The organism is Mycobacterium palustre, assembly GCF_002101785.1.
Taxonomy (GTDB): domain Bacteria; phylum Actinomycetota; class Actinomycetes; order Mycobacteriales; family Mycobacteriaceae; genus Mycobacterium; species Mycobacterium palustre.
Genome location: NZ_LQPJ01000109.1, coordinates 57,672 through 114,070, shown reverse-complemented (window position 1 = coordinate 114,070; position 56,399 = coordinate 57,672). Strand labels below are relative to the sequence as shown.

Annotated in this window: 54 protein-coding genes, 3 tRNA genes and 3 pseudogenes (2 of these 60 cut by a window edge); 26 read left to right on the top strand and 34 right to left on the bottom strand. The window is 64.6% G+C overall.

The genetic code is table 11. The features are described 5' to 3' along the window. The 4 genes in view from AWC19_RS16460 to AWC19_RS16445 are tightly spaced (each overlapping or abutting the next) and all read right to left on the bottom strand, a layout consistent with a single transcriptional unit that may run on beyond the window. Nucleotides 1-317 carry the 5' end (the start) of a class I adenylate-forming enzyme family protein gene (locus AWC19_RS16460; protein ID WP_085079120.1) on the bottom strand. Its footprint begins 1,333 nt before the window's first position, so only the first 317 of its 1,650 coding nucleotides appear in the window; its start codon is at nt 315-317; its stop codon lies beyond the left edge, outside the window. Beyond that, nucleotides 314-1,099 (bottom strand): enoyl-CoA hydratase/isomerase family protein, encoded by a 786-nt coding sequence (locus AWC19_RS16455; RefSeq protein ID WP_085079119.1) that lies wholly within the window; start codon nt 1,097-1,099, stop codon nt 314-316. The genes AWC19_RS16460 and AWC19_RS16455 overlap by 4 nt, the downstream gene beginning before the upstream one ends. Further along, nucleotides 1,096-1,899 carry an enoyl-CoA hydratase/isomerase family protein gene (locus tag AWC19_RS16450; RefSeq protein ID WP_085079118.1) on the bottom strand — a complete coding sequence of 268 codons (804 nt, stop codon included), beginning with the start codon at nt 1,897-1,899 and terminating at the stop codon, nt 1,096-1,098. Before AWC19_RS16450 ends, AWC19_RS16455 begins: the two co-directional genes overlap by 4 nt. Then, nucleotides 1,899-2,666 carry an enoyl-CoA hydratase/isomerase family protein gene (locus AWC19_RS16445; protein ID WP_085079117.1) on the bottom strand — a complete coding sequence of 256 codons (768 nt, stop codon included), beginning with the start codon at nt 2,664-2,666 and terminating at the stop codon, nt 1,899-1,901. Before AWC19_RS16445 ends, AWC19_RS16450 begins: the two co-directional genes overlap by 1 nt. A gap of 210 nt (nt 2,667-2,876) precedes the next feature. Between AWC19_RS16445 and AWC19_RS16440 the strand changes: the two genes are divergently transcribed. Beyond that, nucleotides 2,877-3,674, top strand: coding sequence for an SDR family NAD(P)-dependent oxidoreductase (locus tag AWC19_RS16440; RefSeq protein WP_085079116.1), 798 nt, complete (start codon nt 2,877-2,879; stop codon nt 3,672-3,674). Between the two features lie 29 nt (nt 3,675-3,703). On the opposite strand, the gene AWC19_RS16435 is transcribed toward AWC19_RS16440, so the two are convergent. Continuing rightward, nucleotides 3,704-4,102: a DUF732 domain-containing protein gene (locus tag AWC19_RS16435; protein ID WP_085079115.1), complete on the bottom strand. Its 399-nt coding sequence runs from the start codon at nt 4,100-4,102 to the stop codon at nt 3,704-3,706. Nucleotides 4,103-4,606: 504 nt separating this feature from the next. Beyond that, nucleotides 4,607-5,500: an enoyl-CoA hydratase/isomerase family protein gene (locus AWC19_RS16430; protein ID WP_245849046.1), complete on the bottom strand. Its 894-nt coding sequence runs from the start codon at nt 5,498-5,500 to the stop codon at nt 4,607-4,609. Here AWC19_RS16430 and AWC19_RS16425 point away from each other — a divergent pair. Further along, complete coding sequence (locus AWC19_RS16425; protein WP_085079113.1) at nt 5,484-6,287, top strand: alpha/beta fold hydrolase; 804 nt, start codon at nt 5,484-5,486, stop codon at nt 6,285-6,287. The genes AWC19_RS16430 and AWC19_RS16425 overlap by 17 nt on opposite strands. On the opposite strand, the gene AWC19_RS16420 is transcribed toward AWC19_RS16425, so the two are convergent. The 3 genes from AWC19_RS16420 to AWC19_RS16410 are packed head-to-tail and all read right to left on the bottom strand — an operon-like array spanning nt 6,277 to nt 9,492. Next, nucleotides 6,277-6,846: a TetR/AcrR family transcriptional regulator gene (locus AWC19_RS16420; RefSeq protein WP_085079112.1), complete on the bottom strand. Its 570-nt coding sequence runs from the start codon at nt 6,844-6,846 to the stop codon at nt 6,277-6,279. The two genes, AWC19_RS16425 and AWC19_RS16420, sit on opposite strands and share 11 nt — an antisense overlap. A 12-nt stretch (nt 6,847-6,858) precedes the next feature. Further along, the gene (locus AWC19_RS16415; protein WP_211284939.1) at nt 6,859-7,998 is read right to left on the bottom strand and encodes an acyl-CoA dehydrogenase family protein; all 1,140 of its coding nucleotides are present in this window, start codon (nt 7,996-7,998) and stop codon (nt 6,859-6,861) included. Further along, nucleotides 7,999-9,492, bottom strand: a complete 1,494-nt coding sequence (locus tag AWC19_RS16410) for a carotenoid oxygenase family protein (RefSeq protein WP_085079111.1) — start codon at nt 9,490-9,492, stop codon at nt 7,999-8,001. A 284-nt stretch (nt 9,493-9,776) separates the two neighbouring features. On the opposite strand from AWC19_RS16410, the gene AWC19_RS16405 reads away from it, so the two are divergent. The 6 genes and pseudogenes from AWC19_RS16405 to AWC19_RS16380 all read left to right on the top strand — a co-directional run. Beyond that, complete coding sequence (locus tag AWC19_RS16405) at nt 9,777-10,940, top strand: acyl-CoA dehydrogenase family protein (RefSeq protein ID WP_085079110.1); 1,164 nt, start codon at nt 9,777-9,779, stop codon at nt 10,938-10,940. A gap of 150 nt (nt 10,941-11,090) precedes the next feature. Beyond that, on the top strand, nt 11,091-12,329 hold the full coding sequence (locus tag AWC19_RS16400) for a cytochrome P450 (RefSeq protein ID WP_085079109.1): 1,239 nt from the start codon (nt 11,091-11,093) through the stop codon (nt 12,327-12,329). A 22-nt stretch (nt 12,330-12,351) separates the two neighbouring features. Further along, nucleotides 12,352-12,546, top strand: a complete 195-nt coding sequence (locus tag AWC19_RS16395) for a ferredoxin (RefSeq protein WP_085079108.1) — start codon at nt 12,352-12,354, stop codon at nt 12,544-12,546. A 2-nt stretch (nt 12,547-12,548) separates the two neighbouring features. Then, nucleotides 12,549-14,120: an aldehyde dehydrogenase family protein gene (locus tag AWC19_RS16390; RefSeq protein ID WP_142281246.1), complete on the top strand. Its 1,572-nt coding sequence runs from the start codon at nt 12,549-12,551 to the stop codon at nt 14,118-14,120. Nucleotides 14,121-14,132: 12 nt separating this feature from the next. Then, the gene (locus tag AWC19_RS16385; RefSeq protein ID WP_085079106.1) at nt 14,133-15,272 is read left to right on the top strand and encodes a CaiB/BaiF CoA transferase family protein; all 1,140 of its coding nucleotides are present in this window, start codon (nt 14,133-14,135) and stop codon (nt 15,270-15,272) included. Nucleotides 15,273-15,288: 16 nt separating this feature from the next. Further along, nucleotides 15,289-16,469, top strand: a pseudogene (locus AWC19_RS16380) (IS1380 family transposase); the annotation flags it as partial. A gap of 58 nt (nt 16,470-16,527) precedes the next feature. Here the strand turns inward: AWC19_RS16380 and AWC19_RS16370 are convergent. The 4 genes from AWC19_RS16370 to AWC19_RS16355 all read right to left on the bottom strand — a co-directional run bounded on the left by AWC19_RS16370 (nt 16,528) and on the right by AWC19_RS16355 (nt 20,454). After that, nucleotides 16,528-18,315, bottom strand: coding sequence for a flavin-containing monooxygenase (locus AWC19_RS16370; protein ID WP_245849043.1), 1,788 nt, complete (start codon nt 18,313-18,315; stop codon nt 16,528-16,530). A 470-nt stretch (nt 18,316-18,785) separates the two neighbouring features. Beyond that, on the bottom strand, nt 18,786-19,475 hold the full coding sequence (locus tag AWC19_RS16365) for a TetR/AcrR family transcriptional regulator (protein WP_142281244.1): 690 nt from the start codon (nt 19,473-19,475) through the stop codon (nt 18,786-18,788). A 77-nt stretch (nt 19,476-19,552) separates the two neighbouring features. Then, nucleotides 19,553-19,828, bottom strand: coding sequence for a cytochrome C oxidase subunit IV family protein (locus AWC19_RS16360; RefSeq protein ID WP_085079102.1), 276 nt, complete (start codon nt 19,826-19,828; stop codon nt 19,553-19,555). Nucleotides 19,829-19,830: 2 nt separating this feature from the next. After that, nucleotides 19,831-20,454 (bottom strand): cytochrome c oxidase subunit 3 family protein, encoded by a 624-nt coding sequence (locus AWC19_RS16355; RefSeq protein ID WP_085079193.1) that lies wholly within the window; start codon nt 20,452-20,454, stop codon nt 19,831-19,833. A 254-nt stretch (nt 20,455-20,708) separates the two neighbouring features. On the opposite strand from AWC19_RS16355, the gene AWC19_RS16350 reads away from it, so the two are divergent. Further along, nucleotides 20,709-21,461 (top strand): enoyl-CoA hydratase, encoded by a 753-nt coding sequence (locus tag AWC19_RS16350; protein WP_085079101.1) that lies wholly within the window; start codon nt 20,709-20,711, stop codon nt 21,459-21,461. 474 nt (nt 21,462-21,935) lie between these two features. On the opposite strand, the gene AWC19_RS16345 is transcribed toward AWC19_RS16350, so the two are convergent. The 3 genes and pseudogenes from AWC19_RS16345 to AWC19_RS30705 form a co-directional block, all read right to left on the bottom strand. Continuing rightward, nucleotides 21,936-22,661 carry a hypothetical protein gene (locus tag AWC19_RS16345; RefSeq protein WP_245849040.1) on the bottom strand — a complete coding sequence of 242 codons (726 nt, stop codon included), beginning with the start codon at nt 22,659-22,661 and terminating at the stop codon, nt 21,936-21,938. Nucleotides 22,662-22,775: 114 nt separating this feature from the next. Further along, entirely contained in the window at nt 22,776-23,825 is a 1,050-nt protein-coding gene (locus tag AWC19_RS16340) for an LLM class flavin-dependent oxidoreductase (protein ID WP_085079099.1), read from the bottom strand. A gap of 326 nt (nt 23,826-24,151) precedes the next feature. After that, nucleotides 24,152-24,262 (bottom strand): annotated as a pseudogene (locus tag AWC19_RS30705) (CAP domain-containing protein); the annotation flags it as partial. A 487-nt stretch (nt 24,263-24,749) separates the two neighbouring features. Here AWC19_RS30705 and AWC19_RS16335 point away from each other — a divergent pair. After that, complete coding sequence (locus tag AWC19_RS16335; protein ID WP_372508670.1) at nt 24,750-25,616, top strand: alpha/beta hydrolase-fold protein; 867 nt, start codon at nt 24,750-24,752, stop codon at nt 25,614-25,616. 14 nt (nt 25,617-25,630) lie between these two features. On the opposite strand, the gene AWC19_RS16330 is transcribed toward AWC19_RS16335, so the two are convergent. Next, a complete protein-coding gene (locus tag AWC19_RS16330) occupies nt 25,631-26,062 on the bottom strand; it encodes a lipoprotein LpqH (protein WP_142281242.1) in 432 nt (143 codons plus the stop codon). Nucleotides 26,063-26,378: 316 nt separating this feature from the next. Here AWC19_RS16330 and AWC19_RS16325 point away from each other — a divergent pair, with 316 nt between their 5' ends. Beyond that, the gene (locus AWC19_RS16325; RefSeq protein ID WP_245849060.1) at nt 26,379-26,792 is read left to right on the top strand and encodes a CAP domain-containing protein; all 414 of its coding nucleotides are present in this window, start codon (nt 26,379-26,381) and stop codon (nt 26,790-26,792) included. Nucleotides 26,793-27,005: 213 nt separating this feature from the next. Beyond that, nucleotides 27,006-27,431: a hypothetical protein gene (locus AWC19_RS29245; protein WP_142281241.1), complete on the top strand. Its 426-nt coding sequence runs from the start codon at nt 27,006-27,008 to the stop codon at nt 27,429-27,431. Nucleotides 27,432-27,463: 32 nt separating this feature from the next. Here AWC19_RS29245 and AWC19_RS16320 read toward each other — a convergent pair whose 3' ends face one another. The 10 genes from AWC19_RS16320 to AWC19_RS16275 are packed head-to-tail and all read right to left on the bottom strand — an operon-like array spanning nt 27,464 to nt 38,642. Next, on the bottom strand, nt 27,464-28,279 hold the full coding sequence (locus AWC19_RS16320; RefSeq protein WP_142281240.1) for a hypothetical protein: 816 nt from the start codon (nt 28,277-28,279) through the stop codon (nt 27,464-27,466). Nucleotides 28,280-28,338: 59 nt separating this feature from the next. Next, a complete protein-coding gene (locus AWC19_RS16315; RefSeq protein WP_085079191.1) occupies nt 28,339-29,049 on the bottom strand; it encodes a hypothetical protein in 711 nt (236 codons plus the stop codon). Continuing rightward, nucleotides 29,013-30,533, bottom strand: a complete 1,521-nt coding sequence (locus tag AWC19_RS16310) for an MCE family protein (protein ID WP_085079095.1) — start codon at nt 30,531-30,533, stop codon at nt 29,013-29,015. The genes AWC19_RS16315 and AWC19_RS16310 overlap by 37 nt, the downstream gene beginning before the upstream one ends. Before the next feature lies 1 nt (nt 30,534). Then, entirely contained in the window at nt 30,535-31,656 is a 1,122-nt protein-coding gene (locus AWC19_RS16305; RefSeq protein WP_085079094.1) for an MCE family protein, read from the bottom strand. A 32-nt stretch (nt 31,657-31,688) separates the two neighbouring features. Continuing rightward, entirely contained in the window at nt 31,689-33,089 is a 1,401-nt protein-coding gene (locus AWC19_RS16300; protein WP_085079093.1) for an MCE family protein, read from the bottom strand. Then, nucleotides 33,086-34,483 carry an MCE family protein gene (locus AWC19_RS16295; protein WP_085079092.1) on the bottom strand — a complete coding sequence of 466 codons (1,398 nt, stop codon included), beginning with the start codon at nt 34,481-34,483 and terminating at the stop codon, nt 33,086-33,088. The genes AWC19_RS16300 and AWC19_RS16295 overlap by 4 nt, the downstream gene beginning before the upstream one ends. Nucleotides 34,484-34,509: 26 nt before the next feature. Next, nucleotides 34,510-35,538: an MCE family protein gene (locus AWC19_RS16290; RefSeq protein ID WP_142281239.1), complete on the bottom strand. Its 1,029-nt coding sequence runs from the start codon at nt 35,536-35,538 to the stop codon at nt 34,510-34,512. A gap of 33 nt (nt 35,539-35,571) precedes the next feature. Then, a complete protein-coding gene (locus AWC19_RS16285; RefSeq protein WP_085079091.1) occupies nt 35,572-36,981 on the bottom strand; it encodes an MCE family protein in 1,410 nt (469 codons plus the stop codon). A gap of 6 nt (nt 36,982-36,987) precedes the next feature. Beyond that, the gene (locus AWC19_RS16280) at nt 36,988-37,851 is read right to left on the bottom strand and encodes an MlaE family ABC transporter permease (protein ID WP_085079090.1); all 864 of its coding nucleotides are present in this window, start codon (nt 37,849-37,851) and stop codon (nt 36,988-36,990) included. Continuing rightward, the gene (locus AWC19_RS16275) at nt 37,848-38,642 is read right to left on the bottom strand and encodes an MlaE family ABC transporter permease (RefSeq protein WP_085079089.1); all 795 of its coding nucleotides are present in this window, start codon (nt 38,640-38,642) and stop codon (nt 37,848-37,850) included. Before AWC19_RS16275 ends, AWC19_RS16280 begins: the two co-directional genes overlap by 4 nt. Before the next feature lie 1,164 nt (nt 38,643-39,806). On the opposite strand from AWC19_RS16275, the gene AWC19_RS16270 reads away from it, so the two are divergent. Then, nucleotides 39,807-40,418, top strand: coding sequence for a DUF305 domain-containing protein (locus tag AWC19_RS16270; protein WP_245849038.1), 612 nt, complete (start codon nt 39,807-39,809; stop codon nt 40,416-40,418). 504 nt (nt 40,419-40,922) lie between these two features. Here AWC19_RS16270 and AWC19_RS16265 read toward each other — a convergent pair. The 4 genes from AWC19_RS16265 to AWC19_RS16255 all read right to left on the bottom strand — a co-directional run bounded on the left by AWC19_RS16265 (nt 40,923) and on the right by AWC19_RS16255 (nt 44,219). Then, nucleotides 40,923-41,588, bottom strand: a complete 666-nt coding sequence (locus AWC19_RS16265; RefSeq protein WP_158090894.1) for a TetR/AcrR family transcriptional regulator — start codon at nt 41,586-41,588, stop codon at nt 40,923-40,925. A 412-nt stretch (nt 41,589-42,000) separates the two neighbouring features. Next, on the bottom strand, nt 42,001-42,777 hold the full coding sequence (locus tag AWC19_RS16260; protein WP_085079086.1) for a hypothetical protein: 777 nt from the start codon (nt 42,775-42,777) through the stop codon (nt 42,001-42,003). 82 nt (nt 42,778-42,859) lie between these two features. After that, entirely contained in the window at nt 42,860-43,051 is a 192-nt protein-coding gene (locus AWC19_RS29240; RefSeq protein ID WP_142281238.1) for a hypothetical protein, read from the bottom strand. A gap of 106 nt (nt 43,052-43,157) precedes the next feature. After that, nucleotides 43,158-44,219 carry a pyridoxal phosphate-dependent aminotransferase gene (locus AWC19_RS16255; RefSeq protein ID WP_085079085.1) on the bottom strand — a complete coding sequence of 354 codons (1,062 nt, stop codon included), beginning with the start codon at nt 44,217-44,219 and terminating at the stop codon, nt 43,158-43,160. Between the two features lie 89 nt (nt 44,220-44,308). On the opposite strand from AWC19_RS16255, the gene AWC19_RS16250 reads away from it, so the two are divergent. Both AWC19_RS16250 and AWC19_RS16245 read left to right on the top strand, forming a co-directional pair. Next, nucleotides 44,309-44,400: transfer RNA gene (locus AWC19_RS16250), tRNA-Ser, on the top strand. 20 nt (nt 44,401-44,420) lie between these two features. After that, a tRNA-Arg gene (locus AWC19_RS16245) sits at nt 44,421-44,493 on the top strand. On the opposite strand, the pseudogene AWC19_RS30700 reads toward AWC19_RS16245, so the two are convergent. Then, a pseudogene (locus tag AWC19_RS30700) lies at nt 44,467-44,688 on the bottom strand (hypothetical protein); the annotation flags it as partial. The gene AWC19_RS16245 and the pseudogene AWC19_RS30700 sit on opposite strands and share 27 nt — an antisense overlap. 56 nt (nt 44,689-44,744) lie before the next feature. Between AWC19_RS30700 and AWC19_RS16235 the strand changes: the two are divergent. The 5 genes from AWC19_RS16235 to AWC19_RS16215 are packed head-to-tail and all read left to right on the top strand — an operon-like array spanning nt 44,745 to nt 49,259. Further along, the gene (locus AWC19_RS16235) at nt 44,745-45,569 is read left to right on the top strand and encodes a crotonase/enoyl-CoA hydratase family protein (protein ID WP_085079084.1); all 825 of its coding nucleotides are present in this window, start codon (nt 44,745-44,747) and stop codon (nt 45,567-45,569) included. Between the two features lie 25 nt (nt 45,570-45,594). Further along, nucleotides 45,595-46,833: a lipase LipE gene (gene lipE, locus AWC19_RS16230; RefSeq protein WP_085079083.1), complete on the top strand. Its 1,239-nt coding sequence runs from the start codon at nt 45,595-45,597 to the stop codon at nt 46,831-46,833. A 30-nt stretch (nt 46,834-46,863) separates the two neighbouring features. After that, nucleotides 46,864-47,055: a hypothetical protein gene (locus AWC19_RS16225; protein ID WP_085079189.1), complete on the top strand. Its 192-nt coding sequence runs from the start codon at nt 46,864-46,866 to the stop codon at nt 47,053-47,055. 36 nt (nt 47,056-47,091) lie between these two features. Then, on the top strand, nt 47,092-48,198 hold the full coding sequence (locus AWC19_RS16220; protein WP_085079082.1) for an Rv2629 family ribosome hibernation factor: 1,107 nt from the start codon (nt 47,092-47,094) through the stop codon (nt 48,196-48,198). A 59-nt stretch (nt 48,199-48,257) separates the two neighbouring features. After that, nucleotides 48,258-49,259 (top strand): DUF4331 family protein, encoded by a 1,002-nt coding sequence (locus AWC19_RS16215; protein WP_085079081.1) that lies wholly within the window; start codon nt 48,258-48,260, stop codon nt 49,257-49,259. Nucleotides 49,260-49,303: 44 nt separating this feature from the next. Here the strand turns inward: AWC19_RS16215 and AWC19_RS16210 are convergent. Further along, a tRNA-Ser gene (locus tag AWC19_RS16210) sits at nt 49,304-49,390 on the bottom strand. Nucleotides 49,391-49,427: 37 nt separating this feature from the next. Between AWC19_RS16210 and AWC19_RS16205 the strand changes: the two genes are divergently transcribed. Further along, the gene (locus AWC19_RS16205) at nt 49,428-50,399 is read left to right on the top strand and encodes an NAD(P)H-quinone oxidoreductase (RefSeq protein WP_085079080.1); all 972 of its coding nucleotides are present in this window, start codon (nt 49,428-49,430) and stop codon (nt 50,397-50,399) included. Nucleotides 50,400-50,478: 79 nt separating this feature from the next. Here the strand turns inward: AWC19_RS16205 and AWC19_RS16200 are convergent, their stop codons facing one another. Beyond that, nucleotides 50,479-51,675, bottom strand: coding sequence for a cysteine desulfurase-like protein (locus AWC19_RS16200; protein WP_085079079.1), 1,197 nt, complete (start codon nt 51,673-51,675; stop codon nt 50,479-50,481). Between the two features lie 121 nt (nt 51,676-51,796). On the opposite strand from AWC19_RS16200, the gene AWC19_RS16195 reads away from it, so the two are divergent. The 5 genes from AWC19_RS16195 to wzm form a co-directional block, all read left to right on the top strand. Further along, nucleotides 51,797-53,767, top strand: a complete 1,971-nt coding sequence (locus tag AWC19_RS16195; RefSeq protein ID WP_085079078.1) for a DUF6541 family protein — start codon at nt 51,797-51,799, stop codon at nt 53,765-53,767. A gap of 98 nt (nt 53,768-53,865) precedes the next feature. Beyond that, entirely contained in the window at nt 53,866-54,330 is a 465-nt protein-coding gene (locus AWC19_RS16190; RefSeq protein ID WP_085079188.1) for a bacterial proteasome activator family protein, read from the top strand. 11 nt (nt 54,331-54,341) lie between these two features. Beyond that, the gene (gene wzt / locus AWC19_RS16185; RefSeq protein WP_142281236.1) at nt 54,342-55,145 is read left to right on the top strand and encodes a galactan export ABC transporter ATP-binding subunit Wzt/RfbE; all 804 of its coding nucleotides are present in this window, start codon (nt 54,342-54,344) and stop codon (nt 55,143-55,145) included. Beyond that, the gene (glfT1, locus tag AWC19_RS16180) at nt 55,142-56,056 is read left to right on the top strand and encodes a galactofuranosyltransferase GlfT1 (protein ID WP_085079076.1); all 915 of its coding nucleotides are present in this window, start codon (nt 55,142-55,144) and stop codon (nt 56,054-56,056) included. Before wzt ends, glfT1 begins: the two co-directional genes overlap by 4 nt. Beyond that, on the top strand, nt 56,053-56,399 hold the beginning of the coding sequence (gene wzm / locus AWC19_RS16175; protein WP_085079075.1) for a galactan export ABC transporter permease subunit Wzm/RfbD. 484 nt of this gene lie beyond the right edge of the window; 347 of the gene's 831 nt are visible here — the first part of the coding sequence; its start codon is at nt 56,053-56,055; its stop codon lies off the right edge, out of view. Before glfT1 ends, wzm begins: the two co-directional genes overlap by 4 nt.

The following is a 56,399-nucleotide window of genomic DNA, read 5'->3' as shown; positions in this document are numbered from 1 at the left end:
ATGACACCGGCGAGTGCCGCGCCGTACTGAATGATCGGCCACTCCACCACGTTCGGCGCCCAGAGCGCCACGTAGTCGCCCGGCTCGGCCAGACGTGCCAGTGCGGTGGCTACCCGGCAGGCTTCCTCGAAAAGCTCGCGGTAGGTCAAACGCAGCTGCGACCCGTCATCGTGGGCAAGGCCCACCAGGGCTGTGACGTCGCCGTGCGTGCGAGCCCGATCTGCCAGCAACGCACCGACGGTGCGCTCGTCCAGCCTGACGCTCGTATCGGCGCTCAGATACGACCGATCGCGGCGCGCATGCAGTTTCGCGGTCATGTGGGGACTGCCCCGAACCGCGGGCGTCGCTTCTCGCGGAAGGCCGCGATTCCCTCTGCGAAATCGTCACTGTCGAACAGTTGAGCCTGGTGTTTCGCCTCGACGTCGAGGAGTTCGAGTGGATTGAGCGCGGGACCGGCGGCCAACAGTGACTTGATGACCCCATAAGCCCGCGTGGGACCGGCGGCCAGCCTCTCGGCGTCGGTCAGCGCGGCGGTTAACGCCGAACCGGGCTCGGCGAGAGCGTCGACGAGTCCTATCTCAAAAGCCCTCGACGCGTCGATGGGAGCAGGCATCATCAACATCTGGCGCGCACGAGCGATTCCTACCCGCGCCGGCAGGGAGGCGAACGTGCCCATGTCGCCCGCCAACCCGACGTTGGTGAATGTCGTCGCGAAGCGTGCGTCGCGCGCGGCAACGACGCGATCACACGCGGCGGCGAGTGCGGCACCCGCACCGTAGGCGCTACCCTCCACCGCGGCGAGAACGGGCTTGCCGGCTCCCCAGATCGCCCGGATCACCCTCTGCGCCAATTGTGTCCGCTCCATCGCCCGCTCGGGCGACATTCGCTCCATTGAGGTGATGTCACCGCCCGAGCAGAACGCTCGGCCGGCGCCGGTGAGTATGATCGCCCTGATCGAGTCGTCCGCGCCGGCGCATTCGATCGCGCCGGCAAGCTCGAGCCGGACCGGAATGTCTATCGCGTTGCGCTTCTCGGGTCGGTTGAGCGTGACGATTCGCACCGCTCCACGGTCCTCGACCAGCACGGAGGCGGTGGTCATTGCCCCGTAAACATCGGGGGTCGGCGTTCGATGACGGCCCTCAGGCCCTCAAGTGCATCGGCGGTTCCGGATAACTCGGATACGGTTCGCGCCTCTTCGGCCAATCGCTGTTCTACCGAGGCCCCCAACCCGCTCCAGACCAACCGCTTGGTAGCCGACAACGCCCGAGGTGGCATCGCAGCCAGTTCGGCCGCCACTTGCTCTGCGCGGCCGGACAGTTCGGCGTCATCGACAACCTCGGTGACCAGTCCGATCTGCAGCGCCTCCGCGGCGCTCAGCGTCGGGTTGGTCAACAGGATCCGCAGCGCCTGACGCAGGCCGACCAGCTGGGTCAGCGTGACCGACGAGCCGCCGTCGGGTGCCATACCGACCCGAACCGCCCCCGAGAAGAATTTCGCCGTCCGTGCCGCGACGACGATATCGGATGCGCACACCAATCCCAGTCCGCCGCCGCCCGCGGCGAAGCCCTGAACCGCCGCCACCACCGGCGCGCGGAGCTGTATCAACGCGGCGGTGGCCAACTGCAACCACGCGGTGGCCTCGCGCAGATACTCCGGAAGGTCCGCTCCCTTTGACTCGAAGGTATGGATGTCGCCGCCTGCGCAGAAGTTTCGGCCTTCGCCGGTCAGGAGCACGACCCGAACGGCCGGATCCGCATGACATGCCAGTGCCGCCTCATGCAGCGACTTGAGGAATTCGACGTTCATCCCGTTGGATGCCTCGGGGCGGTTCAAGCGCAGCCGGCCGACGCCGTCCGCGACGTCGAGCGCGACAGGTGCGCCGGTCCCTGCAATACTCATCAATCGGCTCCTCGCTGCCGAAAGGCGGTCACACCATTCTGACCGGCGCGACCGCAGATATGTTCGACTACGCAATCGATTTCGTCTGCTAACCCGATGGGCAGCGATGCCTCGAGGCTGGTATACACCAGCCGCTTGATGGAAATCACGGCCTGCCGGTTCCGGCTGGCCAGATCGGTGGCGAACCGGTGGATGGCGGCTTCGAACTCGGTCGCCGGAAAACTTCGATAGGCCAGTCCGCGACGTACCGCGTCGGCGCCGGACATCCGGTCGCCGGATAACAGTAGCCCCAGCGCCTCTTGGCGACCAACCAGACGGCTCAACCGCTGGGTGCTGCCCCCGCCCGGGATCATCCCAAATCTGATGTGGTTGTCGGCAATCTTGGCGTCATCGCTGACCAGCACGATGTCGCTGGCCTGCATGAGCTCGAATCCGCCGGCCGCTGCGACGCCCTGGACTGCGGCAACTACCGGGACCTCGACGCGGGCAATGGCGTCGCAGGCGCGGCGGAACGAAACAAATAGAGGGCGCAGCGCGTCGGGACCGTTTGCCCGCAATAGCTCAACTTCGTTGAAATCGCCTCCCGCACAGAAGTTTCCCCCTGCGCCCCGGATGACGACGACGTTCACCCCGGGATCACCGCCCAGCTCGAGGATTGCCCGTTCCAGTTCACCACCGAGCGCGACCGTCAGGGCGTTCATCTGCTCGGGCCGATTGAGCGTGATCGTCCCGATGCCATCGGCGACGTGGCGCAGCACGAGCGTCATCCGATTCGCCCCCGCCTCGGAGGATTGGGCCGATCATGTATCTCGGCGAGTCCGATATCCCGACCTACGCCGGCGCCGAGGGTGACGCGCTGGTCACGCAGCGACTCACCCATCAGCCAGCCCTCTCTCCAACCTGCGGTCATTGTTTCTAATCCACGTTAAACTAGCATAGCGGCGGTAACAACAACCGCCCACGACCGGGAGCGGACTATGGACCTTGGACTGGCCGACGCACGAGTAGTCGTTACCGGCGGCGCGTCCAACATCGGGCGCGGCGTGGTCCACATGTTTGCGGCCGAACGCGCCCGGATCGTGATCAGCGACATCGATAGGCCGCAGGCGGAGAAAGTTCGCGGCGAAGCCGAGGCCAGGGGCGCTGCAAGCGTGGAACTCGCGATAGCCGATCTGACAACCCCCGGCGGCGCCGACACCGCGATCGGCACTGCCGTGCAGAATTGGGGCGGCATCGACGTTCTGGTCAACAACGCGGGCTGGAGCGTGCCCGGATTCATCGCCACCGACACCGATCGTGACAAATGGCAGCGCACCATCGAAATCAATCTGTTCACCGCGATCGCCGCCACCCAGGCAGCGATCGGTCCGATGAAGGAGGCAGGCGGGGGCGCAATCGCGTTCATCGCTAGCGATGCCGCATTCGGACAGATCCGTCAAGGCGTCTACGGCGCCTCAAAGGCCGCGGTGGTGGCCCTGGCCCGCACCGTTGCGCGCGAGCACGGCCGTCATGGGATCAGGTCCAACGTCATCTGCCCTGGGCTGGTGATTCCCGAGGGCCCGGAAGCGATCGGAGAATCGAGCCTGTGGGCCGTCGGCCAGGACAATGTCTTCAACCAGGACCAAATCGACTTCATGGTCAGGGGAACCCCGCTGCGCCGCCTGACTACCGCAGAGGACATCGGCCGGGCTACCGCATGGTTGTGTTCACCGACGGCGGCGCGGCAGGTGACCGGCCAGCTCATCTCGGTCAGCGGCGGCTACACGATGCCGTAAACGGAGCCCGCCCGGCGGTCGGGACACCCTCATTCGGCGCCGGGACTGCCGAAGTACTCCTGGCCTGGCGGCGGCCGGTAGCCCTGCGCGGAGTTCCGCAGCTGTGGGATCTGGGCGGGACACAACAGATCGACGGCGTACGACACCAGGTAATTGGCCGCGAACTCGTCGTTGGGTGTCACATCATTTTTGACATCACCCATCACCTGGGCGTAGCTCATGCCCGACGTCACCTTGTCACAGATCCCGTATCCATAGCCGATGGCGTCGTTGTTCGGAAAGTTGTAGTGGCGCCGCACCGCCACGTTGTACATGTACTCCACCTCGGGCGCAGGTTTGGCGTGAGCGCGAGGCGCGAGCGTCTCCGCCGCTCCGCCAAGGGCAATGAAACCGACGATCACGGCGGCCGCAAAGGTGCGCCGCTTCATGCCTGAGGTCCTTTGCGGCCGCGCCGGCGGGCAGCGCGCTGACCGATCGCTCTGCGACTGCGTTCGCAGGAGCGTTCTAATGCCCAGCTCGCCGAAGTGAACGCACGCATCTGTCTTCCTTTGTATCGAGGCGACCGGTCAAAACACGTCTATGTCCCTGGACATCAACAAATTTCTGGAAGATTGTCAAGCCCCACGGATCGGTATCCGACGGGCTGCTTAACGGTCGTTTGTTAACGGTGTCCGCTACTGGCTGCCTACCCGCCCCGGAACATGACAGTCGGGAATGATCACGTCGCTCAACGGGTCGTCGGGTTCCGACGGGTTGGACGGATCAGGCATCGCTTCCGAGTCCGCCAGGTCAAATTACAGGGGTCCTGCGAACTCAGGATGCGGAAGGGAGGATCGTCGGCATGCGCCGCCGCACTGCCTGCGAATCCGGCCCCCAAGACGCCCAATCCGATCGCGGCAACCCTGTTAACCGAATGCGTCGTCACGAGTTCCTCATCGACCGACGAAGTTGGCGGCGCGGCCTTCCTTGAACGCCGCGATACCCTCGAGCAGGTCGTCGCTGGTCAGAGTCTTCTCTTCGAGTTCGAAGGCCAGCTCGACCACCTCTGCGGCCCTCAGCGAAGTCACATGGTTCAGTGCCCGTTTGGTGCCCTGGACGGCCAGCGGGGCCAGAGCCGCTATGCGCCTTGCGATTTGACGGGCCAACGGTAGTACATCGTCAGGCTCGTCGACGATGTCGGTCACCAGGCCGAGCTGGTAAGCCGTGGCCGCGTCAAGCGCATCACCGGTAAGCAAGTGACGCCGGGCTCGAAGCATGCCGACCGCCTGCGGCCACACCAGACAACCGCCGTCGCCGGCCACGAGACCGACCTGCACGTGCGTGTCGGCCAATTTCGCCGTCCGCGCCGCCACCACGACATCGCACATCAGTGCCACTGTTGCGCCCAGTCCAATCGCCGGACCTTGCACCGCCGCAATGACGGGCTGGGGCAGGGCGCGAAAAGATTTCAGGATTCTTAACCCGGCTTCGACGGTCTCGCGTCGTGAATCGGCGTCATCGTGGGCGGCTTGCATCAATGCGAAGTCTCCGCCGGCAGAGAATGCCTTTCCGGTGGAGCCCAGCACGATCGCGCGCACGTCAACATTGTTGGCAAGACCTTCGAGTGTCGCTGCCAGTTCGATCTGTGCCTGATTGTCGAATCGGTTCAACAAATTTGGGCGAATAAGCGAGATCTCGCAGACGCCGTCGCCGGCGGAGCCTACGGATAGGGTTTCGAGGCTGGTGTCCATGTGGCCTTCCCCCGTAATATTAAGATTTATCGACTCATAAATCTGCGCGTAATCTACATGATCGAAGGTGATACCTGAAGTGGCTTTCGTCGACATCGGTGATGGGGTACGGATTCATGTGCAGGACCTCGGAGATGGCCCTGCTGTGGTGCTGATTTCGGGTTTCGGCCTCGACCACGAGTTGTGGGATCGCCAGGTCCGTTTGTTCACCGAGCACGGACTTCGCGTCTTGTGCGTGGACCAGCGCGGCCACGGGTTCTCGGACAAACCGCTACACGGCTACGAGATCGACCGCCTCGCGGCCGATCTCGTAGCCGCGCTCCGGCGGCTCGAAGTTGAGAGCGTGACGGTGGTTGGCCACTCATTCGGCGGGCAGGTGGCCTTTCGCGCCGCCGCGACGGCGCCCGAACTCGTCGCTCGACTGGTACTGGTCGGTTCAAACGGTGTCCGCGCCAGCCGCAGCGAAGCCTTCCCATTCGGTGGGCCACCCGGGCCGCTGCTGGAAGGCATGCTGGCCGACGAGCACACAAACCGGCTTGGCGCCAGGTACCGCACGATTGCGACGGCATTTGCACACGAACCTGATCCGAGGACGGTCGATTGGCTGGTGCGCTGCTCGCTTCGGATGCCTTCTTGGGCCGCAATAGCCTGCTACCAATCCCTGCTGTTGACCGATTTGCTCGCCGACATTCCACGCGTCGCCCAGCCAGTGTTGCAGGTCATCGGCACCGCCGACCCGGTGAACTCGGCTAAGGGCGCACGCTGGCTACAGCAGCAACTCCACAAAGCCACGCTGGTTGAGATCAATGACTGCGGGCATTACCCGATGCTGGAGGCGCCAGAGCCTTTCGAAGCCGCGCTGTTGAAATTTGTTACCGGTTAGCGACCGACTCGGGCTCCAACGCTCGAACCGCCGCCAACGCCAGCTGGGCCAGCAGTTCCTCGGCCTGCTTGGCACGCCGCCCCCCTGGCGGCCGCAGCGACTCGGACAACAGCAATAGTTGGATACCCCGTGTGGTGGTGACGATCTCGTCGGTCGGACGGTCGGGGTAGCACCGCTTCAGGCAATCGATCCACCGCTGATTGATCCGGCGGTGCCGGCGGTCGTGTTCCCGGCGGTACCGCTCGGCAAGTGAGCGCTGCTCGCGCAGCCAGATCGCCACCAACCGCTCGTGGCTCTTGGCCAGACCCACGAACGCGCGAACAAGTTTGTTCAGCTCGGCGGTGGGATCCTCGTCGGGCTCTCCGAGACGCACCAGAATCGTATCGAGAGTCTTGTCGAACAGGGCCGCCAAGATCGCGTCCTTACTGGGGAAGTGGCGATAGATCGCCGACCCGGTGGTGCCGGCGACTTTACCGATCTCGTCCACGCCCACCCCGTCGAAACTGCGCTCGAAGAACAGCTTCTCGGCTGCCGACAGGATCTTTTCGTCGCGCGTCACGTTAGCAGCCTCTCATAGACCGAGGCTTTGTCCGATGATCACCTTCATGATTTCGCTGGACCCCCCAAAGATGCGGCTCACCCGGCCATCGAGATAGGCGTTGCCCAACCGGGAATCGCCCCGCAGCGCGGTCGACGGGGGCATGAGCGCCAGGCATCGGTCCACCACCCTGCCCTGCAGCTCGGTGCAATACAGCTTGGCGATTGCCGCATCGCTGCCGCTGAGTCGCCCCTCGACGTGGCGCGCCAACGCCTGGTCGATGAGTGACTGACCGGCGGCCACCTCCGCCGCGCACTGCGATAGCGTGAACTTGACCTCCTGGCTCGCGCTGCCGCCACGTTGGTGATCCTCAACTGCCCAAGAAAGCGCTGCGACCGCTGCGGCCTGCGAATTCACCGCAATCGACAAGCGTTCCTGCGCGAGATTCGACGTCAGGTAGGTGAATCCATCGTTCTCCTCGCCGAGGAGGTTTTCGGCGGGGACCCTCATGTCGGTAAACGCGATCTCGGCCAAATCCTGGGCGTGAAGGCCCAGCTTGTCCAATTTGCGACCGCGCTCGAAGCCCGGTGTCGCGGTGTCGACCAGCAGCAGGCTAATGCCACGCCGGCCCGCGTCCGGGTCGGTCTTGACCGCCAGGATCACCAGGTCGGCGGCGGCCCCGTTGGAAATGAACGTCTTGGCACCGTCCACCACGTAGTGGTCTCCGCATCGGCGAGCGCGAGTCGACATCGCCTTGAGATCCGACCCGGCCCCCGGCTCGGACAGTCCGAGCGCGACAACGACGTCACCCGATACCATCCGCGGCAACCAGGTAGCCCGCTGTTCGGGGGAGCCATAGTGCAGCAGGTAGGGCAGACAGATATCGGTCTGCACCCGCAAACCGCCGATGGCCAGGCCCAATGCCTGGATTTCCTCGGTCACGACAGCGCTATGCCGGTAGTCCGAACCGGGCAGACCCCCGAACTCCTCTGGTACCCCGATCCCGAGGATGCCGACGTCGGAGGCGGCTCGCCAGAACTTTCGCGATGGCTTTCCCTCGACCAACCATGTCGGATAGTCCGGTACCACGTAGTCGTTCAGGAACCGGCGCACCACCTCTCGGAAACGCTCCTGCTCCTCGGTGAAAACCGACCGAGCCAACGAAACGCTCACTTACCGAAAGTCCATCCAGTGACCGTGCGGGGTCCACCCGAACGCAAACGGCAGCTCGATCGTGCAGATCGGGCCCTTGGTGATGTCGTCGGTGTCGAAAATGAGGTATTCGCCGCGTTTCTCGGCCCACCAGGAAACCGGGACGATGACGTATCCGTCACCCTCCGGCGAATCCTTGTGCCGTGGCGCGAAGCTGGCCTCCAGCACCGCGGCCGGCTCCCCGGCTCGGATCTGGTACACCTGTTCGGACAGGCTCTCCATATCGGTCGCCACCAGGCTGTTCATGGACATGCCGTTGCGCTTGACCACGCCGCCCACCTGGTAGCCCCATCGGTAGCCCTTGCCGAAATATCGCTCGTCGACCTTCGGCAGTTCACTTGGCCGGTCCGAAAGTTGCTCGCTCGTGGTGTCGCCGGTGGCGAGGTCGACCGTCCAGCGACCCAGGGTGCTCGAGGCGATCGAGAAGAACAGCGCGACTTCGTCGCCCTCGGAAAAGTCCTGCTCGAACGGGAACGGCGGCCGGTTGAATATCGGCGCGTCCAACAGCAACTTGCCGTCACGCACGTTGGCCTGCATCGTGTGCATCACGTACTGCACGGGCAGGTCCGTGGTGATCCAGCGGATGTCGCCTTCCGTGTCGTCGCGCGGGATGAGCGCCAGCACAATTGGCAGATCGGTTTCCCAGCCCCAGATGCCGAGCCCCTTGGCGATGCGCTCCTTGCTCACGGTGAAGGGCTGAAACGGCATCACGATCCATTCCGGGGTGAGCCAGATGTCATGCGCCACCGTGTTATATGGCGCATCCCACAACTCCCGGGAGTCGACGCGACCGTCAGGGTGAACCGTGTGCAAGGTGACGAAAGGCGGAGTGTCCCGGTATGTCCAGCCGTAAAGGACCCCTGTGTCATGGTCCCATTTCGGGTGGGCGGCAAAGGCGCAGTCGCCGAAGGCTACCGGCTGGTGCAGTCCCGGCGACAGCGCCGGCGACCATTCCACAACGCCCTTGGTTTCCAACGTGATCGGGTCGATGGCGATCGGTGCGCCACCCTGCTCGCCGGATACGACCATGTGCCCCCCGAACGGGAAGACGTTGATGTTATTCACACCTTGGGGGGTGTAGCGGTTGAAGCTATCGCGTTCGACGTCCCCGTAGGCGAAGTCCCGCCAATCGTGGAAACCACCGTCGGTCCAGGCGAACATCCCGCGCTGGTGTTTCTCCTCCAACAGGTACTTCGGCGTCCGGACCCAACGGTTCCGGAAGTCAGCGCGCCCGTTTTCGAACGTGATCGCCTGGACCATGCCGTCCATGCTCAGCAAGGGGTTCGTGCCCTGCTTGGTCGGACGCTTCCAGGTCGGCCCTACGCGATAGTAGCCACCGGCGAGATCTTTGGGGATCTCGCCCTGACTGACGATGCACTCTTCGACGGTCGCCTCGAATCGCATCGGCGTGAACGGACCTCGCATCGCTGTCTCTTGCGGCAGCGAATAACCCATGGCGCTCCTTCGGTAAGTCTGAACAAACTCTATCAGCGCGCTCCGTCAAATCGTAAACGGTCGTTATCTCTCCCGCGCCCCGGCGCCGTGCGCCGCCAGGTCCCCGGCTGCCGGCCACGTCGGTGAGCGCTGCGTCGATACCACGGCAATGGCCTGCTCACCACGATGTTGACCGGCCGCGGAGCTCGTGCCTAGCATTTGAGACGGGCCGACTCGAAATAATTACGACGATTTCGTGCACGTGCTTTCGCCGGCGCGAGCAGGCGTTCTAACGAGGAGCTGGAATGGACGCGGTGGGACTTACCGAGGAGCAACGGGACTTCGCCCTTGCCGTTGCCGCGTTCTGCCGCAAAGAATGCGGCACCCGTGAGCAGCGCGATGCACTGACCAACAACGGCGCCGAGCAACATCACGCAGGGCTGTATCGGAAGCTAGCAGAGGTCGGCTATCTCGGCGTATCCATTCCTGAGGAGTACGGCGGCAGCGGCGGCGGCCTCACCGAGCAAGTCATCTTGTTCGAGCAACTGTGGAGGGGGCTCGCACCGGTCCATGGAGCCGGCACCTCGCACACCGTGGCCGGCATCTACAAGAGATTCGCCACCGAGGAGCAAAAGAAGGCCGCACTGGGCTCGATTTGCTCGGGCGACGTGATGTCGATCAGCATCTCCGAGCCCGGCGCCGGATCAGATGCGGCGGCAATAAGCTGCAAAGCCGAGAAGACCAGGGGCGGCTGGCGCATCCACGGACAGAAGACCTGGTGCTCCGACGCGCAATTCGCTACGACAATCCTCGTGGTCGTGCGCACGTCGCGCGGCGCGAGGCCGCACGACGGGCTGACGCTGCTAGAGGTGCCCGCCGACGTGCGCGGCCTGCAGATCCGCCCGATCAAAACCATGGGCGGTAGCGAGGTCAACGATCTCTTCTTCAGCGATGCCTTCGTGCCTGAAACGGCCGTGGTGGGAACCGAGGGCAACGCGTGGAAACAGATAATGGCGGGGCTTAACGGCGAGCGGCTCGTTTGCGCGGCCCAAGGGCTGGGCATGGCCCAGCGCGCCTTCGACGACCTGCTCGCCTACGTCACTGAGCGAGAACAATTCGGCTCCCGAATCGGTTCATTCCAGGCCCTGCGGCATCGCATCGCGGACCTGGCCATAGAGATCGAAGCCGCACGGGCGCTCACGTACGCGACCGTGCACCACATCGAACATCAGATCGGCACGCCCGAGGACTGGGTTCGCGCGACGTCGATGTCGAAGGTCAAGGTAACCGAGACGGCGAAAAAAGTTGCGCTGGAAGGCGTTCAAATGATGGGCGGCTATGGTTACAGCACCGAATTCGACATGCAGCGACACCTGCGGCTAAGTATTGCCCCCACGATCTACGCCGGGACCAACGAGATCCAGCGTGACATTATCTCCTCCACATTCGGCCTGCGCCCGGCCCGCTGACGTACGACGGTTGACACCATGAGGCCCATGTATGACGCTTGACACTTTCTGCGTCGAAGAACCATAATTGAGACTGCTTAGCTCATAATCCGAGGGGGCGGATGGGCGTATGGGCCCCTGGGCCTCTATTTCTTGATTAGGAGTCAACAGATGACGACAGCTACGCCGAGCTTGCGGGTACTTGACGCCGACACCTACGCCAACGGCGATCCCACGACGTTCGGCCTGCCGCTCGAGCAATATAAGTACCTTCGCGACAACGAGCCGTGCTACCTCCAGGAATTCGACGACCCCATGCTCATTGAACGAGCGTGGGTGGTCAGCCGCAACGCTGACATCTGGGCCGTCGACCGAAACCCAGGGTTGTACGCGGCCGACCGCGGTGGTGTGAACATGTGGAAGGTCACCCCCTTGGACCCCAAGGTCGGCGGAAAACCCGCGATGCTGACCATGGACGGCGCCAAACACCGCGCCCAGCGTGGCGTCATGGCCCGGGCGTTTACCCCGAAGTTCGCCAAGAGCCTTGAGGCGAAGTTCCGCGGCTACGCGGCGAACATCGTCGACGCAGCACTGGAGAAAGGGACCTTCAACTTCGTCACCGATATCGGCCACACCATGCCGATGGAGGCACTCGGCGACGTGCTTGGTGTCCCCCGGGGTGATCGTGCAAAGTTCTTCGAGTGGGTCGATACCTTCGCCGCACCGTTCGACACCCGCATCACCCCCTCCTTCGAATACGTCCTCAACGCGATCATGGGCATCCTGAACTACTCGGTCGAACTGGCCGACCTCAAGCGCAAGGAGCCTGGCGACGACGTCATCACCGAGCTGGTCAAAGCCGGCCTGGAGGTGGTGTCGGAGGACGAGTTGATGGGCAATGTCGCTTTGCTGGCCAGCGGAGCCGCCGAGAGCACCCGGACCGCGCTGTCACACGGCATGCACGAGCTCATGCGCAACCCCGAGCAAATGGCCTACCTGCGCGCCCACGCTGATGACATCCCCGACGCCGCCATCCAGGAAATCGTGCGGATCGCCAGCCCGTTCACGCACCTGGTGCGCACCGCCACCCGCGATCACGAACTGCACGGCAAGCAGATCAAAGAAGGCGACACTGTGCTGATGCTCTTCGCGGCCGGCAATTTCGACGAACGAGCATTCGACGAGCCCAATAAGTTCGACCTTTCGCGCCAGAAGAACCCGCACGTCAGCTTCGGCCGGGGACCACACCAATGCATCGGCAAGCACGTGGTGTCGCTGGAGATCAAGATCCTGCTCGAGGAGCTGCTACGGCGGACAAGCGACATCAAGCCCGCCGGCGAGATCGCGTACGTTCGCGACGCGTATTCGCGCGGGGTCTACGAGCTTCCTGTCACTATCACACCCGCATAGGGTCGCCGAGGGATCAGCACATATGAGGGTCATCCGTAACGCCGACACGTGCGCACTCCATGGTGAATGCGTGCTCGCGGCGCCGGGCGTATTTGAGATTCGTGACGACGACGAGGTTGTGACTGTCCTCAATACCGAACCGGGCGAAGAGCTTCGGCGAAGTGTCGAGAACGCGGCGCTGGCCTGTCCTACCGGCTCCATACGGATCGAGGACTGACCGTGACCACCGCGAGCAAGACCAAACCGGAGCGTGACGACAAATCCTCCGGCGATTCGGTTGTCGAGGTGCGCAACCCGGCCGACGGCTCGTTGGTCGGGGTGGTCCCGGCTGTACCGGCCGAGCAAGTGACACAGGTTGCCGGTGAGCTTCGCGCGGCCCAGCCGGCATGGGAGGCGCTCGGACCCGAGGGCCGCGCCGTTCATCTGCGGCGATGGCTGGATTGGATCGTCGACAACCAGGACCGCATTCTCGGCCTGGTGCACCGCGAGGCCGGCAAATCTTGGGGGGATGCGCAGATCGAGCTCCTGGTGTGCATGGAGGTCATCAACTACTACACCAAGCACGGAGCCGAGTTCCTGGCCGAGGAAACCCGCCGCCCACACGGACCCGCGTCGGCGACCAAGGGGCTACGGATCCGTTACCGTCCTTATGAGCTCGTCGGGGTGATCACTCCGTGGAACTATCCGCTGGGGATGCCGATGCTCGATGTCCCCCAGGCGTTGATGGCCGGGGCCGCCGTACTCACGAAGCCGTCAGAGGAAACTCCGCTGGGCTGGGCAGAAGTCGTTCGAGGCTGGAACGAGGAAATTGGGGCTCCCCCCGTTTTGGGCTGCGTAACGGGCCGAGGCGAAACGGGCAGGGCCGTTGTGGACGCCGCCGACATGGTGCAGTTCACGGGATCCACCAAAACCGGCCGTCAGGTCGGCATCCGCTGCGCGGAACGGCTCATCCCGGTCAGTCTCGAGTTGGGCGGCAAAGACGCGATGATTGTGCTGTCCGATGCACCGCTCGAGCGGACCGTCCGCGGGGCCATCTGGGGCGGGCTGTTCAATTCGGGCCAATCCTGCGTCGCGGTTGAACGGATCTATGTCGAGGATTCGATATATGACAAGTTCACATCGCGCCTTGTCGACGAGGTCAACAAGCTCCGGCAGGGCCATGATGCAGCCGGCAGCTTTTCCGCCGACATCGGAGCGCTGGCAAATGAAGCCCAGATGGCGATTGTCGAGCGCCATGTCAGCGATGCGGTTGCCCGCGGGGCACGCATCCTTACCGGGGGAAAGCGCGCCGAGCGAGGCTTGTTCTACCCGCCGACCGTACTGGTGGATGTCGACCACACCATGGCCTGCATGCGCGAAGAGACGTTCGGACCGCTGCTGCCGATTATGAGGGTGTCCAGTGAAGACGAAGCAATCGCGCTGGCCAACGACAGCACCTATGGTCTGGGGGCCAGCATTTGGACCGGCAGCAAGGAACGCGGCGAGCGCGTCGGCAGGCGGATCGAAGCGGGCGGCGTCAACGTCAACAACGCGATGATCCACGTATTCCAGTTTCCGCTGCCGATGGGCGGTTGGAAGCAATCCGGTCTTGGCCACCGGATGGGCGGGGCCGAGGGGATCCGAAAGTACTGTCGTGAGCAGGCGGTGGTCACCGAAAAGGTCCTCCTGCCGACCGAGACGCATTGGTATCCTTACTCGGCGCGTAAAGCTCGCATCACCGGCGCGGTCCTGCGACTTCTTGAAATGCACGACTGGCGCCGTCGGCTGGGTCTGCGCCCCAAGGCTCGATAAGCCAAAAGGCGGATGGTAGATTCGCGCGGCCCGCTGGACGGGCTCAAGGTCATCGAACTCGCCGGCATAGGCCCTGGGCCGTATGCGGCGATGTTGCTTGCCGACCTCGGCGCAGACGTCGTCCGCGTCGAACGCCCCGGGCCGCCCGCCAGCGCTGTACCTCCGGAAAAAGACGTACTGCGCCGCAACCGACGATCGATCGTGGTGGATTTGCGCGATTCCGACGGTGTGCGCACGGTGCTGTCGATGGCTGCGAAGGCCGACGTACTGCTCGAGGGCTTCCGGCCCGGTGTCACAGAACGCCTCGGACTGGGTCCGGCCGACTGCTGGAACGTGAACCCGCGACTGGTCTACGGACGAATGACCGGCTGGGGCCAGTCGGGCCCGCTGGCGCGGACCGCCGGCCACGACATCGGCTATATCGCCCTGACCGGAGCGCTGGCATCGATCGGCCGAGCTGGCTCGGCGCCGGTGCCACCGGTGAACCTGGTCGGTGATTTTGGTGGTGGTTCGACGTTTCTCGTCATCGGCGTGCTTGCCGCGGTGTGGGAGGCGGAGCGATCCGGTCGCGGACAGGTCGTGGATGCGGCGATCGTCGACGGCGCCAGCTCGCTGACCGCGCTTTTACATGGACTCATGGCCGATGGGCGGTGGACCGATCGGCGGGGTTGCAATTTCCTGGACACCGGGGTGCCTTGGTATGACACCTACCGAACCGCCGACGACCAATGGATGGCCGTCGGCGCCCTGGAGCCAAAGTTCTATGCCGAATTCATGCGCCTGCTCGGGCTTTCCGACGATATCGCCGCGCTCCGCGACGACCCTTCGGCGTGGCCGCGTCTGCGGGAGGCGATCGCGCGAGCATTCGTGACGCGGACCCGGGATGAGTGGACTCGGGTGTTCGACGGCAGCGATGCCTGTGTGGCACCGGTGTTATCGCTGACCGAGGCCGCCGACCATCCGCACCTGGCCGCGCGCGGCACCTTTATCGAGGTGGGCGGCGTGACGCAGCCGGCGCCCGCGCCTCGGTTCAGCAGGACGGTCCCCCGGCATCCGACTCCACCGCCGCCGGTGGGAGCCGATACGCCAGACGTGTTGCGTGACTGGGCGATTGTCGACGACGCGGGCGCGCCGCATACCACCGACCACTAAAGCTTGCACGCCCTAGCTGCGGTCTGTTTTATCGAGGGCGTTGGCGCCGTGGCGGGCGGCCGGCGCTCGCCATGATCCGGGCAAGGTGCTGCTCGACGTGGCGATCGCGGTCGCGCTCGGTGGTGACTGTTTGGCCGATGTGGCCGCCGTGCGTGCGCAGCGCGACCGGGTCTGGTCACGGCGCCGGCCACTGACGGGAAGGCCGGGGACCCGAGACGGTGGACAGGCCATCATCGATATCGATGCCACCGTGGTGACGGCGCATTCGGATAAGGAAGGCGCCCAGGCGACCCACAAGATGTCCTATGGGTTGGCCCCGATGTGCGCCTTCGTCGACCACGGCGAGCACGGCACCGGAGAGACTCTGGCACTGGACCTGCGCCCGGGAAAGGCCTCGCCATTCAATAGTGCTGATCACATCACGGTGCTAGGCGCCGCGTTAGACCAACTGCCCGCCGGCGAGCGGGGCCAGGTGCTGGTTCGCGCCGATGCCGGCGGGGCGTCCAAAGCATTCCTGCATCACCTCACCGACACCGGACTGCAGTACTCCATCAAATTTCCCGCTCACGGACCTGTGCAGGCGGCGATCGAGACGATCCCCGAGCAGGCCTGGGTCGCCGCGCTCGACAGCGACGGCACACCTCGTGAGGGTGCACAGGTCGCCGAGCTCACCGCGTGGATGCCGACCCCGGTCAAACCCACCCGTCCGCCGGCCAAATACGGCCCCCAGGAATGGCCGCACGGGATGCGAGTCATCGCCCGCCGTGAACGTCCCCACCCCGGCGCTCAGCTACGACTGACCCACCACAACGGCTGGCCAATCACCTGCAACGCGCCCGCGCCGAAGACCGTATCGGCTGCCTCAAAGACACCGGCCTGCATAACCTGCCCTTCCACAGCTACCGGGCCAACCGGATCTGGCTCGAAATCGTCGCCCTGGCCAGCGATCTGATCGCCTGGACCCAAACCCTGGCCTTCGACCGGCACCAACCCGCACGCAAATGGGAACCGAAACGCTTGCGCTTCCGCCTGCTCACCGTCGCCGGCCGCATCATCCGCACCGGCCGACAACGAAGACTCCGCCTGAACAAACCCCCCGGCACCTTCACCGACCAAAGACCCGGAGAGCCGGCGACCACAGCGCCGACGAACACCGCCAACCCACCAAACAACATCGACATGAAACATCGAGGCTAGTCGAGAAAGTCATCGGGCCGACGATGGTGCCCGTCGCCGTCGACGCATCATCGTCCTGCTAGGCCGAGATTTCGGCAGTCTCCGCCGACGCTGTCACCTCGTGATAGTCACTCGGGTCGAAGTCGTGGATACGTTCCCAGTAATCGATGTACTTCCAGGGGCTGCTCACAACCACGCGCCCAGCGTCATTGCGGTAATAGGTTGTCATTCCCGGGTGCGACCAGATGCAGCGCGCCAGGGCTTCATCGAGCTCTTCGTTGTAACGGTCAAACACCTCGCGGTTGACCTCGATCGCGCCGGTCTCGTTGACCAACAGGTGGCGGATCGCCGCCATGATGTAGCGGACCTGAAATTCGGTGGCATGGATTGCGCTGCCGCCGTGGCCTGCGTTGGTGTTCGGGCCGTTGACGATGAAGAAGTTCGGATAGTCAGGCACGGTGACGCCCAGATATGCCCGGGCATCGTCGGCACCCCACTGCTCGCGCAGCGTCCTGCCGGACTTGCCGATGATATCCATCGGCCACAAAAACTGCAGAACCTTGAACCCCGTGGCCAAAACGATCGCGTCGGATGGCACTCCAACGCCCGAGCGGGTCACGACATTCTCACCGCTGACGTGATCGGCCGCATCGGTGAGCAGCGTGACGTCGTCGCGGACGATCGTCTTGTACCAGCGGTTATCGATCAACGGGCGTTTACCGTACGGCGGATAGTCCGGGAGGCAAGCGTCGAGCAAGTCGGTCCGGTCGCCGAGCTGCTCCGTGATGTACTTGGTGAGAAAGATCCGATGGCGATCGTTGGTCTCGTTGACGGCCCGCTCGGGGTGAGGCCAGTCCGGATCGATCTGCAGCGCGGGGTGCAGCCGGTCGCTGAAGTTCCAGAACGACCGCAGCCGATACCACTGAATGTAGAAGGGAACTTCTTTCATCAAAAACCGGACGGTTTCTTTGACCGCGCGGTGGTAGTTGGGATGCGGCAGGGCCCATTGCTTCGACCGTTGGAAAACCGTCACATGCCGGGCAGTATCAACGATCGACGGGACGACCTGCATCGCGCTGGCACCAGTTCCGATCACAGCGACATGTTTCCCGGTCAGGTCGATCGAGTTGTCCCATGCGGCGGTGTGCATGACGGGGCCGGGGAATTGGTCCAGTCCCGGAATGGGCGGGATCAGCGGCCGGTTCACCATGCCTACGGCGCTGACCAAAACATTGGCGGTGATCGATTCGTCGTCCCCGTTCGCGTTCCTGACATCGACACGCCATGTTGAACTAGCGGTTTCGTAGCGCGCGCGCACGACTTCGGTACTAAATCTGATGTGTCGCTTCACGTCGAAGTCGGACGCCACTCGTTGGATATAGTCCTGGACCTCTTCACGTTTGGCGAAGTAACTGGTGATATCCGGGTTTGGCGCAAACGAGAACGCGTAAAGGTGCCCTGGCGTATCAACTCCGCAACCCGGATAGACGTTTTCCAGCCAGGTGCCCCCTAAGTCATCATTCTTTTCCAGCACAACAAAATTGACACCGGCGGCCGCGAGCTTTATCGCCATGCAAACTCCGGAGAGACCCGCTCCGATGATCGCAACGGTGAACCCGGGTGGGATCGCCGTCGCGGGTATCTCGACGTCGCGCGAGATGAAACCCATCTCCTCGGAAAGCAATTGGCCGTATTCGACCGGTACGTCTTCCACCATTGCGCAGCTGAGCATGCGCGTCACCTCATCCGGCGATGGAGTGGCCGGCTGAAGTCGTCCCTCATAGAACGCGACGACCGCCTCTTTCGCCGCCGCCCGCACCTCGTCCTGAAGTTCGGCAGAAAGACCGCCGGAGTCGTTGTCGTCCAACGGCTTACCTCGCACTGGCCGATATGGAGGACGAGTCCACTTACCGTCGCCGGTCAGATGCTGCAACACGAGGAGCACCGTTGGGATGTTGGCGTCTTCGAGCGCTAGCTGGAGGGTTTCGAACCAGTTGGGATCCCTCTCCCAGGGTGCCGAAGCGACAGTGGCCATGAACGTTACGCCTCCGAACCTTTGAGTCGCGACAGGCCGAGACCGCCGCCAAACGGCGAGCCTCCCCGGCGGGATGTCGCAAAACCTCTCTTTTTGAACTTCTCCGTCTCACTATAATGCAGCCGTTGCAGCCAGCGCAACATTCTGGCCGCCGAATCAAGACGCGAAGTCCGTCCGCGCCGCACCGCGCCACGATGGCTGGTCGGAAGCTAGGAGCGCGAGTTGACTTGGCTACGACCAATAACTACGAACGACGGCAGAACGATCGTGCACGGGGCTGCGATCGCGCTACGGCCGGGTAATCAGTTACGGACAAGCCGGTTGGAGCTGCGCCGGCGCCGCGGCTGCGCACCGGACTTGCGGTCGCCACTTTCCGGCGGGATGTATCCCAACCGAAGCAGCCGGATCGCCTCGTCAGCGATCTGCGCCGATGAAATCTTGTCCCTGGGCCGGTACCACCTCGATACCCAGAGGATCATCCCGAGGATCAATCGTGTGGTGATGATTTCATCACCCTTTTCGAGGTAGCCGGCCTCCATGTTGGCCGCGACCACGGAAACCCACAACTTTTCGAATTGCCGACTCCACCGGTGCCACCGCTGGACAACATCGTGAGGCAGGTCGCCCCCGCCGAAGAACACGGGCATGTAACTGCGCATTTGCACCGCGGCTTCCGACTGCAGCCGGACCATCTCTCTCAGCTGGTCCGCGGGATCGTCGATGTCACGCATCGCCGCCTCAACCTGCTCGGTGATCTCACGAGTGCTGCGCTCGAAGAGAATGCCCAGGAGGTCTTGCTTGGTCGGGACGGTTCGGTACAACGTGGCACGGGACACGGATAGTTTCTCCGCGGTGTCAACTATGGAAACCGCTTCGTAACCGCCCTCATGGAACAACTCCGCAACCGCGTCAGCGACCGCGTCCCGGTCGATTGTCAGCCGCGGCCGGCCGCGAGGACGGCCGTTTATCCTGACCTTCTCATTCTTCGACACCGGCCTCCCTTGCACTCATAACCCAGTTTAGAGGTTACATGTCGCACAATGCAGGCTAACGAGCCGGCGCCGTTTTCTCATGCGAAGACGAACATGCCGCTCAGCAAACCGAGCAACCCCACGCAGTAGCCCTCGAAGATACCGCGAAGTACCCGCGGCGCCGTTTTCAACTCCATGAAGTACAGCCCGACCAGGCGGATCTTGAAGACGGCGACGGCGAAGATCGCCAGGCTGGCCGGCAGGTGATGTCCCTCGCCGAATCCATGGTTGGTGCCCAACGCCCAGGACACAACAGTCAACGCGCACAGCAGAAGCCAGATCAGTGAGGCGTTGGTCCGTACTACCGAAGTCATGCTCACCTCACCAGGAAGATCAAGGGGAAGATGACGATCCACAGCAGGTCGACCATGTGCCAGAAGCACGCGCCGCCCTCGAAGAAGGCCATGTGCGTTTTGGTCGGCTCCGGTTTGCGGGCCAAGGTCGAGAGGACCGTCAGCACGATCAGCCCGATGATAACGTGCGCCAGATGCAGCCCGGTGAGCACGAAATAGTACATGAAGAACTCGTTGGTGCTGGGGGTGATTCCAGCCGCCACTTTTTCGTGGTACTCAAATGCCTTGATCGCGACGAAGCAGGACCCAACTGCCACACCGGCCAAGGTCAACGGCCGGGCAAGGTAACGCAGTTCTGGACGACGCAGAGCGCGTGTGGCAAAGACGACCAGGATTGAGCTGGTGAGCAACACGAGAGTGTTGGTCGCACCAAGCGCGCGGTTGAGTGCCCCTTGGGATTCCGCGAACAACTCCGGCCGCGCTCCCCGCTGATGTAGATACACCGTGAACAAGACGGTGAATACCATCATGTCGCCGAACAGCAGCACCCAGATGCCGGGCTCGCCGGGCACATGACGATGGGAGTCGCGGGAGGTGTTTCGGTCGGTGTAGCCAGCGGAACGCGCCAGTCCGATCACATCGGTCATGTACACGTCCTTCGCATTGGCCCCGTACTCAATCTTGAGATGATTCGTCTCAATAGTAGGTGGCGCCTCGACAGTTCGTCAACGAGCACACCACATAAACGGTCGTGACTTCGAATTGATTTTCTCGCACCCGATCTCGTAGCGTGTGGTTACGGGATGAGCCTGGCGTCATCTGCGTCGGCTAACACCGCATTGGCACCGAGTGCTCGTGGGCTCATCGCGCAGCCGCAACGACATTCGGAAAGGGTTGGTCTGTGGTGGATCGTGTTCTGCTCGAGGTCGACAGCGGCGTCGCCCTGATTACCGTCAACGACCCTGACCGGCGCAACGCGGTCACCGACGAGATCTCCGCCGGATTACGCCTCGCAGTCGAGAACGCGCAAAACGATTTCCGCGTGCACGCCGTGGTGGTCACCGGTGCGGGTAAGGCATTCTGCGCCGGCGCCGACCTCGGCGCCCTGGGCACCGCTGCCGGCGACGGCCTGCGCCGCCTTTATGACGGTTTTCTCGCCGTCTCCAACTGCACGCTGCCGACCGTAGCGGCAGTCAATGGACCGGCTGTCGGCGCCGGACTCAACCTGGCGCTGGCCTGCGATGTGCGGATCGCGGGTCCGAAAGCGCTGTTCGACGCCCGTTTCCAAAAGCTCGGCATCCACCCCGGTGGAGGCATGACCTGGATGTTGCAGCGCGCAGTCGGTCCGCAGGCGGCGCGCGCCGCGCTGTTGTTCGGACTACGCTTCGACGCCGATGCCTCGGTCAGACACGGCTTAGCGCTCGAGGTCGCCGAGGATCCTGTGGCGGCGGCTCGGCAGCTTGCCGCCGGACCGGCGTCGGCGCCGCGCGAAGTCGTCATCGCGACGAAAGCCACGATGCGGGCCACCGCCAGCCCTGGCAGCGTCGACAGCGAGCTGCACGCGGCCGCTGTCGACGCCGAGTTGGGCCCGCAGGCCGCGTCGATCCAGGCACCGGCCTTCGCCGAGCGGCTGGCCGCGGCGCGCCGGAAATGATCGTCTATTAGGGGCCGACCGGCCCGACGCTGCGCGCTCGCAGCTGGGCGCAGATATCTGGTCTGAAAGTAATCCGCGCCCGCTTCGACCCAGGGCAGCAACTGCGCAGCAACCTCTTCCGGTGTTCCTATCAGCCAAGGTTTTTCGATCATCTTCGGTGCCACGAGCAACCACGTCGTCCGCCTCGGCTCCTTCGTCATCGCACGCGCCGTGGTGGAGCCGCCCGAAGGCCGCGGTCGTCCACTTGATGATCGGGTTGGTGAGGCGCGAACTTCAAATACTTGTGCGCCTCATGGCTAAGGCGCTGACGAAAGCGCTCGGTGTGATGTCGTCAAGCTCTACCCGCAACGCTGCACAGGACTTTGGCACCAGGTACCTCCCGGCAACGGGCGAGCGTCAGCAATTCGTTCCCTGGCAACGTGGTAAGCGATCCGGCTGGTCCGCGCGCCCCGTGCCAGGTGAGCTCTCATGCGGCTAGTGGGCCACCCGGGCGAGCAACTCATCGACATCGGCCCTTAGCCGGATGACCTCTTCGTTGCCCTGGCGCTGTGCGTGGGTCGCGCCGACGGTGTCGGAATCCATGGTGTCGACGGCCCTGGACAGGTAGAGCGGGTTGATGATCATCCACGTGGCGAACACTGCCAGTGGCAGATACCAGGCGATGATGCCGTTCCAGGCAAGTGGGCCATTGTGGAAGAAGACGTTGAAGGTGCCTGGCGAGAACATCAGCGCGACCCACAGGTTGTAATAGCCCAGCCAGCGCGGGAAGATCGGGCGCTCGCGCCGGTCGAGCAGCACGGCGATGCCGAAGCAGGACACCTGCAACACCGCTGTGGACGTCAACCCCACGAACGGTATCCACGCCATATCGTTGAGCAATTGAACGAGCTCGGGCGCGCGGTCGGCGCGGAAAGTCGCTGTTTGCCAGAAGAAAAGCAGGTAAATGAATTCGAGTACGAAGATGGCGCCCAGCCCGAACTCGATCATCGCCAGAGCCGGAAATCGGCCCTCGATGCGGCGGATGTGGATCGCCATCGACACGGCGTACGGCATCAGTAAGGACGCCGAGAACATGCACAAGATCATCCCCCACCGAATCCTGTCTCGGTGTCCGATGATGAATTGCGCTGTCTCCAAGGCGCTCTGCCCCGGAGAACGGGTCGGGATGAAACCGGCCAGCAAGATGAAAGCGATTGCCATGGTGACTAGACACAATGTGCCGCTCCACGCGCAGCACTTGTGCACGCTCCGGTTCATCGCCTGCTCCCTTCCCTCATGTCCGTCGCGACCTGTGAACTATCGTTTTCACTTTCGTCACGCGTTAACCCGCGCGAAAGTGGCCACCATCGACCGGAACGCGTCCTCGCTCGAGGCTTGATCGATCGGTGGCACGTATGGCGTGTGTAAGACGATGTGGGGCAGTACGCCGTCATAGGCGGCGATTTGTTCGGCCACCTCGTCCGGAGTGCCCGCGATTGAGAAGGCGCGCACCAGCTCATCGGAGGCCGCAGTGGCCAGCGCAGCAGGCCCCTCGCTGAGCAGCCGTCGCAGCACGTGGTCGCGATCCTCTTGTAATCCCATGAATTCGATCACCGTGGAACTCACCGGGTATGCGACGTAGTTGCCGACGTTGATGCGGGCGCGTCGGAGCGCTTCGCTGCGATCGTGCGAAACGCTGCAGATCACTAGGGCGGTGACTTCCACGTCCGACGGGTCCCGCCCGGCCTTCGCGGCGCCGGCGGCCACATTCGGGAGAACGTGATGCTGGATGAACTTCGGCGTGGGCAGGAATCCGAGCACGCCATCGGCCACTTCACCGGCCAGCTTGAGCATTCCCTCTTTCAGTCCCGCTAGATAGATCGGTATCTGGGGCCTCACCAGATCGCGAGTGCCCCATGGGTTGAGCGGCGGGCTGGACGCGCGGTAGATCTGGCCCTGGAAGTCGAACGGCTCGTCGGTCTCAAAATGGTGCCAAAGCTGACGGACCACATGGATGTACTCGCGCATGCGTGTCAGCGGACGGTCGATGTCGGTGCCGTTGAAGCATTCCATCCAGCCCGCGCCGCCGGTGCTCAGACCCAGCAGGGTTCGCCCACCGGACAATTCGTCGACATCGGCGGCCGCGTTGGCCATCTCGTAGGGCGTTCGGGGCGCTGCAGTGGCGATCCCGGTGCCCAACTGGATCCGGCAGGTGGCTCTTGCGTTCAGCGCATGAGTGATGAACGGATTCCGATAGAACTCGTAGTCCCAGACGGAATCGAAACCGGCGTCTTCGGCGAGTGCGGCGAACTCCGCGTAGCGCTCGTAGGGCTGATTGAGCATCGGCAGCGACACGCCGATGCGACCTTTGGCGAATAGCGTCATCGGTCACGCTCCTCGGATTTAACCCAGTGTAAGTGTCCTACGAACGATCGTTCTCACCGCCACCATATCGATCCCGCACGGAAAACCCTAGTCTTTTCCCGGTCAACGGCGGATAGATCGCCGGCGGCGAGTACCACCCATGGCATGAGTTCGCCGCGGGCGACGATCTGCGACACGCCGGCCAAACGGAACCGATTATCGACGACCTGGATTCTGTGAAATCGGGCTGCCCGAAACGCGAGGGTGGCCGTACCGCGCGCTTGGCCATGGATCATCTAAGAGCTTCGCCGAAGCCAACCCGATGATCGGGGTGAACGAAACGAACGTTAATTCGATCCGTAGAAGGGCGGAGGATACTGGCCCCGGAGCAGCCACGCGAACGCTGCGATGCCGTATTCCAACTCGTCGCTAGCGTCGTAGTCAGGGTATTGATCCATGAGACGACCTTCCGTCCTACTTCGAGAAATCCTCAAGCCGAAGCCTTACCGAAGCCTCAAACCGACAAATTTGAGTCTACGTCGTCGAGCGGATGGAGCGAAAGGTCGTTCGCGCAACTGGTCGACCCGGTTTGGTCGCAGCCAAACATCCCGTCCTCAACATGGGGTTATGGGCGACCGGTTCGCGGTCAGTGGTGACCGCGAGGTGAGGCTTTGATACGAGGGGGCGGGCCAATATGGCTAATCGCCCCCAGCGGGCCCCGAGCCCGGGGTACTGCCGGTTGCGCCCAGCCCAGCTTCGTGCCGTCCTCACCAACACCTCGATACCCCAGGGGTTTCCACGTTGGTCGCCTTTGCCGGACCTTGCCGCACAGACCTGAAAGGTGGTTCACTGTTCGACAATTACATTCTCGTGATTGGTGCAGCGGCGGCGAAAGAGGTTGATGTGAAAGGTCGGTCAATACGGATGCGGGTCCTTTTCGCAGTCATGCTCACCGTCGTCCTGGCGCAGATCACCGCGACGACCGGTTGCACGGGTGGGGCCAAGGCCGCGCCGAACTTCGAATCATTAATGGTGCCTTCGGCGGCGATGGGCCGCGACATCCCGGTGGCCTTCCTGGCGGGCGGTCCGCATGCGGTATACCTGCTCGACGCCTTCAACGCCGCCCCGGACGTCAGCAACTGGGTAACAGCGGGTAACGCGATGAGTACGCTTGCCGGCAAGGGCATCTCAGTGGTCGCACCAGCCGGTGGCGCCTACAGCATGTACACCAACTGGGACCAGGACGGCAGCAAGCAATGGGACACGTTTCTGTCCGACGAACTCCCGAACTGGTTGGCGGCCAACAGGGGCTTGGCACCGGGCGGACACGGTGTCGTCGGTGCCGCGCAGGGCGGTTATGCTGCGGCGGCACTCGCCACGTTCCATCCCGACCGGTTCCGCTACGCCGGATCGCTGTCGGGAGTGCTCACCCCCGAACGGACCGGAGTAAACGGTGCCATAACCAACGTTCTGAAGAATGAAGGTGGCGTGGACCCTGTGAACATGTGGGGAGCCCCCCAGTTCGGCCGGTGGCAGTGGCATTCACCGAATGTGCATGTGGTCCTCCTCGTGGACCAGAACACCCGGCTCTGGGTCTACAGCCCTGCGGCCGGGAGCCCGAGTGACGGAGGCGCAGTAGGAGCCTTCCCCGATATCTGGCAAAGTACCTGCCGGGATTTCTATGCCAGCTACCGCGCGGCCGGCGGCCATAACGGTCACTTCGATCTGGGCGCCGCCGGCGGTAATGACTGGGGGGCGTGGAGCCAGCAACTCGGCGCGATGTCCGGCGACCTGGCCGCCAATATCAAGTAGTTAGGGCGTCCAGGTCAGCACGACACCTTGATCGCGAACGACTCCGTCGTGGGCTCGGGCGATTTCGTTGCGTAGCCGAAGGCCGTGCCGGAGATGCGGTAGGAGTTATCACTCAAAGCGACGGTGGCGTCCCCATTTCCCAAACCACGATCGTAGTCACCGGTAAAGCCTTTGAGATTACGGATACGGACGATCTCAACGGTGAGTTTTCCGGCGTTGGACACCAGCACCGTCGCCCCCGCCGTATCGTCGCCGATGGTGATCGTGGTCATGTACTTTTCGGGCGGCGCGCAATTCACCGCCCGAGTAAGAGGCAGCTCGTCCCCGTCGATGGTCACCTGGGCGGTTCCCGGGGCCATCGCCTCGGTTTCGCGCGTCGCGGTCGCCCGACCGGATGCGCACGCTGCGCTGCTCCCGGCGACCAGGGCGGCGGCGGCGATGGACATGACCTTGGTGGTTCTCACGGCGATCCTCCCATACCGAGCCGTGCTTGCGGTGCATCGGCGCCCGAGCACCCCAGATCATTTTAGGACGCGTCGGATCAAAATGTTAGAACCAAACTTATCTGTATCGAATCCGGATTAAAACCCGCGCTGATCACCGACAGTCTAAGGAGTCTCGGCTGATGGACCTATCGATCCAATTGTGAAAGGATCACGGGTTATGACAGTCTGCGATCTTGTGCAACGCGCGTCGACGCGCTCCGGCTTGGCCGTGCTCGGCACCGGAATTTTCACGCTAAGTTTCGTCGCCGCCGCACCGATGGCAACCGCTGACAACAACCGGCTGAACAATGGCGTTGCGCAAAGTGTCTACAGCATCAAGCGCCAAGCCGGCTGCACGACCGACCTGAAGAACAACCCGGCGCTTGAGCTCGCGGCGCAATGGCATGCCGATGATGTCCTCAACAACCGGGACCTCGACGGTGACATCGGCTCCGACGGGGCGTCGGCGCAGGACCGCGCCCGACGTGCGGGTTACAAAGGCACCGTGGCCGAAACGGTTGCCATCCTGCCGTCGGCATCGATCAACGGCATCGACATCCTGGGCAATTGGTACTACCGCCCCGACTACTACGCCATCATGTCCAACTGTGCTAATACCCAGATCGGCGTGCGGTCGGCGAACAGCCCCGACCGCAGCGTCGCCGTTGCGGTCTACGGCCAACCGGCGTGAGCGCACGCCCGCGGACGCCACGCAGCGGTTAGTTGCGTGTGCAACGGGGATTTTGTAGATTCCGCTGCCCAGCCGACCCGGCTGCAGTTGTCCGTAATCCGGTGTCGCGCCGCCTCACGCGTAGACCTCCTAGAGCTTCAGACGGCGGCGCCGGAACGCTCTTCCTCATTTCTCACAGTCGTTAAAGAATGGGCTCTGCGCTACGCTAAGCTGATGAAACGATCGTTCGGCGTCTCATTGGCCTTCCTGGCGATTTGTCCTATTGCGCTTCACTTCACGAGCCCTGCGGCCGCTTCGCCACCGGGTGGGAACGGGCAGTGTTCGTTCATTCTCGAGGGACCGAAAGTGCTGGCCGTTTCTGGTGTGAATTACGTGATCGCAACCGTCCATCCAGGAACGTGCACACTGCACGCCCATACCGAGGCCACCGTGTGTCTGTCCGTCGAAGGGAGCGATTCGGCCGGACAGTGCGGGTCGGCCTATGACCCGCAGCCGGCCGTGGTCTATTACCCCTACCGGCCGGGTGCGACGTATGTCGTCAAGGGCACAGGGTGCGCTGACACGTTGGAGGGTAGCGACAGCCCGGCGACGCCCGCGACGATCTGCCACGACATCCCACCCTCGCGGGTCGTACTGTAGGGCGCCGTGTTCAGCAGGTGGGCGCAGTCGATCTAGACCGGGTCGAAGCCAGCGATTAGCCAGCGACCAGAAACCTTATCCAGCGTCACCCGCACGCTGGACGCGGTGTCACTGGGCGGGTCCTTGTCGACAACCGCGGTCTGGTTGACGAAGAGCAGGACGACCGCGTGGTTGGGAGTCGCCGACACCGACGCCGCCGCGGGCACAGTTGCCGTCGTGGAAACATGCGCCCGCTTCGCACCAGGAATGACGACGTCATCGATCAGATGCGAATAGGAGTCTTTGAACGTGCCCGTCAAGCAACTTTTTGCGGCGTTCAGATCCTTCTCCACGGTGTCGGGCTTGTAAGACAACAACGCGATCGTCGAATCCTTAGCGGCCGCAATGGATTCGATGCGCGCAGTCTGCGACGCACGGACCGACGAGTCCTGCCACTTCAAAAAGCCCCCCGCCGCCGCAAGTAGTAGCGCCAGCCCGGGCAGCATCCCGAAGGCCAGCACCCGTGACCAACTGATCCGGCGCCTTGCCTTAATCGGCTCAGCCGATTCCGGATGATCGCCCGCTTCGGCGGCGTCGGAACTCACCGAATCACTGCGGTCGCTATCAACACGTCCGCGGCGGCGGCGCCGCACCCACGAGCCGAGACGCCGTTTGGCCCTGGCGGGCTCGCCGTCCTCGGCCGCCTCGTCAGCCGCACCGTCGAAAGTCGCGGAGTCAAAGGCATCGGTTTCCGGCGTTTTTACCGCCGCAGAGACGTCGCCGGCCGCAGTCGCCTCGCCTTCGACCGGTTCCGTTGTATTGGTCTTCTCGGTTTCCTGCTCGCTCGCAGCATCGGTTCGCGCCCGCACAGCAGCTGACTCCCTCTGTTTCTGGTCGGGTTTCCTGGTGCCACCTGAACGGGGCCCGCTCATTGCACAAAGGAGACGTTGGATACCTTGACCTCGTCGCCAAACTTCTCCAGCGAAATCCTCATTCGCCACTCCCGCGAGGGTTGATCTTCGGCACCGAGATTCGACGTCTTGATCGACACGGCGACCAGCACCTGCGCTTTGTCGCCCGTGTCGGATTCCAGGCCGGCTTCGCTAACTGTTCCCACCGACTTCGATTGCGCCTTCTTGACCACGTCGATGAACGGTTGTTTGCGCTGCGAGAACTGGTCGTAGAACTTGCCGGTAGCCAAATCTAAAATCCGCTGGACATCGGGCTCCGCGTGTTGCCAGTCGATCGTGGTCAGGTTCAACGCACACTGGCGTCCGACCTGAAGGAACAACTGCCTCTGAGCCTGAGCCTCGTGCGATTGATAGGCCCGGAATCCCAGCCACCCGGCGGTCGCCGCCAAGGCGACCACCATGACCGACCCCACTATCGTGGCGAGGCGCACGCCGGATGACGGCGTTTCCGAAGCCGCATTCGCGGAGCCGTCGTCCACCCCGTCGTCGACCACGACGTCACCATCCTCGGCCTGGTTGACGTCGCCCCCATCGGGGGCGGCGTCAGCCGTCGGCTCGCTTTCCTCCTCGGATGCCAGAGTGGAACCGTCGTCGGTGTCGGGTGACTGGGTCGCCTTCGTGATTTTCTTGCTCAATTCCCCGTTGGGGGAGTCAGCATCTGCTGCCATGTTCGCTCCTTGCCGGCAGTGCCAGCCAGCGTGGGCTGCTTGTACCTCTGCCCATCTGGTCCAACATACTCGCCGGTAGCCGGATCGTACTCGGCCGCCGCGATTGGCGGCGGCGTCTCTCCCGGCGACGCCGTGCCCCGCCCCGGCGAGGCCGCGGGGGCCGGCGGGCCGCCGGGGAACCCGGCAGGTATTGGCTCTCCGGGATCGAATTGTGGGACGCCTTGTCCGGTCAGCGTCGCGTTAGGATCGCCCTTCCAGTTGAAGCCGTCGTTGAGCGGGACGTACGGCTCGTCGCTTTCGCACTGTTTCACCGTCGCCGCCCGCTTGCCAGGCCGAGTCTCGCAAGGATAGTTGCGCGCACCGCGCACTGCGGTCAAATTGGAATCCTGCGGGATCCGGCAGTAGACCAGGCCCGGCGGCCGCGGCGGCGCGTCCTCGAAGACGGCGGATCGCTGCTGCTGGACCGGGAAGAACCCGGTGGTGCACGGGGGTGGCCAGTTGAGGTTCAAGTTGAAGCTCAGACCAAGCCCTCGGTAGGGCCCCTTGAGGTCCTTGTCCGCCAGCTGTATCGCTTGGGAATCGGCCACCATCTGCGGCACCTGCACCAATAATGCCTCGATGTTGTCGCGGTATGTCAGCGCGACTTCGCCGACGGCATCGAGGTTGGACACCGCGGTCGGCAGCGTCGGCTCTACGCGGTCGACGACCTTGCGCAACGAGTCGAAAATCGGGCCGATCGTGTGAATTGTGTTGGTGAAAGCGGAGTTGTTTCGTTCGACTGTCTCCACTTGGCGCGTTATCTCCGCGAGGTTCGCGGCCCATGCCTGGATCGAATCCGACGACTCGGTTTGGCTGTCCAGGATCGGCTTCGGCTCGTCGATTAAGGTGGTTATCGCGTCCAGGTTTTCACGGGCACCGGTCGCCAGTTTGGATCCGCCGGCGATCAGCCTGGACAGTTCCGGGCCTAGGCCGCCGAACGCGATGTAAGACTCGTCGACGACCGTCTTGAGGTTGTCGCGGGGGATCGCGGTCAGGCCGCGGTTAGCCGCCGCCAGGAGCGAATTGATGTTGGGTGGAATCGTGGTGCGATCCTGAGGGATCACGTCGCCGTTCTTGAGCATCGGCCCCTTGCCGCTGCGCGGCACGAGATCCACGTACTGCTCGCCGATGGCCGATGCGCTGTGCACGTGTGCGATGAGATCGGCGGGAATGGCGACATCAGATTTCAGCGAAAGGACCGCCTCGACCCCACTGTTAGTCAGGTGCACTTTCGACACCTTTCCAACCTCGACGCCGCGGTAGGTGACGTTGCCGGCACGGTACAGCTCGCCCGCCCGGTCCAGCTGCACCCTGACGGTGTAGCGACCGATCCCCAAATACACAGCGGGCAGCTTGGCGTAGTAAAGGCCGACGATCCCGGCCATGACAATGGAGATCGACGCGAAGATCGACAAGGTGATGATGGTACGACGAGTCAAGCGCATGTCATGGCCCCTGGTTGAACTGATAGGGAGCAACCAGCGGGTTGCGCGCGGTGTAGGGGCTTGGCATCACCCCAAGGGTGCGGCCCCACTGCATCTCGAGCTCGGTCAGGTTGCCCTCCCACCGGGTGCCGGTGAACATAGACGAATCGATCCGGCTCAGGGTCAAGTCGAATACACCGGTCAAGTTCCCGTAGTCCCCCCGGATCCATTTGGCGACAGGGGGTTTCGAGAACAACGGCACCGTAAGGTAATCCAGGCTACGAGTCAAGGCTATCCCCGCGTTAGCAAGCGACTGCTCCACCGGACCGATGTCGCCGACCTCCTTGAGCAGATTTTCCTTGGTTTGCTCCAGCACGTCGGCGAGCGGGTCGCCGAGCTTGGGGCCGAACCGGCCAAGCGCGTCGGCCAGCCTTTCCCGCTCATCCTTGAGGACGGTTATCGCGGCCGGGATGGTCTTCAGCGCCTTGTCGAGGACCGGCTTCTGCTCGGCCACTTGACCGACCAAGTTGTTAAGGCTGTCGAACGCGGCAATGATGTCGCCCTTCTGCTGATCGAGGTAGGCGGTGAAGGTATCGAGCTGGCCGATAAGGCTTTTCAGGTCTTGTGCGCGGCCGGCGAATGCGGTGCTCAGCGCGCGTGTGATGTCCTGAAGCTGACCTAGACCGCCGCCGTTGAGCACCAGCGACAGCGCACCAAGCGTCTGTTCGGTCGTCGGGTAGGCGCTCGACGACGCAAGCGGGATAACGGATCCGTTGTGCAGCTTCCCCTTTGGCGGAACGCCGGGGGGTGTGCTCAGCGCGACGTGCAGCGTTCCCAGCAAGCTGGTCTGACCGATCGTCGCTGTCACGTTCGCCGGTATCTCAGCATCGGGCTCGATCGTCATCGTGACCAACGCATGCCAGCCTTGGCGCTCGACCTTGGCCACGTTTCCGATGAGCACGTCGTGGTACTGCACCCGAGAGTTCTCTTTCAGGTTCTGCACATCCGGCATCTGCGCCTGGATGGTGTAGTTCCCCGGACCGACCCCCACTCTGCCCGGAAGCGGAAGCGAGTTGGCGCCCCGGAAGCCCCGAAGGCTGCCGCAACCGGAGACCGCGGCCACGGTCAGCGCGATGAGAAGCATTGCGCCGCAGCGGCGCTCGAAGCTGTGTCGGCTCAATGCCCTCCCCCTACGTCTCCCATGTTTTCCACGGTGCTCGGCAGCATCATGGAACGCAGACCGCTGGCGGGATCGACCGGCAGTGGGTTAGCCGGTTTGGCCGGTACGTATGGCGCGTTCGTGTTGATCATGCCGTTGCCGAAGAAGTTGAAGATTTCGTTCGCCGGCGGCAGCGGCCCTTCGGGCGGCGGCACGTTGCGGAATGCCTCCTTGGGCGGCGGCCCGGACGGCGGGATGTAGTCGGGCCTTAGCCAGTCCTCGCTGTACGTCACTTCGTTGGGACGCGCCGAGGCCCCGACGAAGGGGTTCAGTCCGAGCGGCAAAAAGTTGACCTGACGGTTCTTCAGGATCGGCGCCATATATTGCACGCACAGCTTGGCCGACTGCTCGGCGCCCAACCTCGATGCCGCCTGCACCGCCGAGCAGAGAAACTGCAGCGGGTTGGCGAAGTTTTGCAGCGCCAACGCCCCCGTGAACGCGGCCTGGGCGGGTTGATAGATGTTCAGCACGTTCTGAAACACGTTGGGGCCGACGTGCAATGCCTGCTTAACGTCGTCGAGACTTTGGTACAACGCGGTCGTCAACTCCGCCAGCTTGTCCGAAGTGATACCTATCGTCTCTCGATGATCGTCCAGGAAGGCGGTTGCCTTTGCGAGCACCTCGTTCTGGGAGTTGACAAAGTCCCCGACCTTGAATGGCTCGTCATTCAACGCCCCCGAGACCGCGGCGAGGTTCTGGTTCAGGTGGCGCAACAGGTCACCGCTGTCGCGCAGCGCGGACACCAGAGCCGCAAGGCTCTTGAAGGTGCCGTACAGGTCGCCGCTATGGTCGCCGAGCGCAGAAACCGCCTGCGACAGTTTGACAACGGCGCTGCGGATGTCCCCTCCCTGACCGCGCAGGTTGGTCGCCGCGGTGTTGACGAACGCCCCCAGGGTGCTGATGCCGCCCGGTTGCGTGGGCTGCAGTATCTCGGTGAGCTTCTCGAGTTGCGCGCGGAGGTCATCCCACTCCACCGGCACGGCGGTCCGGGCAAGCGGGAGCACCGTACCATCGGCCATCGTCGGCCCACCCGTGTAGGCGGGGGTCAGCTGAAGCTCGCGGACCGTCACCAAAGACGGCGACAGGACCACGGCTTTGGCGTCGGCCGGCACCTTGTATTTGTTGTCGAACCAGAATGAGATCTTCACGCGGTCGGGCTGCGGTTCGATTTTGTCGATCTTCCCGACCGCTACTCCCAGGATCACCACGCTGTCGCCGACAAAGATGTTGTTGGCGTTGTCGAAGTACCCGACAACGTGCGTGCGGCCGCCCGATGATCGCCACAGCGCGCCCATCCCTCCGACGAGCGACAGCACCAGCATCGCAGCAAGAACCAACTTCGTCTTGCGGGATTTCATTGTTGACCTCCTGGCGGCGGTGACGGCGGACCAGGCCGCGGACCGAAGGATTCGTCTGGCGCGACTACAGGTGATCGGCCCGGCGGTATCTGACCGGGGGCGGGCTCCTCGACCGGTCCGCTCGACGCGTTGCCCGGTCCTGGACCTGGTGCCGGCGGCCCCGGCGGTGGTCCACCGGGAGGCGGTGCCGGCGGCTCCGGCCGAAGCGGATAACAACCCGGTGCCCCCGGCCGACCTGGCACACTGCAGGGCTGGTCACCAGGATTTCCTGTGATGGCGTCCGGAACGTGCAGCCGCGGTTCGCCGCCCTGGCCGGTCCGCGGGTAGGGCATGGGCAGAGGCGGTGTCCCGGGCTGGCCGGTCTGGGGGTCGGTGAGCTGTGAGGGCAATTTGGTGGCGGGATCCAATCCGAGGTCGGAGAATGCGGAGTCGATGAACGGCTGGATGAACTGCCCCGGCAGCAGGTTGACGATGTAGGCCTTGAAGAAGGGCCCGGAGGCAACGGCTTCACCCAGCGCGAGCGCGAAGCTGTCGAGTCCCTTGAGCGCCTCTTGGATGCGTCCCTTGCGGTTGTTGAGGAGCGCGACCACCCCGTTGAGCTTGTCCAGCGCCGGCTTGAGCGTTGCGTGGTTGTCGTCGATGACCGCCGCCAGCGCCCGGACGAGTGAGGCGTCGTCGTCGAGTACCTTATCCAAATACCGGTTTTGCGCTTTCAGCTCCGCCAGCAGGGAATTGGTTTCGCCGACGAGGTTGACCACCTCGTCACTGCGCTCGGCCAACACCTTGGTCACCTTGTTGGCGTTGCTCAACAGCTTTCGCAGCTCCTTGTCCCGCTCGGTCAAGGTCTGTGAGAACCGCGCCACCCCGTCCGCCGCGGCCTTCAGCTGCGGTCCCGTACCACTGAACTCGTTGGCCAGCACCGAAAGCGCACTGGAAAGCTGGTCGGTGTCCAACTTGGAGACAGTCGTCGAAAGGTCTCCGAGCGCATCGGGTAGCTGATAAGCGGGCGTGGTCCGCTCCAAGGGGATCGGCTTGTCGAGCCGCCCCTCGCCGCGCGGAGTGAGTTCGATTAGCTTGCTGCCCAGAAGCGTCTTCGTTTTCACGCTGGCCTCGGTGCGGTCGCCGAGCCGCACGTCGCCGGGAACGGTGAACTTGACCAGAACCCGCGGACCGTCCAAGGTGATGCTCGACACCCGCCCGACGCGGGCACCCGAAACTTCGACGACGCTGTTGGTTTCCAGACCGCCCGCCTCAGCGAAGTACGCCGCATACTCCTTTTCGCCGGTGAGGAAGGTGAACTTCTGGTAGTTGGTCGCCACCAGTATGGCCACCGTCAGCACGACGATACCTGTCCCGCCGATGAGATACGGGTTGCGTTCGGAGAACTGCTTCATTTCGAAGAGGCGTCCGAAAAGTCGTCTCATTTCGGGGTGCACCTCCCCGAACGCTGGCTGGCCAGCGTGATGTACGTCGGCTGCCCGTTCTTGCCGTTCACCTTCAAGATCAGGTCGCACAGGTAGAAGGTGAAGAAGTCCCCGTAGAGCCCCTCCCGGCCGATCACTCGATAATCGTCGGGCAGCGTGTTGATCAGGTTGTCAACAAAGTCCTTGTCGGCCATAACGGTTCCGGCGACGCGATCGGTCTGGTCGACCACTTTCTTGAGCGGCAAGCGGGCCCTCTTGAGGATCTCGGCACCCACCGCGAACGTCCTGTCAGCGCCGCGGATGCCGGCCGTGACATCCTTCTTGCGGGCTTCCAGCGTTTTCATCAGCGTCGACAGCGAGTCGACGGCCTTGCCGACCTGGTCACTCTGGTCGCCGAGGGAACCAAGAACAGTGTTCAGGTTGGTGATCAGCTGGCCGAACATCTGATCCCGATCGGCCAATGTGTTGGTCACCGAGGCGGCCTGGGTGAGCACCGAGCCCAACGTCGCGCCCTGGCCTTGCAGCGCCTGAATCAGCTCGGCGCTGATCGAGTTCACCTGATCGGGGTTCAGCGAGCGGAACAGCGGCCGCAGGCCGCCGACCAATGCGTCCAGATCAAGGGCGGGTTGCGTGCGGCTCAGCGGGATGGTCGCCCCGGGGTCGAGCTTCTTGACCCCTCCCGCGCCCTCCTCCAGGGCCAGGAACCTGCCGCCGAACAGGTCGTCGTACCGAACGACCGCTCTGCTGCCCTCGGTGAGCACTACCGAATCATCTGCCGAAAACTCAACGCGCACGGTGGAATCGGGCTGAACGGTGACTTTCTTGACCTTGCCGACCTCCACGCCTGCGATGCGTACGAAGTCGTTTTGCCGAAGTCCCGAGACGTTGGTGAATATGGCGTTGAAGGTGTTCGCCTTCTCGAAGCGGTATTGGGAGAACACGGCGAAGAGCAGGGCGATCCCCGCCGAACACACGGCGGCGTAGACGGCAAAGCGCAACAGCACGCCTAGAAATTTCTCGCGCAAAGTCTGCCTTTCTCGTACGCGGGTCGTGTTGCGCTAGTGGGGCTTCGGGGGCGTTCCCGGGTAGGCCGGGACGAACGGCTCCGAGCCCGGCGGCGGCTTACCCATGCCCGGGTCTTTGGGTCTCCCGGCTGGCGGCGCCGGCGGCAGCCCCGGAAACAGTGGCGTCCCGTCCGGGGCGTAGCGCCGCGCGCCGTAGGGCGGCGCGCCCGGATAGGGCACCGGGCCGACCGCCGGGCCCCCTTCGTCTTTCAGGGTCGGCGGAAGGGGCGTCCCGCGGGTAGACGGCGAGTACAGGGCATAGCCCGGGAAGCCGATGCCGGGGTTGGGTCGCACGTCCATGCCACCGCCGAACCCCGAGTCGGTGATCAGGTATCTCTGCGGGAAGTTTTTCTCGACGTCGGGCAATGAACCGCAGCTGGGCGTTCCACCGGGGCCGCCCTTAATGTCGAGGACGGGCAAATTGTCGGGATACTTGTACGTATCGTCGCCGAAGAGCAGCCCGGCGTCGGCAATGAACGATCGCCCGTTGAAGGTGAAGGCGTCGGCGTATCCCCTGTCCATGATCAGTTTTGCGCCGAGGAACGTGCACGTCAGTTCCGGGTTGTATTTCATCAGCAATCGCGTCGTCGGCTCGAGCACGTTGAGCAGATGAGTGAGCTTTTCCCCGCTCTGGTCTAGGAGTTTGCCACCGCTGTCGCCAAGCCCGGCCAGGGCGACCAGTGCGAAATCGAGGTCTTTCGATTTCTTGGTGATCACCGAACTGCTTGTGCTCCCGGCGTTTAACGTGGCCATCAGGCTCTTGGCCGCGTCACTGTAGGTGTCGTTGAATCCCTTGAACGCGCGCCAGTCCGCCTGGAGCAACTCGCTGCGGGGGTTGACCGCCATCAGCACCTGGTTGAAGTCGCTGATGGCCTGGCCGATGGCTTGTCCTTTCCCGCGAAACCCTTCGGCGAGCGCGGCAATCACCGCGTTGATCTTGGCGGGATCGATCTGGTTTAACACGCCGACCAGGTCCGAGAGCACCGTGTCCGCTTCGATGCTCACTTTGTTGGTGCTCAACACCGCTCCCGACGCCAGGCGTTTGGGGGTCGGGTCGCTGGGTGGACGCAGATCGACGTATTTGGCACCGAACGCGGTGGGCGCGCTGATCTGAACCTCGACGTTGGCCGGAATGTATTGCAGCTGACTAGGATCCAGCTCCAACTGAAGAGTCGCTCCATCTTTCGGCGTGATCGCAGCGACTCGGCCGACCTCTACCCCGCGGTACTTCACGACCGAATTGGCGTCCATCACCAGGCCGGCCCTGTCGGACACCAGGGTCACCTTCGCGTACGACTTGAAGTCTCGATTGAAGGCAGTGATGGTGAGTGGAATCATCCCGATCAACGCGACGACCAGGATCAGTGCCCACCATCCGGGGTGTACCGTCCGCTTTTGTCTCATCGAAGGTTATCCCGACAGGTGGAAGTCGCCCGACTTCCCGTAGAGGACTAAGGACAGCACGAAAGTTAAGGTGATGGACACCACGATCGAGGCGCGCACGGCGCGCCCCACCGCCTCGCCCACGCCTGCGGGGCCGCCAGCGGCGGTGTATCCGTAGTAGGTGTGGCTGAGCATGACGATCACCGCCTGCACGGTGCATTCGAGCCCTGACACGAGCACGTCGCGCGGCAGCAGGAAGGTAAAGAACCAGTGGTCGAAGCCGCCCGCCCCCTGATGGTAGGCGAGGACGACGATGGTCCGAGTTGTTATCACCGAGCCGACAAAAGTTACGCAATACAACGGCGGCACCACTAACAGGCCACCCAGCACCCGGGTCGACACAAGGTACGCAATGGACCGGATGCCGATGACTTCCAACGCGTCGATCTCCTCGCTGATCCGCATGGCGCCGAGTTGGGCGGTGGCGCCGGCGCCGATCGTGGCCGCGAGGCCGTTCGCAATGATGAGGGGAAGCTGCAGGCGCACGTTGGCGTAGGCGGAGAAGAATCCCGCGATCGCCCCCACACCGAGGCTGCTCGCTTGGACGTAGCCGAAGATCCCGACGATGGCCGCAGCGCTGCCGGTCAGGACCGCGAGGATCACTACTTCTCCACCGATCAACGCCAGAGCACCCACGCCCAGGCTCATGTCGGCGAGGACGCGCATGATCTCCGCCTTGTACCTGGCGACAGCGTCGCCGGTCGCGACAAGGGCTCTGGCATAGAACGCCGTTTGTTCTCCGAGGCGCGTCCATTCGCGGCCCCACTTGCGCGTGCTGCGCGCCAACCGCGGGTACCGGGCCCTGGCCACCGTCCTAACGTCGCCCGTCATGTCGCCAGCGTCGTCGTCGCAGTGATTACGCTAACGATGATGTTCACGATCAGGAGAGCCAAAAATGTGAACACTACAGTCTCGTTGACGGCGTTACCGACCCCCTGCGGACCGCCCCCCGCAGTGAGCCCCTTGTAGCAGGCGATCAACCCGGCCAGCACGCCGAAGATCGAGGCTTTGAGGAAGCTCACCGCGACCGCGGGAAGGCTGGTGAGTAGCGTGACGCTCGAGGCGAAGGCGCCGGGATTGCAGTTCAGAGCGTAGATTGCGAAGGCGTAGTCGGCGCACAGCCCCGCGATGCATACCAAGCCGTTGATCAAGTTCCCGGTAATGAGGAGCGCGAAGACCCTGGGCACCACCAACCGGTGGATTGGGTCGATGCCCAACACCCTCATGGCGTCGACCTCTTCGCGGATCGTGCGCGCGCCGAGGTCGGCGCACATTGCGGTGGCGGCGGCACCGCTCAAGACAAATACCGTGGTCACCGGACCGATCTGCGCAACGGTAGCCAGCCCCGAGGCCGCGCCGGTGACATCGCCCGCGCCGAACGAGACGGACGCGACGCCGAACAAGAACACGACCATGCCGTTGAAACTTATCGATTGCGCGATGGCGGGGAAGGTCGACACTCGGGCGATGAACCAGCACTGCTCGACAACCTCACGCCAAAAGAACGGCGGGCGCAGGGCCAGGACACCGGTGTCCAACGCCAGCGCTAAGAAGCCGCCGATCTCACGGAGGGGCTTTTGCAGCGGCTTGGCCAGCCCAACCAACGGTACAGTCGAGACCACTAGCAGGCCTCACTACTGTTTTCCCCGGCGCCGGTAGGACCGGCCGCTGCGAGCCTGACGAAGCTCGCCGGAAACGGTGTCTGCCCTCGCTCACCCGCCGCGATCGCCGACCACGGAAGTGTCAGAGGTGAATAGACTTCTGGCACTCGATCCCTCTCCCCCTTCCGCCAACTATCTCGCTCGTTCCTCGTGTCCATCCGATGAGCTGAGGTAATCCGGACCACACTTTGGACCTGAGGTGTGCGGGACCACATTATGCAGCGGCAAGTCCTAAGTCAATAGTTTTCTGTCCGAGCCGTCTCAAAAAATTGTGCCGGCCCTCGATGGCCTGATTGGTCGACCGACTTACACTGCCCCGCTTAGCCTTTCACGGCCGAGTCGACGGCCGGCGAACCGCGGCCCCGAAGCCGCTCGACCCACGCAGGTAGCACCTTTTTATCAAGATTAGATATACATGGGCCAGCGGTGCGGCCGTTCCGGGTGATGCCATCGGCTCCGGCGCATGCGAGCCGGTGCCGAAGAGGTGACGAAAAGGCTTTCGCCACGCGAGTTTAGCGTCACTAAACCACTCTGGGGACGGGGCTCCTGACCAGTCAGATCCGGTCTCGCCGGTACGATTCGACACATCTGTCCAGCAGGGCAAAAGCGCACCCGGGGTGCCGTCGCCGCCTCGCCGCGAACGCTCAGGGCTGTCCACTCGCGGCCGTCACTGGTGGCAAGGTTTAGTGTCGCTGTACCTTTGGGCCTGTCCGAGAAGCGATCTCACCGCGCGCGCTGGTGCGCGAGCCGGGGCGCCGCACCGGCTTCGCCCTGCGGTGGCCGCCGTCCGATTAGTGAGACCGCGAGTCTCCCTAATCAAACGCCGTCGGATTAGTGAGACCGGCTGTCTATCTAATCGACGTCCGGGCCATGGAAGGGCGGGAAGGCAAGATCGACGAGAACGATCGATCGCCGGCAGACTCAGCTAGCACGAACCGGCGTCTTCAGCGTGCGACGCGGACATCGCCCGCCCGTGGCGCCAGGCCAAACCGGCCGAATTTGCGTCGACGCACGGCGTGGCCCCCGGCAGGCGGGCCTGCTCGCCGCCACAAAATGGACCCCTGTGGGCGAATGAGGTTGCCTAGAGTAGCCCAAGAGCGAAAAAGCATCCACTACGCTCACACCGTGCCGTCGCTTAACACCCGCCGCGCCGCCGGCCTCGCGATCTGCGCTGCCGCGTTGCTCCTATCGTCCTGTGCCAGCTCAGGTTCTGGCAACCAGGCTCATCCCACGCGCAGCGATGACAAGCCCGTTATTTCCGGGGAGCCTGCGGGCTACAACACGACCGACGTGACTTTCGCGAGAAACATGACGGCGCTTGAAGAACAGGGAATCAACCTGACGCTGCTCGTTCACGACCACTCTACCGACTCCGGGATCGCCACGTTTGCAGCTAAGTCCGAAGCGGCCCTGCAGTTGGATACCCAGGTCTTGAAGGCGCTGAGGGCGCAGTGGAAAGAGGACCAGGACAACCAAACGCCGGGTGGCGGCGGACCCAGTCTCACAGCTCACGGCATGGTCGACAGTGCGACCGTTACCCAGCTTAATACATTGTACGGACCCGAATTCGACACCCTATGGCTAAAGTCGATGATCAATCTTGACCAGGGCGCAATTGAGCAGGCCAACGCCGAAATTGCCAACGGAAAGAACGTGGACGCCGTGAGCCTCGCCAAGCAGGTTGTGAAGACGCGGCAGGCCGAAATCGGCCAGATGCAAGAAATGCTTGGCAGTTAAGTGACCGCCACGCTGGTCAATCGGTGTCGGCTCGCCTCGCCGCGTGTTGCCCCGGCGGTAATGATCACCCCTTCGCCATGGGCTCCGCTGCGGGAACCCGGCCGGCCTCACTCCCGGTTCCTAGAGGCGGGCAAGACGATCGTGCACAAATCGGATCGAACCCAGTCTCGACGCCACGCGGACTGCCTCAACCGCGGCTCGTTGGGAAGCGACGCTGCGAGTGTCGGCCAGCCGGACGGGTCGCCCTGGTGGCTCTCACCTAGCGGCGCGCCTACCCGCGCCGCGGCGACCGTGATGATCAATGCCGTGTGCAACAACAACGAACCGTTGGATCCGCACCGTGTAATCCGTTGCCGCACAACCACAACAGTTGATCGACGTCGGAGCCACCTGCGTCAGCGTCGGCGACATCCTGCCGCTGATGCCGGACTCCCGGTCGACCAGTTACGCGCTCCCGTTATGCACCAGGTCAGGACCCCAGCCCGGCGGAAGGGCGGTGCCCGGTCATGTCGCCGCGGCTGGCCTAGCGCCCCGCGGGTAGGCCCCGTCGATGGTGAGACGAACCATTTCGTCGAGGAACTCCTCGATGCCTGGCTGCGGGCGGGTTGCACCCTCGAACATCCAGTCTCCGAATACCGCGATCGCGAATACGAGTCCGAAGATCAGCCGCGTCATGACCGCGGGGTCGAAGGGACGGAATCCGCGATCCTGGATCTCGCGCTCAACGATTGCTTCGAACCGTTCGAGGAGCGCACCAAGCTGCGGTGCCGGAGCGGTGTCGGTGGTCAACGGCCCGCTTGCGGCGCGGGCACCGATCATCTCGTGGATCAATCGCCGATTGGCCGACAGTACCTCGTAGACGCCACGATAGAACTCATACATCTCCACATATGGGCTTTTCTCACCGCGGGGCCGCGCACCCCAGTCCGCTATGTACTCGGAGACAAAGGTGTTGAAGGGGGCGAGTACAGCCTCTTCGAAGAGCTTGGCCTTCGATCCGAAGTGGCGGAAGATCATCGGCTCCGACACCGAGGCAGCCCGGGCGATTGCTCTCGTACTGGTGCCCGCGTAACCGCGCTCCGCGAACAGCGCGCGAGCCGACTCCAGCAGCAAGCGCTTCCCTTCACCGCGCGCCACCTTTTGGCCGTCGACTATTGGCTTTATGGGCACCTCGCTATTTTGGCACGTCGACCGGCACCTCGGAGGGCCGAAGCTCACTAGTGTTTGTGGCACGGGGGTGACGAGGAGGTGTCCGAAACATTCGCGGGCCTTCCGCCGCCACCTTGGATGCACGGTTTGCGCCGACCGCGGGATTTGTAGGCCTCTCTACGGCAGCTGCAACGGGTAATGGTATCAACGGTGTTGACTGCGGTTACCGATCCGGGCACGTGCCGAAATTGAACGACTCTCAGGGAGATTCGCCAGCGCGGGGGTTGGCACCGGGGGCTCGAATCTGGATTGTGCCCACCGACGACCGCCTGCCGGTCGAGACAAGTCAATACACCGGAGGAGCGTCATGGTCACCCACCGCCGGTCGTCCTAAGCTGTGACACCGGCTCATCGCAGACTTGGTAAGCGACGGTTAGGAAGCCGCGGCGGTCTCTGTGACCGCTACGGGCAAGGCGTCCGATTCTGCCACTTGGCCACGCAACGCCCGGAAGATTAACCAGCTCTGAACCGTGATCCAGACGGTGAACAGGACAAACGGCGACCAAAACACGAGGAGACCGTTCCACGCAAACGGGCCCGAGCGCGGGATGAATGCAATAGCGCCCGCCTCGAACATAATCGTTATCCACAGCGACGTATAGCCCCACCAGCGCGGGAACGGATTGTTCTGGACCAGTCGGGTGGCCGGCCGCAGAGCGATCACCGAAACGCCGACCCACAAAAAGACGTAGAACTGGTCGGTCGTCGTCATGGTCAGCGATGCCAACTCGTGCATCAGCGTGGTGACCTCCGAGTTTTTCCGAGGTGCGGTGTATGCCGCCACGCCCCAAAACAGCGGCGGAAGCGCTAAGAACAGCGACATCAGCGCACCGCTGACGAGCGACAACGCGCTCCAGACCTTCCAACCACCCGTTTCGACCCGCGCCATTTGAATACTTAGGACGACTAGAATCGGCATCATGAAAGCGCCCGTCCAGCTGCACAGAACGGCGCCCAACTTGATTTTGCCTTCGTTGCGCACGTACCAGTCGGCCACCTGATCGGCGCTCCACGCCGGATTCTTCAATGGGACCTGCTGCAACAAGAAGATGAAAGCGATGGCATAAACGACAGCCAGGACAATTCCCCACCACAAGATCGCACGCTGGCTGCGTTCAGAGAAGAAACTCCGCCCGGAAGGTTGGGCCACGCCAGCTCCTTTGCACGTCGCAACCTCTGTGTGACGACTTCCATCGAACTGATCCATGATAACGATCGTTCGCCATGATTAGTCAATAGCCCGAGTCGAGGGAACTGCCCGCAAGGTGTGGCGGGCGGCGAGCCGCCGACATTAATACCGAAGGCCTCGCGGTGGCCCGGGCGTTGAGCACCAGGGCGTCATCGATCATGAACGAGTACTCGCGGTATCCAGCGGGCGGGTGATGGAAGTTTTCTAGCCACTGGCTGGCCTCGACCTTGCCCATCGCCTTGATGACTTGGCGGCCCGCGGGAGGTGACGCGCGCCGAACCAGTCCGCCATTTTCAGCCGTTGGTCGCGGGCTGCAGCGTTGAACTTCTTGCGGGACAAAGTCATTGGTCCTTGATCCAATCGCGGGCAAACCGTAGCAGCGCGTCGTTCTCCTCCGGCGCGCCGATGGTGATCCGGACGCCGTCCGGCGCGAACGGCCGGACCACGATGCGCGCCTCGGCCGCCCGCGCTACGAAGTCCAGTGTGCGGGGCCCCAGGGGCAGCCAGACGAAGTTGGCCTGCGACGGGGGCAGCGCATATCCGGCCTCTTGCAAGCCGGCGGTGACCCGGGAGCGCTCGGCGACCACGGCGTCAGTGCGAGACAGCAACTCGTCGGCGGCGCCCAGGGAGGCGATGGCGGCGGCCTGCGAGACGTTAGTCACCGCAAACGGCACGTAGACCTGGTCCAGCGCGGTGATCAGGTCGGGGTGGCCCACCGCGTAGCCGACGCGCAGCCCGGCCAACCCGTACGCCTTCGAAAAGGTTCGCAGCACAACGACATTGCTCCGAGAACGGGCGAATTGCAAGCTGTCGGGCGACATCCCGTCACGGATGTACTCGACGTAGGCCTCGTCGATGGCGATCAGGATGTGCGACGGGACGGCCTCGACGAACCGGGTCAGCACGTCGGGGTCGACGACTGTCGACGTCGGATTGTTGGGGTTGCAAACGAAGATCAACCGCGTGCGCTCGGTCACCGCGGCCAGCATCGCGTAGAGGTCGAACGTATGGTCGATCAACGGCACCTTGACGGCGACGGCCCCGGCCACCTGCACCATAGGCGGGTAAAGCTCGAAGCTGTGCCATCCCATCACCACCTCGTCGCCGACGGAGGCGCTGATTTGGATGAGCTGCTGGCATAAACTCACCGAACCGCAACTCACCGCGACCTGCTCGGGCGCGAAGTCCGATCCAAGATGTTTCGCCAGCGCCGCCTTGAGCTGGACGTTGGCACTGTCGGGATAGCGGTGGACCGTGTCCGTGGCCCGTTCGATGGCCGCGCGCACGCTGGGCAGCGGGCCCAACACCGTCTCGTTGCTGGCCAGTTTGATCGAACCGGGCACCGTTTTGCCGGGGACGTAAACCGGGAGCCCGGACAGCTCGGGTCGCAGGCGGGCGGTCACTTCGACAGCATATGTCGGCGCTGTGTACGCTATGCCTCCGGCGGTTCGGGGACACCCGGAAGGGTTCGGGTACCCTCAAGAAGTTCGATGGAGGCGTGCCAGAGCGGCCGAATGGGGCTCACTGCTAATGAGTTGTCCCCCTCAAAGGGGACCGGAGGTTCAAATCCTCTCGCCTCCGCCACGCTGGAAAATTGAAGACGGGCGCCCGTAGCTCAACGGATAGAGCATCTGACTACGGATCAGAAGGTTAGGGGTTCGAATCCCTTCGGGCGCGCACCACTACCAGCGGCAAGGCCGTCCTCGACAACGGCCGCGTTAACGGCGAGAAACGGCCCGAGAGGGCGCCGGCATCCTCGGGCGCCTCGACGGGGTCGTCGAACCCGGCTTGGCCCCGGAACTCCGGCCTGATCACTTCACGGGCCAGCCCCAGCACGTACTCGCACAGCGGCTCGGGCGATCGACAGGATCGCGGCCGCGGGCCGGGGCGCAGATCCGGAGCCATATTTGCCACGCTACGGTCTGCATATGCGCGAAACATACGACTCGGTCACCGTCGACACCAAAGACCACGTCGCGCAGGTGACGCTGATCGGGCCGGGCAAGGGCAACGCCATGGGCCCCGCGTTCTGGTCGGAGATGCCCGACGTGTTCGCGACGCTGGACGCCGACCGCGACGTTCGGGCCATCGTGATCACCGGTTCGGGCAGGAACTTCAGCTACGGCCTCGACGTGCCGGCGATGGGCGGCATGTTCGCGCCGCTGATGGCCGAGGGCGCCCTGGCCCGCGCCCGCACCGACTTCCGCGCGGAGATCCTCCGGATGCAGAAGGCGATCAACGCCGTCGCCGACTGCCGCACCCCGACCATCGCGTCGGTGCACGGCTGGTGCATCGGCGGCGCCGTCGACCTGATCTCCGCGGTCGACATCCGCTACGCCAGCGCCGACGCCAAGTTCTCGGTGCGCGAGGTCAAGCTGGCCATCGTCGCCGACATGGGCAGCCTGGCCCGGCTGCCGCTGATCCTGAACGACGGGCACCTGCGCGAGCTGGCGCTGACCGGCAAGGACATCGACGCGGCCCGGGCCGAGAAGATCGGGTTGGTCAACGACGTCTTCGAGGACGCGGACAAGACGCTGGCCGCCGCCCACGCCACGGCCTCCGAGATCGCGGCCAACCCCCCGCTGGCGGTCTACGGCGTCAAGGACGTCCTGGACCAGCAGCGCACGTCGGCCATCTCGGAGAACCTGCGCTACGTCGCGACCTGGAACGCCGCGTTCCTGCCGTCGAAGGACCTCACCGAGGGCATCTCGGCGACGTTCGCCAAGCGTCCGCCCCAGTTCACCGGCGAGTAGTCCGGCTGCACGTACCCTCGCTGGGGTGACGACACCTGACGGCAGGATCCGCGTGCCGGCCGACCTGGACTCGGTGACGGCGGTCGGCGAGGAGGACCACTCCGGGATCGACGGCGCCGCCGTCGAACGGATCTGGCAGGCCGCGCGCCATTGGTACCGGGCCGGCTTCCACCCGGCGATCCAGCTGTGCATCCGGCATCGCGGCCGGGTGGTGCTCAACCGCGCGATCGGCCACGGCTGGGGCAATGCCCCCACCGACGAACCCGACGCCGAGAAGGTGCCCGTCACCACCGACACGCCGTTCTGCGTGTACTCGGCGGCCAAGGGCATCACCGCGACCGTCGTGCACATGCTCGTCGAGCAGGGGCACTTCTCGCTCGACGACCGAGTCTGCGAATACATCCCCAGCTACACCAGCCACGGCAAGCACCGCACCACGATCCGGCACGTGTTGACCCACAGCGCCGGCGTGCCCTTCCCCACCGGGCCCCGCCCGGACCTGCGCCGCGCCGACGACCACGAGTACGCGCAGGAGCAACTCGGCAAGATGAGGCCGCTGTACCCGCCGGGGTTGATCCACATGTACCACGCCCTGACGTGGGGGCCGCTGATGCGCGAAATCGTCTACGCCGCAACGGGTAAGGACATCCGCGAGATCCTGGCCGCCGAGATCCTCGACCCGCTGGGGTTCCGGTGGACCAACTTCGGCGTCGCCAAGCACGACATCCCGCTCGTCGCGCCCAGCCACGCCACCGGCCGCCCGCTGCCGCCGGTGGTGGCCGCACTGTTCCGCAGGGCCATCGGCGGGACCGTGCACGAGATCATCCCCTATACCAACACCCCGGCGTTCCTGTCCACCGTCGTCCCGTCGTCCAACACGATTTCGACCGCCGACGAACTGTCGCGCTTCGCCGAAATCTGGCGGCGCGGCGGGGAACTCGACGGTGTGCGGATCATCAGCCCGCAACGGATGTACGGCGCCGTGCAGGAATGCCGGCGCCTGCGGCCCGACGTCGCGGTCGGCCTGCAGCCGGCCCGCTGGGGCACGGGCTACATGCTGGGCACCAAGCGGTTCGGGCCGTTCGGGCGCAACGCCCCGGCCGCGTTCGGGAACCTCGGTTTGGCCAACATCGCGATCTGGGCCGACCCGGCGCGCTCGCTGGCCGCCGGCGTGATCAGCAGCGGCAAGCCCGGTCGCGATCCCGAGATTCGGCGCTACACCGCGCTGATGGACACCATCGCCGCCGAGATTCCGCTCGGTTGATCGCCCACGGCGGTGGGAACCCTGCCGACCATGGCTACTTATCGAGTGCTCAACCCCAAGGGCGACGTCGTCGCCACCAAAGACATCGAAAGCGCCGACAAAGCACACGCATGGTTCGCCGACGAGGCCGTCGAAGGCACCGAACTCGGCTGGCGCATGGAAGTCGAGCACGACGGCGAATGGCACTTCTTCGACAGCAGCGAGGGCGACAGAAGCTACTGACGTTTGTGCTCACCGGGGGCGGGCAACCAGAAACTTATGGATCCTGAACGCTTCCGAAAGCTGCAGGACGCGCGGGGCCCGTTCGCCTCGGTGTACTTCGACGACTCCCATGACACGCACGACGCGGAGGCTCAGCTCGAGCTCAAGGCGCGCGCCGTCATTGAGGAGCTCGGAAGGCACGGCGCGGACATGGCCGTGCTCGACGCGGTCGGCAACGCGATCACCGACCTGCGCGCGCCGATCGGGCGCAGCGGCCGCGCCGTGGTGGCCGGCGCCGACGGCGTCCTGCTCAACGAGCACCTGACGACGCCGATCGCCGAGACCATCGTGCGCGTCTCGAAGCTGCCCTACCTGCTGCCGCTCGTCCGCTACGCCTTCGACCATCCCGATTACGTGCTGGTTGAGGTCGACCACACCGGTGCCGACATCACCACCCACATCAACGGTGCGCTGCACACCGAAACCGTCGACGGCGGCGGCCATCCGGTGCACCACGCCGCCGGGGCGGAGACCGCCGGGTACGGCGATCCCCAGTTGCGCAGCGACGAGGCCGCCCGCAAGAACGTGCGAGCCGTCGCCGACCGGGTCGCAGAGCTCGCCGACGGCAAGGCGGTCGGGGTGATCTTCGTGGTGGGCGAGGTGCGGTCGCGCTCGGACCTGCTGGCCGAGCTGCCGGAGCGGCTGCGCGGGCGGGCCGTCCGCCTTAAGGTGGGGGCGCGGCACAGCGGACACGACGACAACGAGGTCCAGCGCGCCATCGGAAACGAGTACGGCAAGCGGCGGCTGAAGGCGATCGACGATGCGGCCCAGCGCTTTGCCGCCGAGATCGGGCGGCAGTCCGGGTTGGCCGCCGAGGGCCTCGGCGCGGTCTGCTCGGCGTTGCGCCAAGGCGCCGTCGAGACGCTGATCGTCGGGGACGTCGGCGACGCCACGGTGGTGGCCGACGCGGGCCTGACGACCGTGGCCCCCAACGCCGACGTGCTATCGGAGCAGGGCGCCGCGCCCGACAGGACGCTGCGCGCCGACGAGGCGCTGCCCGTGTTCGCGATCTCGGTCGGGGCGTCGCTGATGCACGCCGAGGACCGGCTCAACCCGGCCGACGGCATCGCCGCCCTGCTGCGCTACGCGCCGACGCTGCACTGAATCGCCATGCTGGCGTGGTTTCGACGCGGTGGCGTCGGGTCATGTTGTTTCATACCGGTATGTCGAACCATTTCACCGGTCTCAGCCTCGGTCCCCCGCTCGGCGATCAACGACTCGATCTCTGCGACCTGTATGCCTTTCAGGCGCCGTCGGACAACTCTCGGACGGTGCTGATTCTCAACGCCAATCCCAACGCGGACGCGCTGCACCCCGACGCGATCTACCGCCTCGCGATCGACAACGATGGTGATCTGCTCAACGACATCGCGTTCAGCTGTGTGTTTTCCACCCCGCAGCACGGGCGGCAAACCGTCGACGTGTTCATGGCGCGCGGAGAGCAAGCCCGCTCGCCGGAACCGGTTGGGACGAAACTGTTCGACGCCATCGACGTCTCGTTCGGCAAGACGCCGAACATCGCAAGGTCCGGTGACTACACATTCTTCGCCGGCGCCCGCAGCGATGCGTTCTTTTTCGATTACGACGGCATCAAGAACCTGTTTGACACCTCGGGCGGGCGGAACTTCACCGCGCCGCACCTAGGCGGGAAATCGCCCTGGACGGGCCAGGATTCGAACGCGACGGCAAACGTGTTCTCGATGGTGTTGGAGCTGCCGACGGCCGAGCTGGACGCCGATCCCGACATCCGGATCTGGGGTCGCTGCAGCCTGCGGCGCGACGGCAAACTCGAGCACGTCGATCGTGCCGGCCACCCGTCGGTGAGCAGCTTCTTCAACACCGACGACACCAAGCTGGAATACAACGCCAGCGAACCCGTCAACGATCGGGCGCGGTGGACAGATCAGTTCGTCCACCTGATGGGTCACACCGGAAACTACACGCGCGAGGAAGCCCTCGCCGCCATCGAGACCGAGGGCACCCTGCCCGACATGTTGACGTTCAATCCGGCCAAACCCGCCAAATACCCGAACGGGCGGGTGTTCACCGACGACGTCATCAACTACCGGCTGGCATTTCTGACCAAGGGTGACTGCCCACCGACCGGCCTGAGCCCGCACACCGACACCCTGAAGGAGTTTCCGTACCTGGGCCCCCCGCACTGACCGATGGCCGGCGGCGGCGTAACGGCTGGCCCGCGACGCCCGCGCGGTGGCGGAGGGATTTGAACCCCCGGACGGTGTTAGCCGTCTCTCGCTTTCAAGGCGAGTGCATTAGGCCGCTCTGCCACGCCACCGCTGTTAAGGGTAACGGGGCTCGGTAGCGTTGCCCCCATGCGCGCCATCGTCGCCAAATCCCCCGAGCAACTGTCCTGGCAAGAAGTTCCCGACGCGACCGCCGGCCCCGGCGAGGTGCTGATCAAGGTCGCCGCGGCCGGCGTCAACCGCGCCGACCTGCTGCAGGCCGCCGGCAAGTACCCGCCCCCGCCGGGGGCGAGCGACATCATCGGCATGGAGGTGTCGGGCGTCATCTCTGACATCGGCGGCGGTGTCACGGAATGGTCTGCGGGACAACAGGTTTGCGCTCTGCTGGCCGGCGGCGGATACGCCGAATACGTCGCGGTCCCCGCCGGGCAGGTGATGCCGATTCCCGCTGGCGTGGACCTCGTCGACGCGGCGGGGTTGCCGGAGGTGGCGTGCACGGTGTGGTCCAACCTGGTGCTGACCGCCCACCTGAGCGAGGGCCAGCTGCTGCTGGTGCACGGCGGTGCCAGCGGCATCGGCACCCATGCGATCCAGATCGCGAAAGCGCTGGGCGCGCGGGTGGCCGTGACCGCCGGCTCCGCCGCCAGGCTCGACTTCTGCCGCGAGCTGGGCGCCGAGATCACCATCAACTACCGCGACGAGGACTTCGTCGCGCGCCTCCATGACGAAACCGACGGCGCCGACGTGATCCTCGACATCATGGGAGCCTCGTATCTGGACCGCAACATCGACGCCCTGGCCGCCGACGGGCAGCTGGTCATCATCGGCATGCAGGGCGGGATCAAGGGCGAGCTCAACATCGGCAAGCTGTTGGCCAAGCGGGCGCGGGTCATCGGCACCACGCTGCGGGGCCGCCCGACGAGCGGCCCGAACGGCAAGAGCGAGATCGTGCGCGCGGTGGCCGCGTCGGTATGGCCGATGATTGCCGACGGCCGGGTGCGGCCGATCATCGGCGCCCGGATGCCGATCCAGCGGGCCGGCGACGCGCACCAGGACCTGGCCGCGGGCAAGATCACCGGGAAGATTGTGCTGACGGTCTGACCGGTTCGCGAGCGTAACTGAGCTGCGATTTGAGCACCCGAGTTTCGCAGTGGCGTCACGCTCGCGGCGCCCGGGCGGTTTACCCCAACGACGCCAGGGCGCGCACCAACTGATCCACCTCGGCCGTCGTCGAATAATGCGCCAGCCCGACCGTCACGGCGCCACCCACATCGTTGACTCCCAGCACGTCGAGCGCGCGCGAGCTCTCGTTGCCGATGGCCAGCACCCCATTGTCCGCCAGCCGCTGCACCACCCGCTCGGCGGGCACGTCCTGCAGGGCGAAGCTGACGACCGGGATGCGCGCCTCCGGGCGGCCGATCACCATCACCAGCGGCAGCGACCGCAGCGACACCATCAGGTAGTCGAACACCCGGTTCATGTACGAGGTGGCCGACTGCATCGACAACGACAGGCGTTCGCGGCGGCCGCCGCGCGCGGTCTCGTCGAGCGCGGCGAGGTATTCGATGCTGGCGACCACGCCGGCCAGCAGGCCGAACTGATGCACCCCGACCTCCAGCCGGGCGGGGCCGGCGGCGTGCGGGTCGTTCGCGATCGAGCTGAACGTGTTGATCAGCGCCGGGTCGCGGAACACCAGCGCCCCGATCGGCGGGCCGCCCCAGGCCAGCGCGTTCACCGCGACCACGTCGGCGTCGGTCTCCTTGACGTCGAGCAAGCGGTACGGCGCGGCCGCGGAGTGGTCGACCACCACCAGGCCGCCGACGTCGTGCACCAGCTTGGTCATCGCCCGCAGGTCGGTGACGGTGCCCAGCGTGGCCGACGCCGACGCGACGGCGACCAGCCGGGTCGACTTGCCGACCAGGCTTTCCCACTGCCACGTCGGCAGCTCGCCGGTCTCGATGTCGATCTCGGCCCACTTGACCTTGGCGCCGTAGCGGTGCGCCGCCCGCAGCCACGGCGCGATGTTGGCCTCGTCGTCGAGGCGGCTGACGATCACCTCATAGCCCAGGCCGGCCCGCGAGGACGACGCCTCGGCCAGCGACGACAGCAGGATGGCGCGATCGGCGCCCAGCACCACGCCGGCCGGGTCGGCGTTGAACAAATCGGCCACCGCCGCGCGCGCCGCCTCGAGCACGGCCACACTGCGCCGCGCCGAAGGGTGCGCGCCGCCGGTGGTGGCGGCGGACCGGCGGAAGGCGGTCGACACCGTCGTCGCCACGGAATCGGGAATCAGCATGCCGGCCGGGGCGTCGAAGTGCACCCACCCGTCACCCAGCGACGGATGCAGTCCGCGCACCCGGGCGACGTCGAAAGCCATGCCAGCCACCTTAAAGCTTCCGCAATTCCCGCCAAATCGTGGCGGTAGCGGGTGCCCTATCGGCGTTCTCCCCGGACGGAGGCATCGCGAGCCAGGTCACCCGGCCAGCCATACTAGTCGAGTGGGGCTCTGGATCGGAACGCTGATCGCACTGTTCTTGCTGATAGCCCCCGGTGCCGTAGTCGCGCGGATCACCCAGCTAACCTGGCCGGTCGCTCTCGTGGTCGGCCCCGCGCTCACCTACGGCGTGGTGGCGCTGGCGATCATCCCCTTCGGGGCGCTCGGAATCCCTTGGAACGGTTGGACTGCGCTGGCCACACTGGCCGTGGTGTGTGCGGTCGCGACGGGTCTGCAGCTGCTGCTGGCCCGCTACCGCGATGCCGAGGCGGAGGCGCGCGGCATCGGCCGCGGCCCGGGGGCGCTGGTGGCGACGGGGGTGGTGCTGGGCGCCGCGCTGATCATGTGGGCGGGGTACCGCGGCCTGACGCATTGGGAGTCGATCCCGAGCACCTGGGACGCGGTGTGGCACGCCAACACGGTGCGCTACATCCTCGACACCGGCCAGGCGTCGTCGACCCACATGGGCGAGCTGCGCAACGTCGAGACGCACCAGCCGCTGTACTACCCATCGGTGTTGCACGCCCTGACGTCCGTCTTCTGCCAGCTCACCGACGCCGCGCCCACCACCGGCTACACGCTGTGCGCGCTGGCCGCGTCGGTGTGGCTGTTTCCGTCCAGCGCGGCGACCCTCACCTGGTTCCTGTTGCGCCCGATCAGCTCCCAGTGGCGCACGGCCGGGGTGTCGGCCACCGCGGCCGCGCTGTCGGCGTCGTTCACCTCGGTGCCCTACGTCGAGTTCGGCGTCGCCGCGATGCCCAACCTGGCCGCCTACGGCGTCGCGATCCCGACGTTCGTTTTGATCGCGTCGACGCTGCGTCACCGCGACCGCATCCCGGTCGCCGTGCTGGCGCTGGTCGGTGTGCTGTCGATGCACCTCACCGGCGGATTCATCGTGATCCTGTTCCTGCTGGGCTGGTGGTTGCTGGACGCGCTGTGGCACCCGGCGCGCGGTCGGCTGCCCGACGTGCTGACGCTGGCCGCGGTGGCGGCGCCGACGGCGGCCATCCTCGCGCCGCAATTCATCGGCGTGCTGCGCCAGGCCGACATCATCGCCGGGCACGCGTTCCCGAGCTTCAAGAGCGTCAAGCAGGGCATCATCGACGCGCTGCTGCTGCACACCCGCCACCTCAACGACTTCCCGATCCAGTACGGCCTGGTCGTGCTCATGTACGTCGGCATGGCGATGCTGCTTTACAAACGGATCTGGTGGCCGCCGGCCGTGTGGCTGGTGCTGACCGTGGCGACCATTTACTCGGGGGCGCCTTTTCGCAACCCGGTCGGGCGGGCCATCGAGGAGTTCAGCCAGTTCTTCTACAACGACCCGCGGCGGCTGACGGCGGTGGTGACGATGCTGGTGACCCCGATGGCCGCCATCGCCTTGTTCGCGGTCGTCGCGGGGGCGGTCGCGCTGGCCAGACGGGTCACCGACCCTTTCATTCGGGTACGCGCCCCGATCTGGACCGCCGCCACGGCGGTCCTTCTTCTGGTGGCCACCGTGCTCAGCGGCCGGCACTACCTCTACCGGCACTTGGTGCTGTTCGGTGACAAGTACGACTCGGTGATGGTCGACCAGCGCGACCTGATGGCGATGGCCTACCTGGCCAAGCTGCCCGGCGCCCGCGACACGGTGGTCGGCAACTCCAACGTCGACGGGACCGCGTGGATGTACGCCGTGGCCGACCTGCACCCACTGTGGACCCACTACGACTTCCCGCAGCAGACCGGCCCGGGTTACTACCGCTACATCTTCTGGACCTCGGCGCGCAAAGGCGATTCCGATCCGAAGGTGGTCGAGGCGATCAGGGCGCTCAACATCAGGTACATCCTGACCAGCGTGCCCAACGTGAGAGGGTTTGCTACGCCCGACGGACTAATCTCGCTGGAGAAATCGACGTCGTGGGCGCTGATCTACGACAACGGTGGGGCCAAGATCTACGAATGGCGCGGCAACGCCCCGGCGACCCACCCCTAGACGCACGAGGACGGTGAACTGAGTTGAGTAACGGCAGTGGCGGCCCAGACGGCCCCGACGACAACGGCATCGAGGTCATCGGCGGCGTCGACCCGCGGATGATGGCGATCCGCCAATCGGAGGAGGGCGACGATTCCGACGAGCGGTCCCTGACGGACCTGGTCGAACAGCCGGCCAAGGTGATGCGGATCGGCACCATGATCAAGCAACTGCTCGAGGAGGTGCGCGCCGCACCGCTGGACGAGGCCAGCCGCAACCGGCTGCGCGAAATCCACGCCACCAGCATCCGCGAGCTCGAGGAAGGCCTCGCGCCGGAGCTGCGCGAGGAGCTCGACCGGCTCACCCTGCCGTTCAACGAGGGTGCCGCGCCGTCGGACGCCGAGCTGCGCATCGCGCAGGCCCAACTGGTCGGCTGGCTGGAGGGACTGTTCCACGGCATCCAGACCGCGCTGTTCGCGCAGCAGATGGCGGCGCGGGCCCAGCTCGAGCAGATGCGCTCCGGCGCGCTGCCGCCGGGCATCAGCCGGTCGGGCCACGGTTCGGGCACCGGGCAGTACCTGTAAGCGGACGCACGGTGCCGGGTCCAAGTCCTCACATCGAGACGCGCGATGCGTGGGTGGAGTTTCCCATCTTCGACGCCAAGGCGCGGTCGCTGAAGAAGGCCGTCCTGGGCAGGGCGGGCGGGACGATCGGCCGCAACAACTCGAACGTCGTCGTCGTCGAGGCGTTGCGGGACATCACCATGAAGCTCGAGCTGGGCGACCGGGTGGGGCTGGTCGGCCACAACGGGGCCGGCAAATCGACACTGCTGCGCCTGCTTTCGGGCATCTACGAGCCCACCCGCGGGTGGGCGAAGGTCACCGGGCGGGTGGCGCCGATCTTCGATCTGGGGATCGGGATGGACCCGGAGATCTCCGGCTACGAGAACATCATCATCCGCGGGCTGTTTCTGGGACAGACGCGGAAGCAGATGATGGCCAAGGTCGACGAGATCGCCGAGTTCACCGAGCTGGGTGACTACCTGTCGATGCCGCTGCGCACCTACTCCACCGGGATGCGGGTGCGGCTGGCCATGGGGGTGGTCACCAGCATCGACCCCGAGATCCTGCTGCTCGATGAGGGCCTCGGCGCGGTGGACGCCGACTTCATGAAGAAGGCGCAGTCGCGGCTGCAGGGCCTGGTCGAGCGGTCCGGGATTCTGGTGTTCGCAAGCCATTCCAACGAATTCCTGGCGCGGCTGTGCAAGACCGCGATGTGGATCGACCACGGGGTGATCCGCATGTCGGGCGGGATCGAAGAGGTGGTCCGCGCCTACGAGGGCGAGGACGCGGCCCGCCACGTGCGCGAGGTGCTGGCCGAGACGGCCGGGCAGCCATGAGCGAGACGATCTGCGCCGTCGTGGTCACCCACCGGCGCCCCGACCAGCTGGCCAAGTCGCTGGACGTGCTGAGCGGCCAGACCCGCCTGCCGGATCATCTGATCGTGGTCGACAACGATTTCGTCGGTGACGGCCGCGTCCGGGATCTCGTTGCCGGACAGCCCATTTCGACAACATACTTGGCTTCGCGCCGAAACCTCGGCGGCGCAGGCGGTTTCGCGCTGGGCATGTTGCACGCCCTGGCCCACGGCGCCGACTGGGTGTGGCTGGCCGACGACGACGGGCGCCCCGAGGACTCGCACGTCCTGGCGACCCTGCTGGCCTGTGCCGACAAGCACGGCCTGGCCGAGGTGTCACCGATGGTGTGCGACATGAACGACCCGGAGCGGCTGGCCTTTCCGCTGCGCCGCGGCCTGGTATGGCGCAGGCGCACAAGCGAATTGCGCACCGAGCCCGGTCAGGACCTGCTTCCCGGGATCGCCTCGCTGTTCAACGGCGCGCTGTTCCGGGCGTCCACCCTCGAGGCTGTCGGCGTGCCCGATTTGAGGCTTTTCGTCCGCGGCGACGAGGTGGAAATGCACCGCCGGCTGGTGCGCTCCGGCCTGCCGTTTGGCACCTGCCTGGACGCGATCTACCTGCACCCCTGCGGATCCGACGAGTTCAAGCCCATCCTCGGCGGGCGCATGCACACCCAGTACCCCGACGACCCCACCAAGCGGTTTTTCACCTATCGCAACCGCGGCTATGTGTTGTCGCAGCCGGGCCTGCGCAAGCTCCTGTTCCAGGAGTGGGTGCGGTTCGGCTGGTTCTTCGTGGTGACGCGGCGCGACCCCAAGGGCCTGCTGGAGTGGGTTCGGTTGCGGCGCTTGGGGCGTCGCGAGCGGTTCGGGAAGCCGGGAGGTGCTACGTGACGTTCTACGACGCCGCTGCCCAATCACGGACGTTCACCCGCGCCCGGGGCGACCTGGTCGACGGGTTTCGCCGGCACGAGCTGTGGCTGCACTTGGGTTGGCAGGACATCAAGCAGCGCTACCGCCGCTCGGTGCTGGGACCGTTCTGGATCACCATCGCCACCGGGACGACCGCCGTCGCCATGGGCGGCCTGTATTCCAAGCTGTTCCACCTCGACCTGGCCGTGCACCTGCCCTACGTCACGCTGGGGTTGATCATCTGGAACCTCATCAACGCCGCCATCATCGAGGGTTCCGACGTGTTCGTCGCCAACGAGGGGCTGATCAAGCAGCTGCCCACCCC

What these genes read in the sequence shown, in the direction of transcription:
- AWC19_RS16455 (WP_085079119.1), bottom strand. Translation starts at nt 1,099, where the DNA reads ATGACCACCGCCTCCGTGCTGGTCGAGGACCGTGGAGCGGTGCGAATC.
- AWC19_RS16450 (WP_085079118.1), bottom strand. Translation starts at nt 1,899, where the DNA reads ATGAGTATTGCAGGGACCGGCGCACCTGTCGCGCTCGACGTCGCGGAC.
- AWC19_RS16445 (WP_085079117.1), bottom strand. Translation starts at nt 2,666, where the DNA reads ATGACGCTCGTGCTGCGCCACGTCGCCGATGGCATCGGGACGATCACG.
- AWC19_RS16440 (WP_085079116.1), top strand. Translation starts at nt 2,877, where the DNA reads ATGGACCTTGGACTGGCCGACGCACGAGTAGTCGTTACCGGCGGCGCG.
- AWC19_RS16435 (WP_085079115.1), bottom strand. Translation starts at nt 4,102, where the DNA reads ATGAAGCGGCGCACCTTTGCGGCCGCCGTGATCGTCGGTTTCATTGCC.
- AWC19_RS16430 (WP_245849046.1), bottom strand. Translation starts at nt 5,500, where the DNA reads ATGTCGACGAAAGCCACTTCAGGTATCACCTTCGATCATGTAGATTAC.
- AWC19_RS16410 (WP_085079111.1), bottom strand. Translation starts at nt 9,492, where the DNA reads ATGGGTTATTCGCTGCCGCAAGAGACAGCGATGCGAGGTCCGTTCACG.
- AWC19_RS16405 (WP_085079110.1), top strand. Translation starts at nt 9,777, where the DNA reads ATGGACGCGGTGGGACTTACCGAGGAGCAACGGGACTTCGCCCTTGCC.
- AWC19_RS16400 (WP_085079109.1), top strand. Translation starts at nt 11,091, where the DNA reads ATGACGACAGCTACGCCGAGCTTGCGGGTACTTGACGCCGACACCTAC.
- AWC19_RS16395 (WP_085079108.1), top strand. Translation starts at nt 12,352, where the DNA reads ATGAGGGTCATCCGTAACGCCGACACGTGCGCACTCCATGGTGAATGC.
- AWC19_RS16385 (WP_085079106.1), top strand. Translation starts at nt 14,133, where the DNA reads ATGGTAGATTCGCGCGGCCCGCTGGACGGGCTCAAGGTCATCGAACTC.
- AWC19_RS16360 (WP_085079102.1), bottom strand. Translation starts at nt 19,828, where the DNA reads ATGACTTCGGTAGTACGGACCAACGCCTCACTGATCTGGCTTCTGCTG.
- AWC19_RS16355 (WP_085079193.1), bottom strand. Translation starts at nt 20,454, where the DNA reads ATGACCGATGTGATCGGACTGGCGCGTTCCGCTGGCTACACCGACCGA.
- AWC19_RS16345 (WP_245849040.1), bottom strand. Translation starts at nt 22,661, where the DNA reads ATGGCAATCGCTTTCATCTTGCTGGCCGGTTTCATCCCGACCCGTTCT.
- AWC19_RS16340 (WP_085079099.1), bottom strand. Translation starts at nt 23,825, where the DNA reads ATGACGCTATTCGCCAAAGGTCGCATCGGCGTGTCGCTGCCGATGCTC.
- AWC19_RS16335 (WP_372508670.1), top strand. Translation starts at nt 24,750, where the DNA reads ATGCTCACCGTCGTCCTGGCGCAGATCACCGCGACGACCGGTTGCACG.
- AWC19_RS16330 (WP_142281242.1), bottom strand. Translation starts at nt 26,062, where the DNA reads ATGTCCATCGCCGCCGCCGCCCTGGTCGCCGGGAGCAGCGCAGCGTGC.
- AWC19_RS16325 (WP_245849060.1), top strand. Translation starts at nt 26,379, where the DNA reads ATGGCAACCGCTGACAACAACCGGCTGAACAATGGCGTTGCGCAAAGT.
- AWC19_RS29245 (WP_142281241.1), top strand. Translation starts at nt 27,006, where the DNA reads ATGAAACGATCGTTCGGCGTCTCATTGGCCTTCCTGGCGATTTGTCCT.
- AWC19_RS16315 (WP_085079191.1), bottom strand. Translation starts at nt 29,049, where the DNA reads ATGGCAGCAGATGCTGACTCCCCCAACGGGGAATTGAGCAAGAAAATC.
- AWC19_RS16310 (WP_085079095.1), bottom strand. Translation starts at nt 30,533, where the DNA reads ATGCGCTTGACTCGTCGTACCATCATCACCTTGTCGATCTTCGCGTCG.
- AWC19_RS16305 (WP_085079094.1), bottom strand. Translation starts at nt 31,656, where the DNA reads ATGCTTCTCATCGCGCTGACCGTGGCCGCGGTCTCCGGTTGCGGCAGC.
- AWC19_RS16300 (WP_085079093.1), bottom strand. Translation starts at nt 33,089, where the DNA reads ATGAAATCCCGCAAGACGAAGTTGGTTCTTGCTGCGATGCTGGTGCTG.
- AWC19_RS16295 (WP_085079092.1), bottom strand. Translation starts at nt 34,483, where the DNA reads ATGAAGCAGTTCTCCGAACGCAACCCGTATCTCATCGGCGGGACAGGT.
- AWC19_RS16285 (WP_085079091.1), bottom strand. Translation starts at nt 36,981, where the DNA reads ATGAGACAAAAGCGGACGGTACACCCCGGATGGTGGGCACTGATCCTG.
- AWC19_RS16280 (WP_085079090.1), bottom strand. Translation starts at nt 37,851, where the DNA reads ATGACGGGCGACGTTAGGACGGTGGCCAGGGCCCGGTACCCGCGGTTG.
- AWC19_RS29240 (WP_142281238.1), bottom strand. Translation starts at nt 43,051, where the DNA reads ATGGGCAAGGTCGAGGCCAGCCAGTGGCTAGAAAACTTCCATCACCCG.
- AWC19_RS16235 (WP_085079084.1), top strand. Translation starts at nt 44,745, where the DNA reads ATGCGCGAAACATACGACTCGGTCACCGTCGACACCAAAGACCACGTC.
- AWC19_RS16225 (WP_085079189.1), top strand. Translation starts at nt 46,864, where the DNA reads ATGGCTACTTATCGAGTGCTCAACCCCAAGGGCGACGTCGTCGCCACC.
- AWC19_RS16220 (WP_085079082.1), top strand. Translation starts at nt 47,092, where the DNA reads ATGGATCCTGAACGCTTCCGAAAGCTGCAGGACGCGCGGGGCCCGTTC.
- AWC19_RS16215 (WP_085079081.1), top strand. Translation starts at nt 48,258, where the DNA reads ATGTCGAACCATTTCACCGGTCTCAGCCTCGGTCCCCCGCTCGGCGAT.
- AWC19_RS16205 (WP_085079080.1), top strand. Translation starts at nt 49,428, where the DNA reads ATGCGCGCCATCGTCGCCAAATCCCCCGAGCAACTGTCCTGGCAAGAA.
- AWC19_RS16200 (WP_085079079.1), bottom strand. Translation starts at nt 51,675, where the DNA reads ATGGCTTTCGACGTCGCCCGGGTGCGCGGACTGCATCCGTCGCTGGGT.
- AWC19_RS16190 (WP_085079188.1), top strand. Translation starts at nt 53,866, where the DNA reads ATGATGGCGATCCGCCAATCGGAGGAGGGCGACGATTCCGACGAGCGG.
- glfT1 (WP_085079076.1), top strand. Translation starts at nt 55,142, where the DNA reads ATGAGCGAGACGATCTGCGCCGTCGTGGTCACCCACCGGCGCCCCGAC.